The sequence below is a fragment of the Streptomyces sp. SID13666 genome, from assembly GCF_010548325.1.
In the GTDB taxonomy this organism is placed as follows: Bacteria; Actinomycetota; Actinomycetes; order Streptomycetales; family Streptomycetaceae; genus Actinacidiphila; species Actinacidiphila fildesensis.
In genome coordinates this window covers 1-49,796 of record NZ_JAAGLX010000050.1, presented here as the reverse complement: position 1 = coordinate 49,796, position 49,796 = coordinate 1, and the positions used below count along the sequence as shown (strand labels likewise).

At 71.1% G+C, this 49,796-nt stretch carries 42 protein-coding genes, 3 pseudogenes and 1 riboswitch; of the genes and pseudogenes, 36 read left to right on the top strand and 9 right to left on the bottom strand.

Annotation, left to right across the window (positions count from 1 at the left end; genetic code table 11):
* Together G3I60_RS37575 and G3I60_RS37570 are read left to right on the top strand one after the other, a co-directional pair.
* Positions 1–2,184: AAA family ATPase (locus G3I60_RS37575; protein WP_164608323.1), on the top strand; the 2,184-nt coding region annotated here is incomplete at its 5' end.
* A 214-nt stretch (positions 2,185–2,398) separates the two neighbouring features.
* Positions 2,399–3,817, top strand: coding sequence for a sugar porter family MFS transporter (locus G3I60_RS37570; protein ID WP_138356461.1), 1,419 nt, complete (start codon positions 2,399–2,401; stop codon positions 3,815–3,817).
* Here the strand turns inward: G3I60_RS37570 and G3I60_RS37565 are convergent.
* Positions 3,814–4,800, bottom strand: coding sequence for an LLM class flavin-dependent oxidoreductase (locus G3I60_RS37565; protein WP_164297843.1), 987 nt, complete (start codon positions 4,798–4,800; stop codon positions 3,814–3,816). The genes G3I60_RS37570 and G3I60_RS37565 overlap by 4 nt on opposite strands.
* Before the next feature lie 380 nt (positions 4,801–5,180).
* Here G3I60_RS37565 and ftsY point away from each other — a divergent pair, with 380 nt between their 5' ends.
* Positions 5,181–6,386: a signal recognition particle-docking protein FtsY gene (gene ftsY / locus G3I60_RS37560; protein WP_138356459.1), complete on the top strand. Its 1,206-nt coding sequence runs from the start codon at positions 5,181–5,183 to the stop codon at positions 6,384–6,386.
* A 121-nt stretch (positions 6,387–6,507) separates the two neighbouring features.
* Here ftsY and G3I60_RS37555 read toward each other — a convergent pair whose 3' ends face one another.
* Positions 6,508–7,191 carry a bifunctional DNA primase/polymerase gene (locus G3I60_RS37555; RefSeq protein WP_138356458.1) on the bottom strand — a complete coding sequence of 228 codons (684 nt, stop codon included), beginning with the start codon at positions 7,189–7,191 and terminating at the stop codon, positions 6,508–6,510.
* Between the two features lie 279 nt (positions 7,192–7,470).
* On the opposite strand from G3I60_RS37555, the gene G3I60_RS37550 reads away from it, so the two are divergent.
* The 6 genes from G3I60_RS37550 to G3I60_RS37525 all read left to right on the top strand — a co-directional run bounded on the left by G3I60_RS37550 (position 7,471) and on the right by G3I60_RS37525 (position 15,690).
* A complete protein-coding gene (locus tag G3I60_RS37550; RefSeq protein ID WP_164608322.1) occupies positions 7,471–8,931 on the top strand; it encodes a hypothetical protein in 1,461 nt (486 codons plus the stop codon).
* A 280-nt stretch (positions 8,932–9,211) separates the two neighbouring features.
* Entirely contained in the window at positions 9,212–10,564 is a 1,353-nt protein-coding gene (locus G3I60_RS37545; RefSeq protein WP_138356456.1) for an ammonium transporter, read from the top strand.
* Positions 10,561–10,899: a P-II family nitrogen regulator gene (locus tag G3I60_RS37540; RefSeq protein ID WP_138356455.1), complete on the top strand. Its 339-nt coding sequence runs from the start codon at positions 10,561–10,563 to the stop codon at positions 10,897–10,899. The genes G3I60_RS37545 and G3I60_RS37540 overlap by 4 nt, the downstream gene beginning before the upstream one ends.
* 59 nt (positions 10,900–10,958) lie before the next feature.
* Positions 10,959–13,439 (top strand): [protein-PII] uridylyltransferase, encoded by a 2,481-nt coding sequence (locus G3I60_RS37535; RefSeq protein ID WP_164608321.1) that lies wholly within the window; start codon positions 10,959–10,961, stop codon positions 13,437–13,439.
* Positions 13,440–13,560: 121 nt separating this feature from the next.
* Positions 13,561–15,102 (top strand): signal recognition particle protein, encoded by a 1,542-nt coding sequence (ffh, locus tag G3I60_RS37530; RefSeq protein ID WP_138356453.1) that lies wholly within the window; start codon positions 13,561–13,563, stop codon positions 15,100–15,102.
* A 72-nt stretch (positions 15,103–15,174) separates the two neighbouring features.
* The gene (locus tag G3I60_RS37525) at positions 15,175–15,690 is read left to right on the top strand and encodes a GNAT family N-acetyltransferase (RefSeq protein ID WP_138356452.1); all 516 of its coding nucleotides are present in this window, start codon (positions 15,175–15,177) and stop codon (positions 15,688–15,690) included.
* Between the two features lie 44 nt (positions 15,691–15,734).
* Here G3I60_RS37525 and G3I60_RS37520 read toward each other — a convergent pair whose 3' ends face one another.
* The 4 genes from G3I60_RS37520 to G3I60_RS37505 all read right to left on the bottom strand — a co-directional run bounded on the left by G3I60_RS37520 (position 15,735) and on the right by G3I60_RS37505 (position 22,308).
* Entirely contained in the window at positions 15,735–16,586 is an 852-nt protein-coding gene (locus G3I60_RS37520; protein ID WP_164298534.1) for an NAD(P)H-binding protein, read from the bottom strand.
* 111 nt (positions 16,587–16,697) lie between these two features.
* Entirely contained in the window at positions 16,698–18,641 is a 1,944-nt protein-coding gene (locus G3I60_RS37515) for a family 20 glycosylhydrolase (RefSeq protein WP_164298536.1), read from the bottom strand.
* A gap of 120 nt (positions 18,642–18,761) precedes the next feature.
* Positions 18,762–21,239 (bottom strand): excinuclease ABC subunit UvrA, encoded by a 2,478-nt coding sequence (locus G3I60_RS37510; RefSeq protein ID WP_164298537.1) that lies wholly within the window; start codon positions 21,237–21,239, stop codon positions 18,762–18,764.
* Between the two features lie 244 nt (positions 21,240–21,483).
* Positions 21,484–22,308: an SAM-dependent methyltransferase gene (locus G3I60_RS37505; protein WP_138356448.1), complete on the bottom strand. Its 825-nt coding sequence runs from the start codon at positions 22,306–22,308 to the stop codon at positions 21,484–21,486.
* 152 nt (positions 22,309–22,460) lie between these two features.
* Between G3I60_RS37505 and proS the strand changes: the two genes are divergently transcribed.
* The 18 genes and pseudogenes from proS to G3I60_RS46000 form a co-directional block, all read left to right on the top strand.
* Positions 22,461–23,873: a proline--tRNA ligase gene (proS, locus tag G3I60_RS37500; protein ID WP_164298539.1), complete on the top strand. Its 1,413-nt coding sequence runs from the start codon at positions 22,461–22,463 to the stop codon at positions 23,871–23,873.
* A 306-nt stretch (positions 23,874–24,179) separates the two neighbouring features.
* Complete coding sequence (locus G3I60_RS37495; protein ID WP_138356446.1) at positions 24,180–24,776, top strand: hypothetical protein; 597 nt, start codon at positions 24,180–24,182, stop codon at positions 24,774–24,776.
* 195 nt (positions 24,777–24,971) lie between these two features.
* Positions 24,972–25,430: a 30S ribosomal protein S16 gene (gene rpsP, locus G3I60_RS37490; RefSeq protein ID WP_138356445.1), complete on the top strand. Its 459-nt coding sequence runs from the start codon at positions 24,972–24,974 to the stop codon at positions 25,428–25,430.
* 2 nt (positions 25,431–25,432) lie between these two features.
* On the top strand, positions 25,433–25,672 hold the full coding sequence (locus G3I60_RS37485; protein WP_138356444.1) for an RNA-binding protein: 240 nt from the start codon (positions 25,433–25,435) through the stop codon (positions 25,670–25,672).
* Between the two features lie 148 nt (positions 25,673–25,820).
* Positions 25,821–26,405, top strand: coding sequence for a ribosome maturation factor RimM (gene rimM, locus G3I60_RS37480; protein ID WP_138356443.1), 585 nt, complete (start codon positions 25,821–25,823; stop codon positions 26,403–26,405).
* Positions 26,405–27,217, top strand: coding sequence for a tRNA (guanosine(37)-N1)-methyltransferase TrmD (gene trmD / locus G3I60_RS37475; protein WP_164298541.1), 813 nt, complete (start codon positions 26,405–26,407; stop codon positions 27,215–27,217). Before rimM ends, trmD begins: the two co-directional genes overlap by 1 nt.
* Positions 27,218–27,351: 134 nt before the next feature.
* The gene (rplS, locus tag G3I60_RS37470) at positions 27,352–27,699 is read left to right on the top strand and encodes a 50S ribosomal protein L19 (protein WP_138356441.1); all 348 of its coding nucleotides are present in this window, start codon (positions 27,352–27,354) and stop codon (positions 27,697–27,699) included.
* Positions 27,700–27,732: 33 nt separating this feature from the next.
* Positions 27,733–28,443 carry a signal peptidase I gene (lepB, locus tag G3I60_RS37465; RefSeq protein ID WP_164298543.1) on the top strand — a complete coding sequence of 237 codons (711 nt, stop codon included), beginning with the start codon at positions 27,733–27,735 and terminating at the stop codon, positions 28,441–28,443.
* Between the two features lie 61 nt (positions 28,444–28,504).
* Positions 28,505–29,716: a signal peptidase I gene (gene lepB, locus G3I60_RS37460; protein ID WP_164298544.1), complete on the top strand. Its 1,212-nt coding sequence runs from the start codon at positions 28,505–28,507 to the stop codon at positions 29,714–29,716.
* 34 nt (positions 29,717–29,750) lie between these two features.
* Positions 29,751–30,512, top strand: a complete 762-nt coding sequence (lepB, locus tag G3I60_RS37455) for a signal peptidase I (RefSeq protein WP_164298560.1) — start codon at positions 29,751–29,753, stop codon at positions 30,510–30,512.
* Positions 30,513–30,577: 65 nt separating this feature from the next.
* Entirely contained in the window at positions 30,578–31,309 is a 732-nt protein-coding gene (gene lepB / locus G3I60_RS37450; RefSeq protein WP_164298546.1) for a signal peptidase I, read from the top strand.
* The gene (locus tag G3I60_RS37445; protein ID WP_164298562.1) at positions 31,309–31,788 is read left to right on the top strand and encodes an NUDIX domain-containing protein; all 480 of its coding nucleotides are present in this window, start codon (positions 31,309–31,311) and stop codon (positions 31,786–31,788) included. Before lepB (G3I60_RS37450) ends, G3I60_RS37445 begins: the two co-directional genes overlap by 1 nt.
* Positions 31,789–31,827: 39 nt before the next feature.
* A complete protein-coding gene (locus tag G3I60_RS37440) occupies positions 31,828–32,154 on the top strand; it encodes a DUF2469 domain-containing protein (RefSeq protein ID WP_138356437.1) in 327 nt (108 codons plus the stop codon).
* A gap of 117 nt (positions 32,155–32,271) precedes the next feature.
* Complete coding sequence (locus G3I60_RS37435; protein ID WP_138356436.1) at positions 32,272–32,631, top strand: YraN family protein; 360 nt, start codon at positions 32,272–32,274, stop codon at positions 32,629–32,631.
* Complete coding sequence (locus tag G3I60_RS37430) at positions 32,631–34,241, top strand: YifB family Mg chelatase-like AAA ATPase (RefSeq protein ID WP_164608320.1); 1,611 nt, start codon at positions 32,631–32,633, stop codon at positions 34,239–34,241. Before G3I60_RS37435 ends, G3I60_RS37430 begins: the two co-directional genes overlap by 1 nt.
* Positions 34,241–35,386: a DNA-processing protein DprA gene (dprA, locus tag G3I60_RS37425; RefSeq protein ID WP_164298550.1), complete on the top strand. Its 1,146-nt coding sequence runs from the start codon at positions 34,241–34,243 to the stop codon at positions 35,384–35,386. Before G3I60_RS37430 ends, dprA begins: the two co-directional genes overlap by 1 nt.
* Positions 35,387–35,653: 267 nt before the next feature.
* Positions 35,654–36,490, top strand: a complete 837-nt coding sequence (gene whiG / locus G3I60_RS37420) for an RNA polymerase sigma factor WhiG (RefSeq protein WP_164298552.1) — start codon at positions 35,654–35,656, stop codon at positions 36,488–36,490.
* Between the two features lie 50 nt (positions 36,491–36,540).
* A pseudogene (locus G3I60_RS46000) lies at positions 36,541–37,092 on the top strand (TetR/AcrR family transcriptional regulator); the annotation flags it as partial.
* A 136-nt stretch (positions 37,093–37,228) separates the two neighbouring features.
* On the opposite strand, the pseudogene G3I60_RS37410 reads toward G3I60_RS46000, so the two are convergent.
* Positions 37,229–37,882: pseudogene (locus tag G3I60_RS37410) on the bottom strand (M23 family metallopeptidase); the annotation flags it as partial.
* A 273-nt stretch (positions 37,883–38,155) separates the two neighbouring features.
* Between G3I60_RS37410 and rpsB the strand changes: the two are divergent.
* From rpsB to G3I60_RS37365, 9 genes are all read left to right on the top strand, one after another.
* Positions 38,156–39,100, top strand: a complete 945-nt coding sequence (gene rpsB, locus G3I60_RS37405; protein WP_138356738.1) for a 30S ribosomal protein S2 — start codon at positions 38,156–38,158, stop codon at positions 39,098–39,100.
* A gap of 98 nt (positions 39,101–39,198) precedes the next feature.
* Entirely contained in the window at positions 39,199–40,035 is an 837-nt protein-coding gene (tsf, locus tag G3I60_RS37400; protein ID WP_138356737.1) for a translation elongation factor Ts, read from the top strand.
* A 154-nt stretch (positions 40,036–40,189) separates the two neighbouring features.
* Entirely contained in the window at positions 40,190–40,987 is a 798-nt protein-coding gene (gene pyrH, locus G3I60_RS37395; protein ID WP_138356736.1) for a UMP kinase, read from the top strand.
* A gap of 102 nt (positions 40,988–41,089) precedes the next feature.
* On the top strand, positions 41,090–41,647 hold the full coding sequence (gene frr / locus G3I60_RS37390; RefSeq protein ID WP_138356740.1) for a ribosome recycling factor: 558 nt from the start codon (positions 41,090–41,092) through the stop codon (positions 41,645–41,647).
* A 118-nt stretch (positions 41,648–41,765) separates the two neighbouring features.
* A complete protein-coding gene (locus tag G3I60_RS37385; RefSeq protein ID WP_343241843.1) occupies positions 41,766–42,752 on the top strand; it encodes a phosphatidate cytidylyltransferase in 987 nt (328 codons plus the stop codon).
* A gap of 30 nt (positions 42,753–42,782) precedes the next feature.
* Entirely contained in the window at positions 42,783–43,889 is a 1,107-nt protein-coding gene (gene rlmN / locus G3I60_RS37380; RefSeq protein WP_138356734.1) for a 23S rRNA (adenine(2503)-C(2))-methyltransferase RlmN, read from the top strand.
* A 63-nt stretch (positions 43,890–43,952) separates the two neighbouring features.
* A riboswitch (TPP riboswitch) is annotated at positions 43,953–44,072 on the top strand.
* Complete coding sequence (locus G3I60_RS37375) at positions 44,067–45,194, top strand: thiamine ABC transporter substrate binding subunit (protein WP_138356733.1); 1,128 nt, start codon at positions 44,067–44,069, stop codon at positions 45,192–45,194. Its footprint overlaps the riboswitch before it by 6 nt.
* A 95-nt stretch (positions 45,195–45,289) precedes the next feature.
* Entirely contained in the window at positions 45,290–46,903 is a 1,614-nt protein-coding gene (locus G3I60_RS37370) for an iron ABC transporter permease (RefSeq protein ID WP_164298556.1), read from the top strand.
* On the top strand, positions 46,904–47,968 hold the full coding sequence (locus G3I60_RS37365) for an ABC transporter ATP-binding protein (protein ID WP_164608319.1): 1,065 nt from the start codon (positions 46,904–46,906) through the stop codon (positions 47,966–47,968).
* Here the strand turns inward: G3I60_RS37365 and G3I60_RS37360 are convergent.
* Positions 47,951–49,084, bottom strand: a complete 1,134-nt coding sequence (locus G3I60_RS37360; protein WP_138356730.1) for an LOG family protein — start codon at positions 49,082–49,084, stop codon at positions 47,951–47,953. The genes G3I60_RS37365 and G3I60_RS37360 overlap by 18 nt on opposite strands.
* Before the next feature lie 40 nt (positions 49,085–49,124).
* A pseudogene (locus tag G3I60_RS37355) lies at positions 49,125–49,796 on the bottom strand (hypothetical protein); the annotation flags it as partial.

Sequence of the window (49,796 nt, the reverse complement as noted above, 5' to 3'; positions counted from 1 at the left end):
CTGCTCGCCGCGGGCGACCGGCTCACCGGCCTGCTCGGTCCCGCCGCCGAACTGCTCACCGTGGCGCCCGGCTTCGAGATCCCCGTCGCCGCCGCCCTCGGTGCGGCGGCCGACGCCATCGCCGTATCGGGCCCCGCGGCCGCCGCCGACGCGCTGCGGCTGCTGCGCAAGGACGACGCCGGCCGTGCGGCCCTGCTGCTGGCGGACGGCACGTCGTCCGAGGTGTGGCCCGGTGTTCCCGGCGCCGGCACTCCTGCCCACCGCCCGGCCACCGGATCCCAGTCGGCGACGCTGCCGCAGGCCGCCGTGGCCGCCGCCTCCGTACCGCACGCGCGTGCGGAAACCGCCCCGCTGCCCGCGGGGGCGCGGCAGGCGGCCGGGCTGGTCGGCGGGCCTGACGATCTGCTCCCCGCCGTCCGCCGTCTCCTGCGTGACACGGTCGTCGTGGAGAGCCTCGACGAGGCGGAGGCTCTCGTGGCCGTGCAGCCGGAACTCACCGCCGTCACCGCCGAAGGCGATGTGCTCGCCGCGCACTTCGCGCACGGTGGGTCGGCGGGCGTGCCCAGCCTGCTGGAGGTGCGGGCCGCCGTCGACGAGGCGGCCCGTGAGCTGGAGCGGCTGGCGGCGCTGTGCGAGTCGCTCGCGGAGGAGCAGCGGGAGACGAAGGAGCGGCGCACGGCGTGCGCGCGGACCGTGGACTCGCTGGCGCAGGCGCGGCGGGCGGCGGAGAAGGAGAAGTCGTCGGTCGCCCAGCAGCTGGGGCGGCTCGCCGGCCAGGCACGCGCCGCGGGGGGAGAGGCCGAGCGCAGCGCCGCCGCCGTGGGGCGGGCCGAGGAGTCGCTGGCCGCGGCGATGGAGGAGTTCGAGGAACTGTCGGTGCGGCTGGGGGAGGCCGTGGAGGCACCCGGCGAGGAGGAGCCGGACACCTCCGTACGGGACCGGCTGTCCGCCGACGGGGCCAACGCGCGGCAGACCGAGATGGAGGCGCGGCTCCAGCTGCGCACCCACGAGGAGCGGGTGAAGGGGCTGGCCGGGCGGGCGGACGGGCTGGACCGCGCGGCCCGTATCGAGCGTGAGACCCGGGCCCGCGCCGAGCAGCGCCGGGCCCGGCTGGAGTACGAGGCCCGGGTGGCCGCCGCGGTGCTGGCCGGTGCGCGTGCCCTGCTGGAGTACGTGACGGTGTCGCTGGGCCGCGCCGACGAGGAGCGCGGGGCGGCCGAGCGGGCCCGCTCGGAGCGTGAGGCGCAGCTGGGGGAGGAGCGCCGGCAGGGCCGGGAGCTCAAGGCGGAACTGGACAAGCTGACCGACTTCGTCCACAAGGGCGAGGTGCTGGGCGCCGAGAAGCGGCTGCGCATCGAGCAGTTGGAGACCCGGTCGCTGGAGGAGCACGGCATCGAGCCGTCCGGGCTGGTCGACGAGTACGGCCCGCACCATCCGGTGCCGCCGTCGCTGCCCGCCGAGGGCGAGGAGCTGCCCGAGGATCCGGAGCACCCGCGCAACCGGCCGAAGCCGTTCGTGCGCGCGGAGCAGGAGAGGCGGCTGAAGTCCGCGGAGAAGGCGTACCAGCAGCTGGGGAAGGTCAACCCGCTGGCACTGGAGGAGTTCTCCGCGCTGGAGGAGCGCCACAAGTTCCTGACGGAGCAGCTGGAGGACCTGAAGAAGACCCGGCTGGATCTCCTGCAGGTCGTCAAGGAGGTCGACGAGCGCGTCGAGCAGGTCTTCTCCGCGGCCTACCACGACACGGCGCGGGAGTTCGAGGGGGTGTTCTCCCGGCTCTTCCCCGGTGGCGAGGGCCGGCTGATGCTGACAGATCCGGACAATATGCTCACCACAGGTGTGGAGGTTGAAGCGCGGCCGCCCGGGAAGAAGGTCAAGCGGTTGTCGCTGCTGTCGGGTGGTGAGCGCTCGCTGACCGCGGTGGCGCTGCTGGTGTCGATCTTCAAGGCCCGGCCGAGTCCGTTCTATGTGATGGACGAGGTCGAGGCGGCGTTGGACGACACCAATCTGCAGCGGCTGATCGGGCTGATGGAGGAGCTTCAGGAGAGTTCACAGCTTGTCGTCATCACGCACCAGAAGCGGACGATGGAGGTCGCCGATGCCCTGTACGGCGTATCGATGCAGGGCGATGGGGTCTCCAAAGTGATCAGCCAGCGGCTGCGTGAGGGCAAGCGCAAGCTGGCCTAGGCCCATATGCATTCAATTGCTGAACTCAAGCGGCTGAGCCATGTGCTCATCTACGCCAGATGGGTAGATAGGCCCCCTGTTGACTTCGAAACTTGAAGGCATAGTCTCTGCAGCGTCACTTTTATCTTCGAGTGGTGGCCGTCCGGGGGGCGGCTGACACTGGAGGATCCAGCCCCTCATGTGAGGGCTCACCGCCGAGCCCCAGGAGTCCACGTTGACCAGTACCGAACCTGTGGCCGGTCGGGAAGGCCGTCTGGCCCATCCGGATCACCTCGGCCATGTCATCTTCATCACCGCGGCGGCCGCCATGGGCGGCTTCCTGTTCGGCTACGACAGTGCCGTGATCAACGGCGCTGTCGAGGGCATCCGCGGCAAGTACGACATCGGCTCCGGCACCCTCGCCCAGGTCATCGCGATCGCCCTGATCGGCTGCGCCATCGGCGCCGCCACGGCCGGCCGGATCGCCGACCGCATCGGCCGTATCCGCGTCATGCAGATCGCCGCCTCGCTCTTCACGGTCAGCGCCGTGGGCTCCGCGCTGCCGTTCGCCCTCTGGGACCTCGCCATGTGGCGGGTGCTCGGCGGTATCGCCATCGGTATGGCCTCGGTGATCGGCCCGGCGTACATCGCCGAGGTCTCCCCGCCCGCCTACCGCGGCCGGCTCGGTTCCTTCCAGCAGGCAGCCATCGTCATCGGCATCGCCGTCTCGCAGCTCGTCAACTGGGGCCTGCTGAACGCGGCCGGCGGCGACCAGCGCGGGCAGCTGATGGGCCTGGAGGTCTGGCAGGTCATGCTCGGCGTGATGGTCGTCCCGGCCGTTCTCTACGGGCTGCTCTCCTTCGCGATCCCCGAGTCGCCGCGCTTCCTGATCTCCGCCGGCAGGACCGCCCACGCCAAGAAGGTGCTCGAAGACGTCGAAGGCAAGCACATCGACCTCGACGCACGGGTGGCCGAGATCGAACACGCCATGCGCAGCGAGCACAAGTCGACCTTCCGTGACCTGCTCGGCAGCCGGATGGGCTTCCTGCCGATCGTCTGGATCGGTATCGGACTCTCGGTCTTCCAGCAGCTCGTCGGCATCAACGTGGCCTTCTACTACTCGTCCACGCTGTGGCAGTCGGTGGGCATCGACCCGAGCAGCTCCTTCCTGTACTCGTTCACCACCTCGATCGTGAACATCATCGGCACCGTGATCGCCATCCTCCTCGTCGACCGGATCGGCCGCAGGCCGCTGGCGCTGATCGGTTCTGCGGGTATGACCGTCTCCCTGGCACTGGAGGCATGGGCCTTCGCCGCCAAGACCGCCGACGGGACGCTCCCGAACACCCAGGGCACCGTGGCGCTCATCGCGGCCCACGTCTTCGTGCTCTTCTTCGCCCTCTCCTGGGGTGTCGTCGTCTGGGTCTTCCTCGGCGAGATGTTCCCGAACCGGATCCGCGCCGCGGCGCTCGGCGTGGCGGCCTCCGCCCAGTGGATCGCCAACTGGGCGATCACCGCGAGCTTCCCGAGCCTGGCGGACTGGAACCTGTCGGGGACGTACGTCATCTACGCCTGCTTCGCCCTGCTCTCGATCCCCTTTGTGCTCAAGTTCGTGAAGGAGACCAAGGGCAAGACCCTGGAGGAGATGGGTTAGTCCTTGAGACGCGGCAGCACCTGCTCCGCCAGCAGATGCAGACTGCGCCAGCCCTCGTCGACCGGCATGCCCCCGCACAGGGGGTGCAGGACCAGGCTCGCCTGGTCCCCGCCGGCCTCGGCGAGGGCGACGCATTCGTCGGGCGTGACGATCCGGTAGACCCCCTCGCGGCGCAGTTCCTCGACGCCGGTGGCGGCCGAGCGCACGGCGGAGCGGATGTCGGCCGACTGCCAGGAGGCGTACATCCGCGCCTCGTGCAGCAGATGCTCGCCGTACTGCGCCCAGGCGCGGTCGGGGTCCTCGGCGATGTGCAGCAGCGGGACCTTCGCCGGCGGCATCATGCACCAGCCCTCGGTGCCGTACTCGGCGAGCCGCTCCTGGTAGTACGCCTCCAGCTCCGGCAGGTACGCGCTGGGGAAGAGCGGCAGACCGAGCCGGGCGGCACGGCGGGCGGCCGCCTTCGAGCTGCCGCCGACCAGCAGCAGCGGATGCGGCTGGGTGAACGGTCGCGGCGTGACCTGCACCGTCCTGCCGCGGTATTCGAAGGGCTCCCCGGTCCACGCGGTGAGCAGTGTCTCCAGGACCTCGTCCTGGAGCTTGCCGCGGTGCGTCCAGTCCCGGCCGTGCTGGTCGTACTCCGCCTGCCGGTAGCCGATCCCCGCCACCGTGACGAGCCGGCCGCCGCTGAGCAGGTCCAGTACGGCGATGTCCTCGGCCAGCCGCAGCGGATCGTAGAGCGGGCCGATCAGGGCGGAGACGGTGACCGCGATCCGCCGGGTGGCACCGAAGACCGCGCCCGCGAACGTGAGGGGCGAGGGCAGCCACCCATTGGCGGCGCCGTGGTGCTCCTCGGTCTGGACGGTGCCGACGCCGCGGTCGTCCGCGTAGGCCGCCATCTCGAGGGCCGCCTTGTAGCGGGCACTGAGTGACGCGGGCTCGGCAGCGGGATCGACGAGGTTGAAACGGATGACCGTGACGGGCATGGCGGACGCTTCCCTTCGCCGGGATGGACCAGACGGACGCTAACTGACGCAGCGTCAGATTGATAGAGGAGTGGACCCGCGGGACCACGCACGGCTCGCCCGCCCCGGCCCGGCCCGGATCGGACGCAAGGGGCCGGAATCGCAGTTGGGGGCACCCTCGGCCGAAGGTCGGGGGAGGGTCCGAAATGCCGAGCTATTCGTGGGCCGCTGGGGGCACCCCCGGCCGAAGGTCGGGGGACCGTAAATAGTCGATTTCGGACCCCCACGCCGGAGAGCCCGGCCCCGACCCGGCAACGGCCCGCACCGGCCGGCACCCGGGACCGGCCCGGAGGGCCACGTTGTCGCGGCCACCCGCGCACGTGACCGATACTGGGAAAGATATGGAAACCGTCATCCTTGCTGTAGTCATCGCCCTGGTCGCGGTCGTCGCCGCCGGCGGACTGGTGGTCGGCAGCCGCCGCAAGAAGCAGCTGCCGCCCGCGCCGCCGAGCACGCCGACCATCACCGCGCCGCCCGCCGAGCCACGCGTCGGGGACGAAGCGGAGGTCCCACGGGACGAGCCGCGCCGGACGATCGAAGAGGTCGTCCTCCCCGAGACGCCTGGCGCGCCGGTCGCCGTGGAGGAGCTGCCGGTACCCGCGGCTCCCGAACTCGAACAGCCGGAACCCAGCGCCGGCCGCCTGGTGCGGCTGCGCTCCCGGCTGTCCCGCTCGCAGAACACGCTCGGTAAGGGGCTGCTCGCGCTGCTCTCCCGCGAGCACCTCGACGAGGACACCTGGGAGGAGATCGAGGACATCCTCATCACCGCCGATGTGGGTGTCACTCCGACCCAGGAGCTGGTGGACCGGCTGCGTACCCGGGTGAAGGTGCTCGGCACCCGCACCCCCGCCGATCTGCGCGCCCTGCTCCGCGAGGAGCTGCTGACCCTGGTCGACCCCTCGCTGGACCGCGAGCTGAAGACCGAGAGCCACGAGACGACCCCGGCCGTCGTGCTGGTCGTCGGTGTCAACGGCACCGGCAAGACCACGACCACCGGCAAGCTCGCCCGCGTCCTGGTGGCCGACGGCCGCAGTGTGGTGCTCGGCGCGGCGGACACCTTCCGTGCCGCCGCCGCCGACCAGCTGCAGACCTGGGGCGAGCGGGTGGGCGCCCGGACCGTGCGCGGTCCCGAGGGCGGCGACCCGGCGTCGATCGCCTTCGACGCCGTGAAGGAAGGTATCGCCGAGGGCGCGGACACCGTCCTGATCGACACCGCGGGCCGGCTGCACACCAAGACCGGTCTGATGGACGAGCTGGGCAAGGTCAAGCGGGTCATCGAGAAGCACGGCCCGGTCGACGAGGTGCTGCTGGTGCTCGACGCGACCACCGGGCAGAACGGGCTGGTCCAGGCCCGGGTCTTCGCCGAGGTCGTCGACATCACCGGCATCGTGCTGACCAAGCTGGACGGGACCGCCAAGGGCGGCATCGTGATCGCGGTCCAGCGTGAGCTGGGCGTTCCGGTGAAGCTGATCGGGCTGGGCGAGGGCCCGGACGATCTGGCGCCCTTCGAGCCGGAGGCGTTCGTCGACGCCCTGATCGGCGACTGACCCGCACCGACGCGAGCGGTGTACGAGCGGTTGTATACGTAAGGGGCGCCCTTCCCTGGAGGGCGCCCCTTACGCACCTCTCCGGGTGATGGCTTCTTTCCGTGCCGGGTGCGGTGCGGGCTCAGGTCCGTACGAGCCAGGGGCCGGGCGTGCGGTCGCGGTGGCAGACGTACGCCAGGGTGCCGAGCAGTAACCGCGCCTCGGGCGGCTGGTGCACCGAGTCGAGCAGCGGTGACCGAAGCCAGCGCACCGGGCCGAGCCCGCCGAGGTCGGACGGCGGGGCCGTGACGTGGTCGCCGAGCCCCAGGCAGCGCAGGTCGAGGTCGGCGTCGTCCCAGCCCATCCGGTAGAGCAGGTGCGGGAGTTCGGCCGCGGCGCCCGGCGCCACGAAGAACTGCGCGCGGCCCGTGGGGGTGACCAGCACCGGACCGAGCCGTAGACCCATCCGCTCCAGCCGCACCAGGGCGCGCCGTCCGGACTGCTCCGCCACGTCGATGACGTCGAACGTCCGGCCCACCGGCAGCAGTACGGCCGCTCCCGGCACCTGGTCCCACGCCTCGGTGGCCTGCTCCAGGGTCGCGCCGGCCGGGATCTCGTCGGCGAACACCAGGGGATGCGCCCCCGGTTCCTTGCAGCCGGGGTCACCGCACGAGCAGGCCCCGCCGCCCCGGACGGCGCGCGCTCCCGGCGTGACCGCCCAACCGCACAACCCCGTGTACTCCGCCACCGTGGTGCACGCCGTGGCGCGTTCCCGGCGGCGCGAGCCGGCCCGGATATCCCGAATGCCGCCGATCGTGAAACCCATGACACCCCCAACGGATCGCAGTCGCCGATGGTTACGCCCCTGCCTGACCGGGGTGTGTCAAGTGAATCGTGTACAGCCGCAGACGAGTTCATTCGAAGGGGTGGCGAATGGTGGCGTTTCCGCTGTGGCACTCGCCGGATGGGTGATCGTAGGATTACTTTCGGTTCGTGAGCGCCAGACATGTGTCCCCTCCGGGTATGCCGGAGGCAAGGCAGCAGGGCCTGGACTCAGCGGGCCTTGGCCGTAAGGGCGTTGGGCGACTCGGATGGGGGCCTACCGGTGGGCGGCACACAGGACAAGCAGCCCAACGCGCAGTTGAACTCGTGGTTCGTGCGCAGTGGCTGGTCGAAGGGCGAGTTGGCCCGTCAGGTCAACCGCAGGGCGCGGCAGATGGGCGCCCACCACATCAGCACCGACACCTCCCGGGTGCGGCGCTGGCTCGACGGTGAGCAGCCGCGCGAGCCGATCCCGCGCATCATGTCCGAGCTGTTCTCCGAACGGTTCGGCTGCGTGGTCCCGGTCGAGGACCTGGGACTGCGGTCAGCGCACCAGTCACCGTCGGAATCGGGCGTGGACCTGCCCTGGGCGGGCCCCCAGACGGTCCAGCTGATCAACGAGTTCTCCCGTAGCGACCTGATGCTCGGCCGCCGCGGCTTCCTCGGGGCCTCGTTGGCCCTCTCGGCGGGACCTGCCCTCGTCGAGCCGATGCAGCGGTGGCTGGTGCCCCCCTCGCTCGGCGGCTTCCCGGCGCCGGCCGCCAGTGTGCCCCGGGACACCGGCAACCGGCCGAACCGGCTGTCCGAGCCGGAGCTGCAGCTGCTGGAGACCACCACCGTGATGTTCCGCACCTGGGACAGCCAGTGCGGTGGCGGACTGCGCCGCAAGGCGGTCGTCGGCCAGCTGCACGAGGTGACCGACCTGCTCCAGGAGTCGCACCCGGACGCGGTCGCCAAGCGGCTCTACCGGGTCACCGGCGACCTCGCGGCGCTGGCCGGCTGGATGAGCTACGACGTCGGTCTGCAGCCCACCGCGCAGAAGTACTTCGTGCTCGCGCTGCACGCCGCCAAGGAGGCCGCCGACCGGCCGCTGGGCGCGTTCATCCTCTCCAGCATGAGCCGCCAGATGATCCATCTGAACCGGCCGGACGACGCGCTGGAACTCATCCACCTCGCCCAGTACGGCAGCCGGGACTCGGCCACCGCCACCACGCAGGCGATGCTGCACGCCGTCGAGGCGCGCGCCTACGCCAACATGGGCCAGGTCAGCAAGTGCCACCGGGCCGTCCGGATGGCCGAGGACTCCTTCACCGACGCCCGCAAGGGCGAGGACCCGGACTGGATCAGCTTCTTCAACGAGGCCGAGCTGAACGCGGAGAACGCCCACTCCTACCGTGACCTCGCCTACGTCGCCGGCCGCAGTTCCACCTACGCCTCGCTCGCCCACCCCGTGATGGAGCGGGCGGTCGAGCTCTTCGGCCAGGACTCCGTCCACCAGCGGGCGTACGCCCTCAACCTCATCGGTATGGCCACTGTCCACCTCCTGGAGCGGAACCCGGAACAGGCCGCCGACATGACGCACAAGGCCATCTCCGTGGCCAGAAAAGTGCGCTCCGAGCGGGTGAACACCCGGATCCGCAAGACCGCCGACACCGCGATGCGCGACTTCGGAGACATCGCGGAGGTCATCGATCTCTCCGAGCGGCTGGCGGTCGAGCTCCCGGAAGTGGCCGAAACCGCCTGACCGGCGGATCCCTCCAGAACCCCGGCCGCGGCAGGCCACCCGATCAGCCCGACTCGGCTCCCCCACGCCTGGTCAACCGGGTGCCTTCCGCGGCCGGTCCCGTATACGGCGCCCGCTCCTGCCGGGAGCGGTTCATCTTCACGTAACACATAGGACTTCTTCGTCACCGCGTCGAAACACCCTGCGGCATCGGGCGAAACCCGGCTGGGACAACCTCTGGGCGATAACCGGCCCACCCAGCACCGTCCCGCAGGGCCGCTCGGATGACGAGGAGACGCCGATGGCACCAGCCATCCTGACGCTTGCCGCTGATGCGCCCAAGCTCGATACCGGAAATACGGCGTTCATGCTGCTCAGCGCCGCCCTGGTCATGGTGATGACACCGGGCCTGGCCTTCTTCTACGGGGGCATGGTCCGCGTCAAGAGTGCGCTGAACATGTTGATGATGAGCTTCATCAGCCTCGGCATCATCACCATTCTGTGGACGCTCTACGGATTCAGTTTCGCCTTCGACTCCGGCAACGGATTCATGGGCGGCACCGACTGGCTCGGGATGCGCAACATCGGCATCGCCGAGCTGTGGCCCGGATACGGGATCCCGGTCTACGTCTTCGCCGTCTTCCAGCTGATGTTCGCGATCATCACCCCGGCGCTGATAAGCGGTGCGCTCGCGGACCGCGTGAAGTTCACCGCCTGGGCGCTCTTCATCACCCTGTGGGCGACGGTCGTGTACTTCCCGGTCGCGCACTGGGTCTGGGGCTCGGACGGCTGGCTCTTCAAGTACGGCGTGATCGACTTCGCCGGTGGTACCGCGGTCCACATCAACGCGGGCGCCGCCGCCCTCGGTGTGATCCTGGTCATCGGCAAGCGGGTCGGCTTCAAGCGGGACCCGATGCGGCCGCACAGCCTGCCGCTGGTCATGCTCGGCGCGGGCCTGCTGTGGTTCGGCTGGTTCGGCTTCAACGCCGGCTCCTGGCTCGGTGCCGACGGCGTCGCCGCCGTCGCGTTCACCAACACGCAGGTCGCCACCGCCGCCGCGATGCTCGGCTGGCTCGCCTACGAGAAGATCCGGCACGGCTCCTTCACCACCCTGGGCGCCGCCTCCGGCGCGGTCTCCGGGCTGGTCGCCATCACCCCCGCCTGCGGTTCCGTCTCCCCGCTCGGCGCGATCGCCGTCGGCCTGATCGCCGGTGTGCTGTGCGCCGCCGCGGTCGGCCTGAAGTACAAGTTCGGCTACGACGACTCGCTGGACGTCGTCGGTGTCCACATGGTCGGCGGCATCGTCGGCTCCCTGCTCATCGGCCTCTTCGCCACCGGCGGCGTCGGCCAGACCGCCAAGGGCCTGTTCTACGGCGGCGGCCTCGACCAGCTCGGCAAGCAGGCGGTCGGCGTCGGCGCGGTCCTGGGGTACTCCCTGGTCGCCTCCGCGATCCTCGCCAAGCTCATCGACCTGGTCATGGGCTTCCGGGTCACCGAGGACGACGAGATCACCGGCATCGACCAGATCGAACACGCCGAGACGGCGTACGACTTCGCGGGAGCGGGCGGCGGCACGGTCCGTACCACCGCGGTACCCGTCCCCGGCAGCACGAGCAGCGAGGCCGGCGCCTCGGACAAGAAGGTGGACGCGTGAAGCTCATCACGGCAGTTGTGAAGCCGCACCGGCTGGACGAGATCAAGGAAGCCCTGTCGGCCTTCGGGGTGCACGGCCTGACGGTCACCGAGGCCAGCGGCTACGGCCGGCAGCGCGGCCACACCGAGGTCTACCGTGGCGCCGAGTACACCGTCGACCTGGTGCCGAAGATCCGTATAGAGGTCCTGGTCGAGGACAGTGACGCCGATCAGCTGATCGAAGTCATCGTCAAGGCCGCCCGCACCGGCAAGATCGGTGATGGCAAGGTGTGGAGTATCCCGGTCGAGACAGCGGTCCGCGTACGCACCGGCGAACGCGGCCCGGACGCCCTCTAGAACTGGTCCGTGCTCATTCGGACCGGATCTGGCAACAAGCGCCCAGCGCTGGAGCACAAGTGACGGAAAGCGTCGAAGCGAAAGCGGACGACGAATCCGCCGCCGGAACCCCTGAGGGTCCCAGCGGCTACGCGGCGGCCCGGCTGCGTCTCCTCAACGAGGAGGCGCGGTCCGGGCCGCCGCGCCGTTCCGCCCTGTCGGGACTCACCGACAGATGGCTGGCGGGGCTGGCCGCGGGCGCGGCCGGGGAGACCGGCGTCGCCGGATACGCCCTGGTCGCCGTCGGCGGCTACGGGCGCGGCGAGCTCTCCCCGCGCAGCGACCTCGACCTCCTGCTGCTCTACGACTCCTCCGTCGCCAAGGACCGGATCTCCGCGCTCGCCGACCGGATCTGGTACCCGGTCTGGGACCTGGGCCTGGACCTGGACCACTCGGTCCGCACCGCCGCCGAGGCCCGCGGGACCGCCGCCGAGGACCTCAAGGTCCAGCTCGGGCTGCTCGACGCCCGGCACATCGCGGGGGATCCGTCCCTCACCGCGTCCCTGCGGACCGCGACGCTGGCCGACTGGCGCAACCAGGCCCCCAAGCGGCTGCCCGCCCTGCACGAGCTGTGCCAGGAACGGGCCGAACGCCAGGGCGAGCTCTCCTACCTGCTCGAACCCGACCTCAAGGAGGCCAGGGGCGGGCTGCGCGACGCCACCGCGCTGCGCGCCGTCGCCGCGTCCTGGCTCGCCGACGCCCCCCGCGAAGGGTTGGAGGAGGCCCGCACCCGGCTGCTCGACGCCCGTGACGCCCTGCACCTGGTCACCGGCCGGGCCACCGACCGGCTCGCCCTCCAGGAACAGGACCAGGTCGCCGAAGCCCTCGGCCTGCTCGACGCCGACGCGCTGCTGCGCCAGGTCTACGAGGCCGCCCGCACCATCGGCTACGCCGCCGACGTCACCTGGCGCGAGGTCGGCCGGGTGCTGCGGTCCCGCGAGGCGCGCCCGCGCCGCCGCGGTCTGCTCGGCATCGGCCGCTCCGGCCCGGCCGCCGCCCCCGCCGAGCGCACCCCGCTCGCCGAAGGCGTCGTCGAGCACGAGGGCGAAGCCGTTCTCGCGCTGGCCGCGAAGCCGGAACGTGACCCCGTACTGCCGCTGCGGGCCGCCGCCGCGGCCGCCCAGGCCGGGCTGCCGCTCAGCCTGCACGCGGTGCGCCGGCTGGCGGCGGCCGCCCGCCCGCTGCCGGTGCCCTGGCCGGCCGAGGCCCGTGAGCAGTTGCTCACGCTGCTCGGCGCGGGCGAGGCCACCGTCCAGGTCTGGGAGGCGCTGGAGGCCGAAGGGCTCATCACCCGGCTGCTGCCGGACTGGGAACGGGTCCGCTGCCGCCCGCAGCGCAACGCCGTCCACCGCTGGACCGTCGACCGGCACCTCGTCGAGACGGCGGTCCGCGCCTCCGGTCTCACCCGCCGCGTCGGGCGCCCCGACCTGCTGCTGATGGCGGCCCTGCTGCACGACATCGGCAAGGGCTGGCCCGGCGACCACAGCGAGGCCGGCGAGGTCATCGCCCGCGATGTCGCCACCCGCATCGGGTTCAACCCCGCCGACGTGGAGACGCTGGCGCTGCTCGTCCGCCACCATCTGCTGCTCATCGAGACCGCGACCCGCCGCGACCTCGACGACCCGGTGACCGTGAAGGGCGTCGCCGACGTGGTGCGCGACAACGGCACGCTGGAGCTGCTGCACGCGCTGACCGAGGCCGACGCGCTGGCCACCGGCCCCGCCGCGTGGAGCAATTGGCGTGCCTCGCTCCTGGCCGACCTGGTCAAACGGGTCGCGGAGCTGCTCGCGGGCGGCGAGGTGCCGGAGCCCGCCACCGCCGAGCCGACGGCCGAGGAGGAACGCCTCGCCGTCGAGGCCGCCCGCACCGGCGGCCCGGTGCTCGCGCTGCACGCCCATGCCGAACCCGACCCCGAGGGCGGCGACGAGAACACCCCCGAGGGGCTGGGCGTCGAGCTGCTGCTCGCCGTCCCGGACCGGCCGGGACTGCTCGCGCAGGCCGCCGGGGTGCTCGCCCTGCACCGGCTCACCGTGCGCGCCGCCGACCTGCGGTCCGTCGACCCGATCGGGGAGGGCCCGGTGACGCTGCTCAGCTGGCGGGTCGCCGCCGAGTACGGTGCGCTGCCGGAGGCCGCCCGGCTCCGCGCCGACCTGGGGCGGGCCTTCGACGGTTCGCTCGACATCGAGGCACGTCTCGCCGAACGCGAGGCGGCCTATCCGCGCCGTCGCACGCTCGCCGCGCCGCCGCCCCGGGTGACGGTCGCCGCCGGCAGCTCCCAGGTCGCCACGGTGATCGAGATCCGCGCCCAGGACGCACCGGGACTGCTGCACCGGATCGGCTACGCCCTGGCCGCGACCGGGGTGAACGTGCGCTCCGCCCGCATCAGCACGCTCGGCGCGAACGCGGTCGACGCGTTCTACGTCGTCGGCGCGGACGGCGCTCCGCTGGGCGAGGTGCGGGCGGCGGAGGTCGCCCGCGAGGTCGAGCGGGCGCTGCGCTGAGCCCCGCGGTCGTCCGTCGCCGGGCAGGCTCAATCCCGCCTGCCCGGCGATGGAGGGCACACCAGCGGATACCCTGGGGGACGACCACCGCCAACCCCTGACGCGAGGACCCGCAACCACCGTGTTCGATACCCTCTCCGATCGCCTTGCAGCGACGTTCAAGAACCTCCGGGGCAAGGGCCGCCTCTCCGAGGCGGACATCGACGCCACCGCGCGCGAGATCCGTATCGCCCTGCTGGAAGCGGATGTCGCGCTCCCGGTGGTCCGTGCGTTCATCAAGCAGGTCAAGGAGCGGGCCTCCGGGCTCGAGGTCTCGCAGGCGCTGAACCCGGCGCAGCAGGTCATCAAGATCGTCAACGAGGAGCTCGTCGGCATCCTCGGCGGCGAGACCCGCCGGCTGCGGTTCTCCAAGCAGCCGCCGACCGTGATCATGCTCGCGGGTCTGCAGGGTGCCGGTAAGACCACCCTGGCCGGAAAGCTCGGCCACTGGTTGAAGAGCCAGGGCCACGCCCCGCTGCTCGTCGCCTGTGACCTCCAGCGCCCGAACGCCGTGACCCAGCTCTCCGTCGTCGCGGAGCGCGCGGGTGTCGCGGTCTTCGCGCCCGAGGCGGGCAACGGCGTCGGTGACCCGGTCAAGGTCGCCAAGGACTCCATCGAGTTCGCGAAGTCCAAGCAGTACGACGTGGTCGTCGTCGACACCGCCGGCCGGCTGGGTGTCGACGAGGAGCTGATGCGGCAGGCCGCCGACATCCGTGACGCCGTCAGCCCGGACGAGATCCTCTTCGTCGTCGACGCGATGATCGGCCAGGACGCGGTCAACACCGCCGAGGCGTTCCGCGACGGCGTCGGCTTCGACGGTGTGGTGCTCTCCAAGCTCGACGGTGACGCCCGCGGTGGTGCCGCGCTCTCCATCGCGCATGTGACCGGCAAGCAGATCATGTTCGCCTCCAACGGCGAGAAGCTCGACGAGTTCGACACCTTCCACCCGGACCGGATGGCGTCCCGCATCCTCGGCATGGGCGACATGCTCAGCCTGATCGAGAAGGCCGAACAGACCTTCTCGCAGGCCGAGGCCCAGAAGATGGCCGAGAAGCTGGCCAAGGGTCCGAAGGAGTTCACGCTCGACGACTTCCTGTCCCAGATGGAGCAGGTCCGCAAGATGGGCTCCATCTCCAAGCTGCTCGGCATGCTGCCCGGCATGGGGCAGATCAAGGACCAGATCGCCAACCTGGACGAGCGCGACGTCGACCGCACCGCCGCGATCATCAAGTCGATGACCCCGGCCGAGCGCCAGGACCCGACGATCCTCAACGGATCGCGCCGGGTCCGCGTCGCCAAGGGCTCCGGCACCGAGGTCAGCGCGGTCAAGAGCCTCGTCGAGCGGTTCTTCGAGGCCCGCAAGATGATGTCGCGGATGGCCCAGGGCGGCGGCATGCCCGGGATGCCGGGGATGCCCGGCATGGGCGGCGGCAACAAGAAGAAGAAGCAGGTCAAGCAGGCCAAGGGCAAGCAGCGCAGCGGCAACCCCATGAAGCGCAAGGCGGACGAGGCGGCGGAGGCCGCCCGCCGTGCCGAGCAGGCCGACAACCCCTTCGGCGCGGCAGCCGCTCCGGAGGCGCAGAACTTCGAACTCCCCGACGAGTTCAAGAAGTTCATGGGCTGACGCCCTCCCGCACCGCAGCGGAAGAGCGCCCCCAGCAGGGGGCGCTCTTCGCGTCCGGGGCATGATGGCGCCATGCGCGTATCCATCCGAGAACCACGACCGGGCGACGCCGACGCGTACGCCACGGCCGTCCTGCGGTCCGCCGATCATCTGAGCCCGTGGAACCCGGTGGATCCGGACGGTTTCCACGAGCTGCTGCGCCGCCAGGGTCCGTCGTTGCGCACGTTTCTGATCATCAACGACGAGGACGGCGGCATCGTCGGCAAGGTCAATGTCGCGAACATCGTCCGGGCCCGGTTCCGCAATGGCGTTCTCGGTTACGACAGCTACCTCCCGTACGCGGGCACCGGCCGGATGACCGAGGGTCTGCGGCAGGTCGTCGACCGCTGCTTCACCAGCTATCCCGACGGTCTCGGGCTGCACCGGCTGGAGATCAACGTGCAGCCGGACAACGGCCGCTCCCTCGCCATGGCCAAGCGGCTCGGCTTCCGCCATGAGGGCTTCTCACCGCGCATGCTCTATCTGAACGACGACTGGCGTGACCACGAGCGCTTCGCGCTCACCGCCGAGGAGTGGCCCGGCGCCTGACCCGTCCCGCCGCCCGTCCGGGCACGGCGCGGCCGCGGACGGCGTCAGCGGAAGTCGGCGGCGTGGTCGGCGGCCCATTCGCGGAACGTGCGCGGGGCGGTGCCGGTGAGCTCCTCGACGGTGGAGGTGACCGGCTCGGGGGACCCTGCCATACCGGCCCAGGCCGTCAGGACCGCGTCCACCCCCGACGGCGGCAGCCAGGTCAGCATCTGCTGCCGCTTCTCCGCGACCGTCATCTCCTCGAACCGCACCGGGCGGCCGATCGCCTCGCCGATGGCGTGCGCCTGCTCGGCCTGGGTCACCAGAGCGGGGCCGGTGAGCACGTACGCGGCGCCCGCGTGCCCGGCGTCCGGGCCGTCCGTCAGTACGCGGACGGCGGCCGCCGCGATGTCCCGCTCGTGGATCAGCGGCCGGGCCAGCGCCCCGTTCAGATCACGGACGACGCTGTCGGCACGGACCTGCTCCGCCCAGCCGAGGGTGTTGGACGCGAAGCCGACCGGGTGCAGGAAGGTCCATTCGAGGCCGGACCGTTCGATCAGCCGTTCCATCCCGCCGTGGAACGCGGTGATCGGATCCGTCGGCCCGTCCGTCCGCTCCTGCGCTCCCGGCATCGAGAGGTAGACGATGCGGCGCGCGTGCTTCCCGACCCGCTCCAGGACGCCGGGCGCCGCCTCGGTGGTGAGGAACGGCCAGACCAGGAAGACGGCGTCGACGCCGTCGAGCGCCGCGTTCAGGCTCCCCGGATCCGACAGGTCCCCGGCCACGGCCTCGACGCCGGCGGGCAGCCGGGCCGCGCCGGGGTCGCGGGTCAGGGCGCGGAAGGCCGCGCCCCGGCCCAGCAGTTGGGACACGACCTGCCCGCCGACTTTGCCGGTTGCTCCGGTGACCAGGATCATGACGCTCTCCTTGATGATCTCTCGCGTGCTGCTCGGTATGTGGTGTTCAGCCTGCGAGTTGAACCAAGGTTGAAGTCAAGCGCCGGGCAGCCGGGACTTTGACGACACGGCCTAGGCGTCGTGGTACGCCTCGACCTCCCACAGTGAGTAGCCGTAGACGGTGCCGCGCCTGGTCAGATAGATCCGCAGGTACCGCCCGGAACCGCTGAGGCCGGTCAGGTTCTGGGTGCCGCCGGAGGCGCTGGTGGTGGAGTAGACCGTGCTCCAGGACGTGCCGTCGTCGGACAGCTGGATCTGGAACGCCGTGGCGTGGGCCGTCTCCCAGGTGAGCTTGACGCGGTTGACGGCCCGGCTGCTGCCCAGGTCGATCCGCAGCCACTGCGGATCGGAATAGGCGCTGGACCAGCGACTGGCGTAGCTGCCGTCCACCGCGCCCTCCGCGGGGAAGGCGGGCGTCTCGGTGCTGGAGACGGTCACCGGGCGGCCCAGGGCCAGGTCGCCGGCGGCGGTGTCGGTGGGCCAGCCGGGCGGGCGGCCGACAGTGGTGACGATCGGCTGGAACTCCGCCAGCGTCGGGACGAGTCCTGGGGAGCCCCAGGTCTGCTGCGCCAGGGCACGCATCGGGGTCATGATGCCGGCCGCCGTCTGCTGCTCGGTCTCGGCGTTGGGGTTGTCGCACCAGACGTGCAGCACCGAACCCCGGTTGCGGGACGGGTCGGTGAGGGTGGTGCCGCCCTGGAAGATCTCGGGGTTCCAGGTCTCGTACATGTACGGGGTGTTGGGCTTGTCGCCGCCGTACACGTAGTAGGTCGGCGTCCAGCTGGAGTTCATGACGGTGTGGCCCGCCGCGACGAGCTGCTGCGGGGTGAGCCCGTAGTTGAACCAGTAGTCGACGGTGATGTCGGCGTTCGGGGTGATCGTGCCGTCGCCCTGCTTGATGCCGTCGTTCCACATCCGCATCGTCTTGCCGCCGGCCCGGACGATGCCGTCGGCCCAGTTGACGAAGCCGTAGTAGACGTCCTTGGCGGTGGCGGCGGGCCCGTAGTGGGCGCGGGCGTAGCTGAGCAGCTGCGGGTAACTGGCGTAGTTGGTGACGTACTCGTCCGCGCCCAGGTGCCAGTACTTGGCGGGGAACAGCGGCAGGTACTCGGTGATCAGATCCTGGATGAGGGTGTAGGCCGCCGGGTTGGACAGATCGATGTACTGGTTGCTCGGTGTGCCCGCGCTGTTGACGAGCCGCAGTTCGGGATGGGCGGTCAGCGTCGTGTTCATATGGCCCGGCACGTCGATCTCGGGCACGACGGTGACGTGGTACCGGGCGCCGAGCGCGATGAGATCGGTGATCTCCCGCTTCGTGTAGTGCGCGGCGGAGGTGATCTCGGGGTGGCTGGTGCTCTCCAGCCGGAAGCCGTAGGTGTCGGACAGGTGCAGGTGGAAGTAGTTCATCTTCAGATAGGCGAGGTCCCTGATCTGGCCCTGCAGCCAGGGCACGGTGAAGTACTTGCGCCCGACGTCGACCATCAGCCCGCGCTCGGGCTTGGCGGGCCAGTCGCGTGCCGTCCCGGCCGCGATGGTGGGGGACTGCTTGAGGAGCTGGAGCACCGAGCGGGTGCCGTAGAAGGCCCCGGCGTCGGCCCGGGCCCGGACGGTGACGGACGAGCCGACGGTGAGGGCGTAGCCCTCGGTGCCGAGCGTGGTGTCCGTGGAGCCGAGGGTGAGGAACAGGTCCCCGGGCCGCACGGCGGAGGCCGGGCCGCTGACCAGGGTGACGGTCCGCCCGGTGAGCTGTGTCAGATCGTCGGCGAAGACCCGCCCGGTGGTGCCGAGCGCGGACGAGTAGGCGCTGTCGGCCACGACCCGGCTGGCGGAGCCGAAGGTGTAGGAACCGCTGCCGGCCGTCCACTGCTGGAGGGCGGGAATGGTGCGCGGCACGGCGCCGGCGGCGTGCGCCGGCCCCTGCGCGAGCGGTACGGCGAGGGCGAGCAGCAGGCCGAACAGCACGCCGAGAACGGCGGCCGGCCCGCGGGAGAAGCGGGCGTGGGGGGAGAACCGCATGGTCGAGGACTCCTGCCTGAGAGGGATGACGCGGGAGTGGTCTGGACAACTCGGTGCCTCACCAAGTGCAGCGATACCTCCTGTACATGTCAAGAGTCCCGGATATGCGGGCGTCGGTGGTCAGACCGGCGGACTGCCGGGGATCTTCGGCGCCAGATAGCGGGCGGTGATGCTCCGCGGCGACCGGGCGACGAGCGCGGGAACCCCTTCCGCGACGATCCGCCCGCCCCGGTCGCCGCCCCCCGGACCCATGTCGATGATCCAGTCGGCACCGGCCGCCACATCCATGTCGTGCTCGACCACGACGACGGAGTTCCCCGCGTCGACGAGCCCGTGCAGCCGGCGCATGAGCAGTTCGGTGTCGGCCGGGTGCAGCCCGGTGGTCGGCTCGTCCAGCAGATAGAGGGTGTGCGAGCGCGCCCCGCGGCCCGCGCGCTGCAGTTCGGCCGCCAGCTTGATCCGCTGGGCCTCCCCGCCGGACAGCTCGGTGGCCGGCTGTCCGAGCCGCAGATAGCCGAGCCCGACCTGTTGCAGGGTTCTCAGCGGCCGGGCCGCGGCGGGAACGTCGGCCAGGAAGTCGTACGCCGCGTCGACCGTCATCGCCAGGACGTCGGCGACACTCGCGCCGCGGTAGGTGATCTCCAGGGTCTCCGGCCGGTAGCGGGCACCGTGGCAGGTCGGGCAGGGGGCGTAACTGCCGGGCAGGAAGAGGAGTTCGACGGCGATGAACCCCTCGCCCTGGCAGGTCTCGCAGCGGCCGGTGGCGACGTTGAACGAGAAGCGCCCGGCGTTGTAGCCGCGCTTGCGTGCCTCGTCGGTGGCCGCGAAGAGCTTGCGTACGGCGTCGAACAGACCCGTGTACGTCGCCAGGTTGGACCGTGGTGTGCGGCCGATGGGCCGCTGGTCGACCCGCACCAGCCGGCCGACGGCCTCGAGGCCCGTTACCGAGGTGGCGTACGAGGCGGCGCTTCCCCCGCCGGCCGGGACCTCGTCCGCTCCGGCCTCCTCCGGATCCTCCTCGGCGGACGTTCCCAGGTGTTCCGTCAGGACATCGGCCAGCACCTGGCTGACCAGCGTCGACTTCCCGGACCCCGAAACACCGGTCACCACCGTGAAGACCCCGAGCGGCACCACCGCGTCGAGGCCGCGCAGATTGTGCCGGGTGACACCGTGCAGCCGCAGCAGGCCGGACGGTTCGCGCGGTACGCGCGCGGCGGCCGGCGGCCCCTCGGGGAACAGGAACCGGCGGGTCTCCGATTCGGCGACCGACGCCAGCCCGGCCACCGGACCGCTGTGCAGCACCCGGCCGCCGTGCTCGCCCGCCAGCGGCCCGATATCGACGACCCAGTCGGCGCGCGCCACCACCGCCATGTCGTGCTCGACCACGAAGAGCGAGTTCCCGGCCGCCCTGAGCCGGTCGAGCACCGTCAGCAGCGCCTCGGTGTCGGCCGGGTGCAGCCCGGCCGACGGCTCGTCGAGGACGTAGACGACGCCGAACAGCCCCGAGCGCAGCTGGGTGGCGAGCCGCAGCCGCTGCAGTTCGCCCGCCGAGAGCGTCGGCGTCGGCCGGTCCATGCTCAGATAGCCCAGCCCCAGCTCGCCGAGCGCCTCGATCCGGGACACGAGGTCCCCGGCGATCGTGCCGGCCACGGAGCCGGTCCCATGCGGGGTCTCCCGCAGCAGCCGGGCCAGTTCGGTGAGGGGCAGGGCGGCCAGGGCGGCGATGTCCCGGCCGGCGAAGGTGACCGCCAGCGACTCCGGGCGCAGCCGCCGCCCGCCGCACACCGGGCAGGGCGCGCTCGTCATGAACCGCCGGACCCGTTTGCGCAGCGCCTCGCTCCGGGAGTCGGCGAAGGTGTGCAGCACATAGCGCTCGGCGCTCATGTACGTGCCCTGGTAAGGGCGTTGGATGCGGTCGGCGTCCCGCACCGGGTGGACGGTGACGACCGGCTGCTCCGGTGTGAACAGGATCCAGTCGCGCGCCTCCTGCGGCAGCTTGTGCCAGGGCGCGTCGATGTCATGGCCGAGCGCGTCGAGGATGTCGCGCAGGTTCTTGCCCTGCCAGGCCCCCGGCCAGGCGGCCACCGCACCCTCACGGATGCTCAGCGACGGATCGGGGACGAGCGAGTCCTCGCTGACCCGGTGCACCGTCCCCAGCCCGTGGCACTCCGGACAGGCGCCCGCCGGGGTGTTGGGGGAGAACGCGTCGGAGTCCAGCCGCTCGGTGACGCCCGGCGGATAGCTGCCGGCGCGTGAGTACAGCATGCGCAGCGAGTTCGACAACGTGGTGACCGTGCCCACCGAGGAGCGCGAACCCGGCGCGGACCGCCGTTGCTCCAGGGCGATGGCGGGCGGCAGACCGGTGATCTCGTCGACCTTGGGTGCGCCGATCTGGTGAATCAGCCGCCGCGCGTACGGGGCCACGGACTCGAAGTAGCGGCGCTGCGCCTCGGCGTAGATCGTGCCGAAGGCGAGCGAGGACTTGCCGGAGCCGGAGACCCCGGTGAAGGCGACCAGTGCGTCCCGCGGCAGGTCCACATCGACCCCGCGCAGATTGTGCTCCCGCGCGCCGCGCACCCGGAGGTACGGATCGGTCATCGGGCTCCTCTCCGTCCCATCGGGGGGTGCGGCGGCAGGAAGCTACCGGTTGTGACCTGATCGTACGATTTACTCCGGAATGGGCGCGAGCGGCGCTGGCATCGGAGTGCCATGGGTGCTGCCACGGAGGCGCCGAACCGGGTGCCGCCCCGTCAGAAGCCCCGGTGTCCGGGGCGGTCGGCATGGTCCGCGGATGTGCCGTACGCCCGCGGGGTCGCCTCCCCGCGGGCGTACGGCACGGAGTTCAGACGCGGGCGACCACGTACCGGAAGACGTTCTCCATCCGGACCGTCCCGTCGGCCCGCCGGTACGGGTGCAGCGCCTCCGCCAGCTCCTTCTCCACCTGCGGCTGGTCGGTGGCCTCCGCGGCCGGGTCGAACAGACCGGTGGAGAGCAGTCCGCGGACCGCGCTGTCCATGTCCGGATAGCCGAAGGGGCAGGCCACCCGGCCGGAGCCGTCCGGCCGCAGCCCGGCGTCCCGGGCCAGCTCCTCCAGGTCGTCGCGACCGCTGAGCCGGCTCCTGACCGTGTGGCCGCGCGGCTCCGCCAGCCGCGCCGCGACACACAGCACCCGGAAGGTGGCACACCTCTCGGAGGGACCCCAGCCGGCCAGCACCACGGGACTGCCGCGCTCCGTGAGCCGGGCCGCCGCCGTCAGGTCGGGCCGCAGTTCGTCGCAGGGCGACGCCGGATCCAGCGCCGTCACCATCGTGAACGGCGCGGCCGCCCGGTCCGCCGGGCGGACGGGACCGCCGAAACGTAACTCCGCGCGGGCCCTGCGCCGGGCCGGAGCGCCCCACCGCGGTTCGGGGAGCAGCCGCTCACGGGCGAGCGCGAGCCGGCGTTCGTCGGGATCGCAGCCGGTGACGGCCGCGCCGCGGGCCGAGGCCATCAGCAGCGCGAGGCCGGATCCGCAGCCGAGCCCGAGCAGCCGGGTGCTGGGGCCGACGTCGAGCCGGTCGTACACGGCCTCGTAGAGCGGTACCAGCATCCGCTCCTGGATCTCGGCCCAGTCCCGCGCCCTGGTATCGGCGCGTGTTCTGGATCCGCGAACGAGCGTGGGTGTCATCGGAGCCGCCCCAATCAGCCGAGTCGCCGTCCTCGTGTGCCCCCCGGTGCTTTGTGCATGTCCCCGAAAGCCAGACAACTCCGGTTTTGGGCTCCCGTCCAGAGGGCGGCCCGATTCACGTCCGGCGGTCATCGCCCCGTAACATCTGCGGCATGGCAAAGCCCCCCGTTCTCACGCCTCAGGCGGTCGACTTCCCCCGCTGGTACCAGGACCTGGTCAACAAGGCCGAACTGGCCGACAACGGCCCGGTGCGCGGCACGATGGTGATCCGGCCCTACGGATACGCCCTCTGGGAGCGGATGCAGCAGGAGATGGACGCGCGCATCAAGGACGCGGGCGCCCAGAACGCCTACTTCCCGCTCTTCATCCCGCAGTCGTACCTGACGCGCGAAGCCGAGCACGTGGAGGGCTTCGCCCCCGAGCTGGCGGTCGTCACGCACGGCGGTGGCAAGGAGCTGGACGAGCCGATCGTCGTCCGCCCCACCTCCGAGACGATCATCAACGAGTACTTCTCCAAGTGGGTGCAGAGCTACCGCGACCTGCCCCTGCTGATCAACCAGTGGGCGAACGTCGTCCGCTGGGAGATGCGTCCGCGGATCTTCCTGCGCACCACCGAGTTCCTCTGGCAGGAGGGCCACACCGCCCACGCCACCTACGAGGACGCGCGTGCCTACGCCGCGCGGATCCACCAGGACGTGTACGCCGATTTCATGGTGAACGTCCTCGGCATCGATGTGGTGCTCGGCCGGAAGACCGCCAAGGAGCGCTTCGCCGGCGCGATCAACACCCTCACCCTCGAGGGCATGATGGGCGACGGTAAGGCCCTGCAGATGGGCACCAGCCATGAGCTGGGCCAGAACTTCGCGAAGGCGTTCAACACCTCGTACCTGTCGGGCGAGGGCAAGCAGGAGCACGTCTGGCAGACCTCGTGGGGCGTCTCGACCCGGATGGTCGGCGGCTTGATCATGTCGCACGGCGACGACAACGGCCTGCGCGTCCCGCCGCGGCTCGCCGCGGTCCAGGTGGTCGTGCTGGCCATCAAGGGCGACGACACGGTCATCGCCAAGGTGCACGAGATCGGCGCCCGCCTCAAGGCGGCCGGGATCCGCGTCCAGGTGGACGCCCGTACCGACACGCCGTTCGGCCGCCGGGCCGTGGACTGGGAGCTCAAGGGCGTTCCGGTGCGGGTCGAGGTCGGTCCGCGCGACCTGGAGAACGGCACCGCGATGCTGGCCCGCCGGATCCCCGGCGGCAAGGAGCCGGTGGCGCTCGACGCGCTGGAGGCCCTGATCCCCGGGATCCTCGAGGAGGACCAGGCACAGCTGCTGCGGGAGAGCCTGGAGCGCCGCGAGTCGCGCACCGTGGACGTGGCGACCATCGGGGAGGCGGCCGAGGCCGCCGCCACCGGCTGGGCCCGCATCCCGTGGGCCGATCTCGGTCCGGAGGGCGAGGCCAAGCTGGCCGAGCAGAGCGTCTCCGTGCGGTGCCTGATCGCCGAGGACGGCACCGTGCCGGACTCCGACGACGCCCCGGGCACGCTCGCGGTCGTAGCCCGCGCGTACTGAGTCCTGCGCACCGATCCCACGTACTGAGCTCTGTACGGATCGGTACGGAGTTCCGTGCGGAGCTCGCGGGCTGGGCCATTACCGCTGGTCGCTGACGGTCCTCAGTCGATAGCCGAAGGTAGCTGGCCGGAAACGGTCGTAATTTTTCGGTGATACGTCCCGACTTCGGGGCGGGTGTTCGGATTCTCCACTATCCTCCGCTCCCGCCCCGCGCCGGACGCATCCTCCGGAACTGACCGATGAGTGCAAATTATTTGGGGTGGCCCGGAATCGGAACACTGGGCCACCCCGGCTCGTTGTCACGGCGTGAGCACGACACCACCAGTTCTCGCCGCCGAGCTGGCAGTCGCGTGGGCCGACATTCAACGGCACCACCCCGAACTGCCGGATCTGGCCGCGCCAGAGTCCCTTATCGGAGAGTCCTCGTCCGCCTGCGGGACCGAGCTCTCCTTCGAAAGGCTGCTCCACGAGGCCGTGCACGGAGTCGCCGCAGCACGCGGCGTCCGTGACACGTCGCGAGCCGGCCGCTACCACAACCGCCGTTTTCTGGCGATCGCCGATGAATTGGGCCTCGACCATGCCGAGGAGCCGCATCCCAGCAGCGGCTTCTCCCTGGTCGGTCTGCGCCCCGACACCAAGAAGCGCTATCGAGCCACCATGGACCGGCTGCACCGGGCCCTGAAGGCACACACCGTCGCGACCACCGCGGACACGGGACGCAGTTTCCGCGGTCCGGCGGCGCGGCACGGTTCGTCCGGTGGGGGAGTGCGGGTCAAGGCCGTCTGCGACTGCGGGCGCAACGTCCGCGTCGTACCGTCCGTCCTCGCCCAGGCGCCGATCATGTGCGGGGCCTGCGGACAGGCGTTCCGGATCCCGGAGGTCGTCGGCGCCGGCGTCGGGTGAGGTGAGCCGAAGCCGCTGGGCCGCTCGGATTAGCCGGGCGTGTCACCGTGTGGCAGAATAGCCAGCTGAGAACTCGACAGCCGTGCAGGAACCCTCTCTCCTTCGGCTGACGCGTCCGCTGGGCGCACGAATCCCACAACCCCACGTGGGTGTCCGCTGTGCCCAACCTCGTCAATTCCAGGAGAACCCACTCCCGTGGCAGTCAAGATCAAGCTGAAGCGTCTGGGCAAGATCCGTTCGCCTCACTACCGCATCGTCATCGCCGACTCCCGTACCCGCCGTGACGGCCGGGCCATCGAGGAGATCGGCCTGTACCACCCGGTGCAGAACCCGTCGCGCATCGAGGTCGACACCGAGCGTGTCCAGTACTGGCTGGGTGTCGGCGCACAGCCGACCGAGCCCGTGATGGCCATCCTCAAGGTCACCGGCGACTGGCAGAAGTTCAAGGGCCTGCCGGCCCCGGCTCCGATGCTCGTCGCCGAGCCGAAGGCCGACAAGCGGATCCTCTTCGAGGCCGCTGCCAAGGACGCCGGCAACGAGCCCAAGGGTGAGGCAATCACCCCGAAGGCCAAGAAGGCGGAGAAGGCCGAGAAGAAGGCCGATGACGCTGTCGAGGCCGCTGTTGAGGCCCCGGCCGAGACCACCGAGGCCTGAGCATGCTCGAGGAGGCTCTCGAGCACCTCGTGAGAGGCATCGTCGACAATCCCGATGATGTGCAGGTGTCTGCGAAGACCCTGCGCCGCGGGAGCGTCCTCGAGGTCCGGGTCCACCCGGACGACCTCGGCAAGGTGATCGGCCGCAACGGCCGCACCGCACGCGCTTTGCGTACTGTCGTGGGCGCCCTCGGCGGCCGTGGCATCCGCGTCGACCTCGTCGACGTGGATCAGGTCCGCTGAGACCAATGCAGTACCGGCACGGGCCGGGGGCGGCGATTGCCGGCCCCGGCCCGTTGTCGTGTTCCGGGACGGATCGTCGTGAACGGATCCGTCCTGCGGGAACAGGTTCTTCCGTGCGTGAACAGATTCTTAGTGAAGGGCAAGCAGAGTGCAGCTGGTAGTCGGCCGGATCGGGCGCGCCCACGGCATCAAGGGTGAGGTCACCGTCGAGGTGCGCACCGACGAGCCGGAGGTACGGCTCGGACCGGGCGCGGTACTGGCCACGGACCCGGCCACCGCCGGCCCGCTGACCATCGAGTCCGGCAAGGTGCACAGCGGCCGTCTGCTGCTGCGCTTCGAGGGCGTACGGGACCGCAACGGCGCCGAGGCGCTGCGTAACGTCCTGCTGATCGCCGAGGTGGACCCGGCGGAGCTGCCCGAGGACCCCGAGGAGTTCTACGACCACCAGCTCGTCGACCTCGACGTGGTGACCGTGGACGGTACGGAGGTCGGCCGCATCCTGGAGATCTCGCACCTGCCGGGACAGGACCTGCTGATCGTCGAGCGCCCGGACGGTACCGAGGTGATGATCCCGTTCGTCAGCGAGATCGTCCCGGAGATCGACCTGGAGAACCAGCGGGCCGTGATCGACCCGCCGCCCGGCCTGCTCAACGAGGCCGAGGCCGAGATCGCCAGCACCCGCGACACCGAGGGCGGCACCCGCGACTCCGACGGCGCTGACGGCACTGCCTGATGCGTATCGACGTCATCACGATCTTCCCTGAGTACCTGGAACCGCTGAACGTGTCGCTGGTCGGCAAGGCGCGGGCCCGCGGGCAGCTCGATGTGCGGATCCACAACCTGCGCGACTGGACCCACGACCGGCACAACACCGTGGACGACAGCCCGTTCGGCGGCGGCCCCGGCATGGTGATGAAGCCGGAACCGTGGGGCGAGGCGCTGGACGCGGTGACCTCGGAAGCGGGGGAGGAGCGGCCGGTGCTGGTCGTCCCGACGCCCAGTGGTCTGCCGTTCACCCAGGAACTCGCGGTCGAACTGTCCGAGCTGCCCTGGCTGGTCTTCACGCCGGCCCGCTACGAGGGCATCGACCGCCGGGTCATCGAGGAGTACGGCGACCGTTTCGACGTGCGCGAGGTCTCCATCGGCGACTACGTCCTGGCCGGTGGCGAGGCCCCGGTCCTGGTGATCGTCGAGGCGGTGGCCCGGTTGCTGCCCGGCGTGCTCGGCAACGCCGAGTCGCACCGCGACGACTCCTTCGCGCCCGGCGCGATGGCCGACCTCCTGGAGGGGCCGGTCTACACGAAGCCGCCCGTCTGGCGGGAGCGCGAGGTGCCCGAGGTGCTGCTGAGCGGCCACCACGGCAAGGTCGCCCGCTTCCGCCGTGACGAGGCGTTCCGCCGCACCACCGCCAACCGGCCGGACCTGATCGAGCGCTGCGACCCGGCCGCGCTCGACAAGCTGGACCGCAAACTCCTGGCGGAGCTGGGCTGGGAAGAGCTGCCGGACGGCCGATTTGGGCGCTCGGCCTCCGCCGTGGAAGAATAGGCGCCTGCTGTACGTCCGGCGGCGCCCCTGCCACAGGGGGACCGACGTTCGCCCGATGGAGCGGCATTCCGAATCATCATCACGACAGTTCCGCCGATGACCTGTGGCATGGGCGAAGGAAGCAGAAGATCTTCATGCATATTCTCGACTCCGTCGACAACGCCTCGAAGCGTGACGACGTCCCGGCGTTCCGCCCCGGTGACACCATCAACGTCCACGTGCGTGTCATCGAAGGCACCCGCTCGCGTGTGCAGCAGTTCAAGGGCGTAGTCGTCCGCCGCCAGGGCGCCGGCGTCCGCGAGACCTTCACGGTCCGCAAGGTCAGCTTCAGCGTCGGCGTCGAGCGTACCTTCCCGGTGCACAGCCCGATCTTCGAGAAGATCGAGATCGTGACCCGCGGTGACGTCCGTCGCGCCAAGCTGTACTACCTCCGTGAGCTGCGCGGCAAGGCCGCGAAGATCAAGGAGAAGCGCGACAACTGAGCCCATCGCGGGGCCGTATAGGCTCTCCGCTCGATGGACACGGACGCAGAACTCCCGGAGCGCGATCGCTCTTCCCCCGCTGAACAGCAGGGGAAGCGGCGGTCGCGCTTCGCTGTGTCCCCGTCGTCCGTGCCCCCGTGGTGGTCCGTGGCCCGCTGGTGGCGTACGGCGCTGCCCGCCGTCGCCTGTGTGGCCGCCCTCTTCCTGGCGAACGCCTTCCTGGTGCAGCCGTTCCTCGTTCCGAGCGGATCGATGGAGGGGACGCTGCAGATCGGGGACCGGGTGCTGGTGAACAAGCTGGCGTACCGTTTCGGCCGGGAGCCGGAGCGGGGCGACGTCGTCGTCTTCGACGGTGACGGATCGTTCCTCCGGACCGGCGGGACCGACTATGTGAAGCGGGTGATCGGTATCGGCGGGGACCGGGTCACCTGTTGCGATGCGCTCGGCCGGCTCATGGTGAACGGCCATCCGCTGGACGAGGGCTATCTGTATCCGGGCGATACACCCTCCCAGGTACCGTTCGACATCCAAGTGCCGGCAGGGAGGCTGTGGGTGATGGGTGACCACCGTGGCGACTCCCGGGATTCCCGGGATCATCTCGGCGAGCCCGGCGGCGGCACCGTCCCGCTGGACGAGGTGATCGGGCGGGCCGACTGGATCGGCTGGCCGATCGGGCGTATGCGGTCCCTGGACCGTCCGGCGGTCTTCGCCGCCATACCCGAACCAGGTCGGGGCCGTGGGTAACCGCGGCAGGCCGCGGTACGGGCACCACCGGCCGGGCGCGGTCCGGCCGGTCCGTGCCGGCATGCATGCCGGCACGGACGCCCGGACGGGCCCGGGGCGCGATTCCGGCAACGGATCCGGCACCGGCGATGGCGCCGGCGATGGCGGCGGATCCGGCGACGGCTTCGGCTACGGATCCGTGCCGCGCGGCGGGCCCACCCGGGCGGAACGGCGCAAGCTGGCCCGCAAGGTCAAGCGCAAGCGGCGCCGGTCGGCGGCACGTGAGGTACCGCTGCTGCTCGTCGTGGCGCTGCTGATCGCCCTGGTGCTCAAGACGTTCCTGCTGCAGGCCTTCGTCATCCCGTCCGGTTCGATGGAGCAGACCATCAGGATCAGCGACCGGGTGCTGGTCGACAAGTTGACTCCGTGGTTCGGCAGCACGCCGCAGCGCGGCGATGTCGTGGTCTTCAAGGACCCGGGCGGCTGGTTGGCGAACGAGCCCAAGCCCAAGCCGGATCCGGTGGTGGTCAAGCAGGTGAAGGAGTTCTTCACCTTCATCGGACTGCTGCCGGCCTCGGGCGAACAGGACCTGATCAAGCGGGTGGTCGCGGTCGGCGGTGACACCGTGAAGTGCTGCGACAAGGACGGCCGGATCACCGTCAACGGCACCCCGTTGATCGAGCCGTACATCAATCCGGGTGATATCCCCTCACAGTCGCAGTTCAGTGTGAAGGTGCCCATGGGGCGGGTGTGGGTGATGGGGGACCACCGCTCCAACTCCGCCGACTCCCGTTTCCACATGGACCAGGCAGGTCAGGGGACGGTGCCACTGGATCTGGTGGTGGGCCGGGCGTTCGTCATCGCGTGGCCGCTGGGTCATTGGCGCAAACTGGAGGAGCCGGGGACGTACGCCTCGGTGCCCGACGCGCGGTCGACCGGCACAAGTGCACTGGAACCGCCGACTAAGGTGGGCACGGCCAACAATGAGCAAGGAACGACCCCCCTCCCGACTCCTGCGGAACTCCCGCTCGTTATGGGAGTGGTGGGCCTGCGTCAGTCATGGCGCAGGCGGCAGCGTGGAATGAGGAGTGAACGTGGGGGACCTGGCGGTCGGCGCACGATCCGGATCCGGCGAGCCCGAAGACGGGGACATCCCGGCGGGCTCTGTCCAGAAGACGGCGGACGGCGGCTCGGCCCCCGATGCGGGGCACGAGAACGAGTCCGGGCACGAACCCGCGCCGGAACCCGGTGCGGCCGGTGGCGAGGACAGCGGCGCGGCGGGCCGGCGCCGTAGGCCGGAGCGCAAGCAGCGGTCGTTCTGGAAGGAACTGCCCCTGCTCATCGGCATCGCGCTGGTACTGGCGCTGCTGATCAAGACGTTCCTGGTGCAGGCGTTCTCCATCCCGTCGGACTCGATGCAGAACACCCTGCAGGAGGGCGACCGGGTTCTGGTGGACAAGCTGACCCCGTGGTTCGGCTCCGAGCCCGACCGCGGCGAGGTCGTCGTCTTCCACGACCCGGGCGGCTGGCTGCCCGAGAACCCGCCGCCCAGCGGCAACGCGGTGTCGCGGGGGCTGCAGTCGGCGCTCAGCTTCATCGGTCTGATGCCCTCCGCGCAGGAGAAGGACCTGATCAAGCGGGTGATCGGCGTGGGCGGCGACACCGTCGAATGCAACGGCACCGGTCCGCTGAAGGTGAACGGCAAGGCGCTCGTCGAGCCGTACGTCTACCCGGACAACACTCCGTGCACGATGGACAAGCCGTTCAAGGTGACGGTGCCCAAGGACCACATCTGGGTGATGGGCGACCACCGCCAGAACTCGCTGGACTCCAGGTACCACATGGACCAGCCGGGCAACGGGTACGTCCCGCTCGACGATGTGGTCGGCCGTGCCTTCGTGAAGGCCTGGCCCATCAACCGCTGGGGCATGCTGCCCATCCCCGACACCTTCGAGCAGCCGGGGATCAACGCGGCGGGCGCCGCGCTGCCGGCCACCGCCGGCCTGGTGGGCGCGCTTCCGCTGGTGCTGATGCGCCGGCGCCGGCTGACCCGCAAGGGCGCGGAGGCCGCTGAGGGCTCCGCCGGCTGACCAGCCGGAAATGCCTGCCGGGGACTGCTGACCTCGGCGGGTACCGCCGGGTAGGGTGCGGATCCATGAGCAGCAGTTCCACGAGCAGCAGTGCGATACGTAGGGATGACGGCCGGCTCGGACACATACTGTCCGGGCTGGCCGTAGCCATGGGGTGTGTGCTGTTCCTGGGCGGCTTCGCCTGGGGAGCGGTGACCTACCGGCCCTACACCGTGCCGAGCCAGTCCATGCAGCCGACCGTGGAACCGGGGGACCGGATCCTTGCGCAGCGTGTCGACGGGTCGGACGTCCGCCGCGGCGACATCGTGGTCTTCCAGGACCAACTGTGGGGCAGCGCGACGCTGGTCAAGCGCGTCGTCGGCGTGGACGGCGACGTCATCACCTGCTGCGACAAGCAGGGCCGGATGCTCGTCAACGGCAAACCGGTCGAGGAGAGCTATCTGCTGCACGGCGGACCGGCGTCGATCACGCCCTTCAAGACCACGGTTCCCAAGGGGCAGCTCTTCCTCCTCGGCGACAACCGGGCCGAGTCGCTGGACTCCCGTGTGCACATGACCGGCGGCGAGGCCGGTACGGTGCCGCGCGGCGCGGTCCGGGCCCGGTTGGACGCCGTGGCGTGGCCGCTGGGGCGGCTCGGTATGGTGGACCGGGCCAAGAACTTCACCGCGCTGCCCGGCGGGGTCTCCCAGCAGGGACCGCTGCGCTGGATCACCGTCGCGGTGTTCGCCGGAGCGGTGCTGATCCTCGGCGGCGCGGCGTACGGTCCGATCGCCCGCAGACTGCGCCGCCGCCGGTGATCAGGCGCCGCGCGGCCCGGGTCGTCCTGCTGGATCCCGCCGACCGCATCCTGCTGCTGCACGGCTGCGAACCGGCCGACCCTTCGACGACCTGGTGGTTCACTCCGGGCGGCGGGGTCGAGGAGGGCGAGAGCCTGGCCGCGGCGGCCCGCCGGGAACTGGCCGAGGAGACCGGGATGACCTCGGTGGAACTGGGGCCCGTGCTGTGGGAGCGGACGTGTTCGTTCGCGTTCGACGGGCGCCAGTGGGAGCAGGACGAGTGGTACTACCTGGCCCGCACCCGGACCACCGAGTTCGACACCGGTGGGCACACCGAACTGGAGCGGCGCAGCGTCACCGGGCTTCGGTGGTGGACCTGCGAGGAACTTCTGTCCTCTCGTGAGACGGTGTACCCGATCAGGCTCGCCGGGCTGCTGCGTACGCTGCTCGACGAAGGACCCCCACAATTCCCGATCCCGCTGGGGACGGAGCGTGACTGACGCACAATGGGGGGACGTACGGCTGAAGGGGAACATGCGATGAGCGCCGAGGACCTCGAGAAGTACGAGACCGAGATGGAGCTGAAGCTCTACCGGGAGTACCGCGATGTCGTCGGGTTGTTCAAATATGTGATCGAGACCGAGCGGCGTTTCTACCTGACCAACGATTACGAGATGCAGGTGCACTCGGTTCAGGGTGAGGTTTTCTTCGAGGTGTCCATGGCTGACGCCTGGGTGTGGGACATGTACCGGCCGGCCCGCTTCGTGAAGCAGGTCAGGGTCCTCACATTCAAGGACGTGAACATTGAAGAGCTGAACAAGGCCGATCTCGATCTGTCGTCCGACGAAGCGGGCTTCAACAGCTGACCCCGGGTGGGGATGACGGCCCGCTGACCGGCCTCTCCGAACGGGTTATCCACAGGTAAGTTCAAGATCATCTGTAGTGCACCACCTCCGTCACAGTGAGTGGCGGAGGTGGTGTGCGTGAACGCACGAGCAGCCCGTGGCAGGTACGGCGAGGAACTGGCGGCCCGCTGGCTGGCCACGGCCGGCCTGAGAGTGCTGGAACGGAACTGGCGGTGCCGCCGCGGCGAGGTGGACATCGTCGCGTCCGAGGGCGACGCGCTGGTGATGTGCGAGGTGAAGACCCGCACCGGCGGTGACTACGAGCACCCCATGGCGGCCGTCACCCCGCGCAAGGCGGAGCGGCTGCGGCTGCTCGCCGAGTACTGGCTCAGCGAGCACGGCGGCCCGCCCTCCGGCGGGGTGCGGATCGACCTGGTCGGGGTGGTCCTGCCCGGCCGCGGCGCGGCCCGGGTCGAGCATGTGCGGGGGGTGGCCTGATGGGCTTCGCCCGCACCTGCTCGGTGGCCCTGGTCGGCGTGGAGGGCGTGGTCGTCGAGGTCCAGGCCGACCTCGAACCGGGGCTGGCCGCGTTCACCCTCGTCGGACTGCCCGACAAGAGCCTGAGCGAGAGCCGCGACCGCGTCCGGGCGGCGATCGTGAACAGCGGAGAGACCTGGCCGCAGAAGAAACTCACCGTGGGCCTCAGCCCCGCCTCGGTCCCCAAGAGCGGCAGCGGCTTCGATCTCGGGGTCGCGTGCGCGGTCCTCGCCGCCAACGAACGGATCGCGCCCCGGGCCATCGCCGATCTGATGATGATCGGCGAGCTGGGCCTCGACGGCCGGGTGCGGCCGGTCCGCGGCGGGCTGCCCGCCGTCCTCGCCGCGGCCGACGCCGGGTACCGGCACGTCGTGGTTCCGGAACGCACCGCAGCCGAGGCCTCGCTCGTTCCCGGAGTCTCGGTGCTCGGCATCCGCACCCTGCGCCAGCTCGTCGCGATCCTCAACGACGAGACGGTCCCGGAAGAGGAGGAGGACCGGGACGAGGGGCGTCCCGACCCGCTGTTCGCCGGGCTCGCGGTGCCCGGGGCCGGTATGGGCACCGGCGTCTCCGGCCGGGAGGTGGTCCCCGACCTCGCGGACGTCGCGGGCCAGCACACCGCCCGGCGTGCCTTGGAGATCTCCGCGGCCGGCGGCCATCACCTGTACCTGAAGGGCCCGCCGGGCGCCGGAAAGACGATGCTGGCCGAGCGGCTGGCCGGGCTCCTGCCACGGCTCACCGCACAGGAGTCGCTGGAGGTCACCGCGGTGCACTCGGTCGCCGGGATCCTCCCGCCCGGCAAACCGCTGATCGACACCCCGCCGTACTGCGCCCCGCACCACTCGGCGACCATGCCCTCCATCATCGGCGGCGGCAGCGGTCTGCCCAGGCCGGGCGCGGTCTCCCTGGCCCATCGCGGGGTGCTCTTCCTGGACGAGGCGCCGGAGTTCAGCGGCCGGGTGCTCGACGCGATGCGCCAGCCGCTGGAGTCAGGGCACGTCGTGGTGGCCCGCTCCGCGGGAGTGATGCGGCTGCCCGCGCGCTTCCTGCTCGCCCTCGCCGCGAACCCCTGTCCGTGCGGACGGTATTCGCTGCTGGGGCTGGGGTGCGACTGCTCGCCGGCTGCGGTCCGCCGGTACCAGGCGAGACTGTCCGGGCCGCTCCTGGACCGGGTGGACCTCCGCGTCCAGGTCGAGGCGGTGACCCGTACGGAGCTGATCGAGGGCGCCTCGGGCGCCGAGCCGAGCGCGCGGGTCGCGGACCGGGTGCGGCTGGCGAGGGAACGGGCGGCGGTCCGGTACGCGGAGACCCCGTGGCGGACCAACAGCGAGGTGCCCGGCCATGAGCTGCGCACCCGCTGGCAGGTGGGCCCGGCCGGACTGCGGGAGGCCGAAAGGGACATGGAGCGCGGACTGCTCACCGCCCGGGGCCTGGACCGCGTCCTGCGCGTGGCCTGGACGATCGCCGATCTCGCCGGGGTCGAACGGCCCGGTCCGCGGGAGATGGCGGAGGCCCTGCAACTGCGCACCGGTGTCGCCCGCGGGGTGCCGGCCGTCGTGGGCGGTAGCTGATGGCCGTCGGTGAGGAGGAGCGGCTCGCCCGCGCCGCGCTGACCCGGATCGCCGATCCGGGTGACGAGACGGTCGGCGGATGGCTGCGGGAGCGTGATCCACGGGAAGTGGTGCGGGAGATCCTGGCCGGTGTGCCGCTGCCGGGGGCGAGCGAGCGGCGGATGGCCGGGTACCGGATACGCGCCGGAGCGCTGGACCCCGCCGCGGATCTGGCCGCGATGGAAGCGCTCGGCGGGCGCTTCGTCTGCCCGGGCGACACCGACTGGCCGGCGCAGCTGGACGATCTCGGCGCCGCGCGGCCCTACGGCCTGTGGGTGCGGGGGCGGCCGAAGCTGCGGATGTGGGCCCTGCGGTCGGTCGCCGTGGTGGGCGCCCGGGCCTGTACCGACTACGGCGCCCATATGGCGGCCCGGCTGGGCGCGGGGCTGGCCGAAGCCGGCTGGGTGGTGGTCTCGGGCGCGGCGTACGGCGTGGACGGCGCGGCCCACCGGGGCGCGCTGTCGGCGGCCGGGGCGACCATCGCGGTGCTGGCCTGCGGAGCGGATGTGCCCTATCCGCCGGGGCATGCCGACTTGATCTCCCGGATCGCGGAACAGGGCCTGGTCGTCGGGGAGTTGCCACCGGGCTCCCATCCGACCCGCAGCAGATTCGTGCTCCGCAACCGCGTCATCGCCGCCCTCACCCGCGGCACGGTGGTGGTCGAGGCACAGCACCGCAGCGGCTCGCTGATCACCGCGCGGTGCGCCCGGGAGCTGGGGCGGCTGACGATGGGCGTGCCGGGTCCGTGCACCTCGGGCCTCTCGGCCGGTGTGCATGAACTGCTGCGCAATGAGGCGGCGCTGGTCACCGACGCGGCGGAGGTCGTCGAGATGGTCGGCCGGATCGGCGGCGACCTGGCGCCCGAGCGACGTGGTCCAGTGCTGGCCAGGGATCTGCTGGAGGCCGCCGCCACGCGGGTGCTGGAGGCGCTGCCCGCCCAAGGCGGCGCCGGCGTCGAGCAGATCGCCCGCGCCTCGGCCACCGGAAAGGACGACACGCTCGGACGCCTCTACGAATTGCAGGCACTCGGCTTCGTGGAACGGGACGGAGAACGATGGAAGTTGACGCGATTCACCCAGGACCGGACGGTTCCCCGAGCAGAGTGACCCGGTCAACACGGAGCACCTCGGGGGAAGGTGGTTGACCTGGGGCAATCGGGTGAAGAGGTTTGGAGTCGGCGTGGGGAATGCATGATTGCTCAACATTCCCTCGCGGGAGACTCGCGGCGGACTCGCAGCCCCGAACCCCCCAGCGGAACGTATCTGCGCATGCCCCATACGGAAGTCGTAGCAATAAGCGACACTATGGTCACGCTACGCTCCCATTGACCCCATTTTCCGCCCACGTCTCGGCAGAACGGCACAAGACGACGCATGCCCCAGCACACCCCCGGGCCGGACCGGGCCAGGGCGGCCACCGCCGCGCGCAGTGCCCCCCGTCCCGCCGCCCCCACCTCGCTCGACGCGCTGTGGCGGACCTACAAGTCCACGGCGGACGCGAAGCTCCGGGAGCAGCTCATCCTGCACTACTCGCCGCTGGTGAAGTACGTCGCGGGACGGGTCAGCGTCGGTCTGCCGGCCAACGTCGAGCAGGCGGACTTCGTGTCCTCGGGGGTCTTCGGGCTCATCGACGCCATCGAGAAGTTCGACCCGGAACGGGCGATCAAGTTCGAGACGTACGCGATCACCCGGATCCGCGGTGCCATGATCGACGAGCTGCGGGCGCTGGACTGGATCCCGCGCTCCGTACGGCAGAAGGCGCGTGCGGTGGAGCGCGCCTACGCCACCCTGGAGGCCTCGCTGCGGCGCACCCCCAGCGAGTCCGAGGTCGCTGCCGAGATGGGCGTCGGACTGGAGGAACTGCACGGAGTGTTCAGCGCCCTGTCGCTGGCCAACGTGGTGGCGCTGGAGGAGCTGCTGCACGTCGGCGGTGACAGCGGCGACCGGCTCAGCCTGGTCGACACCCTGGAGGACACCGGTGCCGACAACCCGGTGGAGGTCGCGGAGGACCGCGAGCTGCGCCGGTTGCTGGCCCGCGCGGTGAACACCCTCCCGGAGCGCGAGAAGACCGTCGTGACGCTCTACTACTACGAGGGGCTCACGCTCGCCGAGATCGGCCAGGTGCTCGGTGTCACCGAGAGCCGGGTCAGCCAGATCCACACCAAATCGGTGCTGCAGTTGCGCGCGAAGCTGGCGGACGTCGGCCGCTGACGCCGGTCACCGCCTACAGTGGACGGGTGCCCAGGATTCGAGCGGCCTCGGTGGCCGAGCACCGGACGATGCAGCGCGACGCCCTGCTGGACGCCGCCCGATCCCTCCTGACCGAGGGCGGCACGGAGGCGCTGACCTTCCCCGCCCTGGCCGAACGCACCGGCCTCGCACGGTCGTCCGTCTATGAGTACTTCCGCTCCCGGGCGGCTGTCGTCGAGGAACTGTGCTCCGTCGACTTCCCGGTCTGGGCCGCCGAGGTCGAGGCGGCGATGGAGGCCGCCGACGGCGCCGCGGCCAAGATCGAGGCGTATGTCCGCAGCCAGCTCACCCTGGTCGGCGACCGGCGGCACCGGGCCGTGGTGGCCATCTCGGCGGGCGAGCTGGACGCCGGGGCCCGCGAGAAGATCCGCGCGGCGCACGGCGGTCTGGTCGCCATGGTGGTCGAGGCGCTGGGCGACCTCGGACACGAGGAGCCACGGCTGACGGCGATGCTGCTGCAGGGCGTCGTGGACGCCGCGGTGCGCCGGATCGAGCTGGGCGCCGCCGAGGTCCCTGAGCGGATCGTCGACGCCGCGGTGGCTATGGCCCTGCGCGGAGTGCAGAGCCCGGCCACCACCTCAGCCCCGGACCCGGAATCGACCCCGGAACCGGCCCCGGCCCCGACCCCGGAACCGGCCCCGGTATCGGATTCGGCCACGAGCCCCCTCGTGGAACAGCTGTAGTTCCCGTTCCGGCCGCCGGCTCGGGAACGCCGAACACCGGCAGCAGCCGGGACCGGCCGCCGCGCTTCATCCAGTCGGGCAGCAGGGTCAGCGGGTCGAGGTAGACGTCCCCGCGCAGCAGCCCCCAGTGCAGACAGCCCGCGGGGCAGTGCCACGGCCCGCGCTCCAGCACTCCCACCACCTGGCCCGCGGTCACCTCGTCACCCACCGCGACCTGGGCCCGTACCGGTTCATAGGTGGTGCGCAGACCGCCCGGCAGCAGGACCGAGACCACATCGACGCCGGCCACCCGGCCGGCGAACGACACCCTCCCCGGCGCGGCCGACCGCACCGGAGTGCCCGGTCCCGCCCGGAGATCCACTCCTCGGTGCCCACGGCCCCACGGAGACGCGGGTGGCTCGAAACCGCGCTCCACCACCGGCCGCCCGCCCGCAACCCCACCCGCCGTCCCACTCCCCGCCCCACCCGAGCCGCCGTCGACCGGCCAGCTCCGGGCGCCGGGCGAAGGCTCCCCGAGCGCCCCGGGCGAAGGCACCCCGGCCGCCCCGTTCGACGCCACCCCGGCGGGCCCGCCGGGACTCGCGACCGGCAGCGGTACGGCGAAGGCCAGCGAGGCGAGGAGCGAGAGCCACAGGGGCAGAACGAAAGGAAGAACCGGGGAAGCGACCATGCTCCGACGGTCCCGTATTCCGGCCGCGAAAGACGATCATGAATGCGGCCTGTGGATAAACCGGTGGCCGAAGAAGCTGTCGTTCCGCACTCCGCCGGTCACGTACACTTTCTCTGGCGATCCGGGTCACCGGGTCGACTTCGCACGCCCCGCCACCGACTTCCTCGTGAAGGGTGGCCGCGCCCCTCGGTCCCTCGTGGCACGGCGCGTCGGGGCGTCAGGCGCGACGGCCGTCCGGCCGCCGCGATAACCGAGTCCTCAAGGAGCGCGGCCATGGCCGTCGTCACGATGCGGGAGCTGCTGGAAAGCGGCGTCCACTTCGGTCACCAGACCCGTCGTTGGAACCCGAAGATGAAGCGTTTCATCTTCACGGAGCGCAACGGCATCTACATCATCGACCTGCTCCAGTCGCTGTCGTACATCGACCGCGCCTACGAGTTCGTCCGCGAGACCGTCGCCCACGGCGGCTCCATCATGTTCATCGGCACCAAGAAGCAGGCGCAGGAAGCCATCGCCGAGCAGGCCTCGCGCGTCGGCATGCCCTACGTCAACCAGCGGTGGCTGGGCGGCATGCTCACGAACTTCTCGACCGTCTACAAGCGCCTGCAGCGCCTGAAGGAGCTCGAGGAGATCGACTTCACGGATGTGGCCGCCTCCGGCCTCACCAAGAAGGAGCTCCTGGTCCTCTCCCGCGAGAAGGACAAGCTCGAGAAGACCCTCGGTGGTATCCGTGAGATGCAGAAGGTGCCCAGCGCCGTCTGGATCGTGGACACCAAGAAGGAGCACATCGCCGTCGGTGAGGCGCGCAAGCTGCGCATCCCGGTCGTCGCGATCCTCGACACCAACTGCGACCCCGACGAGGTCGACTACAAGATCCCGGGCAACGACGACGCGATCCGCTCCGTCACCCTGCTCACCCGTGTGATCGCCGACGCCGTCGCCGAGGGCCTCATCGCCCGCTCCGGTGCCGCCACCGGTGACAAGAAGGCCGAAGGCGCCGCCGAGCCGCTCGCCGAGTGGGAGCGCGAGCTCCTCGAGGGCGAGAAGGCCAAGGACGAGACCGAGGCTCCGGTCGAGACCGGTGCTGAGACCGAGGCCGTCGCCGACGCCGCGGCCGAGACCGTCGTCGAGGCTGTCGCCGAGGCCGAGGCCCCGGTGGCCGACGCCGCCGAGACCGTTGAGGCCCCGGCCGCCGACGCTGAGGCTGACAAGGCCTGAGGCTCCGCCTTCCAGTACGTGTGACGACGGCGGGGGCTCCGGCCCCCGCCGTTCACCCGTAGATCAACCGACTCTCATCGGGAAGAGACTCAACGACCATGGCGAACTACACCGCCGCTGACGTCAAGAAGCTCCGCGAGCTGACCGCCGCCGGCATGATGGACTGCAAGAACGCTCTCGTAGAGGCCGAAGGCGACCTGGACAAGGCCGTCGAGATCCTCCGTGTCAAGGGCCAGAAGGGCGTCACCAAGCGCGAAGGCCGTTCGGCCTCCAACGGTGCCGTCGTCTCCCTGATCGCCGAGGGTGCTTCCGAGGGCGTGCTCCTCGAGCTCAACTGCGAGACCGACTTCGTCGCGAAGGGTGACAAGTTCGTCACCGTCGCCGACGCGCTGGCCGCGCACGTCGCCGCCACCAAGCCCGCCGACCTCGAGACGCTGCTCGCGTCCGAGATCAAGGACGGCCAGACCGTCCAGGCGTTCGTCGACGAGGCCAACGCCACCCTCGGCGAGAAGATCGTGCTGAGCCGCTTCGCGCAGTTCACCGACGGCTACGTCGCCTCCTACCTGCACCGCACCAGCCCGGACCTGCCCCCGCAGGTCGGCGTGCTGGTCGAGCTGGACAAGGAGAACGCCGAGGTCGCGAAGGACGTCGCGCAGCACATCGCCGCGTTCTCGCCGCTCTTCCTGTCCCGCGAGGACATCCCCGCCGACGTGCTCGAGAACGAGCGCCGCGTGGCCGAGGCCACCGCGCGCGAGGAGGGCAAGCCGGAGGCCGCGCTCGCCCGCATCGTCGAGGGCCGTGTGACGGGCTACGTCAAGGAGAACTCCGTTCTCGAGCAGTCCTTCGCGAAGGACAGCAAGAAGACCGTCCAGAAGGTTCTGGACGAGGCCGGTGTCACGCTGAAGCGTTTCGCGCGCTTCCGCGTCGGTGTCTGAGCCAGCCAGCGAATGACCGACGACCCCGCTAGGGTCGGACGCGGTCGGCCGCCCGCCGGCCGACCGCAGTAGTGACGAGGAGGCCATTGCCGTAGAGGGAACCCATGTGGACCCACGGCAATGGCCTTCTTCGTACGCGCATGAGGAGATCTCCATGGATGAGGGCGCCGACAAGGCCGCCGACAAGGCCAGCGACTCCGGGACCGGCACCGCGTCCGGCACCGGGGTTCCGCGGAGCCGGTACCTGCTGAAGCTGTCCGGCGAGGCCTTCGCCGGAGGCGGCGGACTGGGCGTCGACCCGGACGTCGTCCACGCGATCGCCCGCGAGATCGCGGCCGTCGTCCAAGAGGGCTACGAGATCGCCATCGTCATCGGCGGCGGCAACTTCTTCCGTGGCGCGGAGCTCCAGCAGCGCGGCATGGACCGGGCCCGCTCGGACTACATGGGCATGCTCGGCACCGTCATGAACTGCCTCGCCCTCCAGGACTTCCTGGAGAAGGAAGGCATCGAGACCCGCGTGCAGACCGCCATCACGATGGGCCAGGTCGCCGAGCCGTACATCCCGCTGCGCGCCGTGCGGCACCTGGAGAAGGGCCGCGTCGTCATCTTCGGCGCCGGTATGGGCATGCCGTACTTCTCCACCGACACCACCGCCGCCCAGCGCGCCCTGGAGATCGACGCCCAGGCGCTGCTCATGGGCAAGAACGGGGTCGACGGGGTCTACGACTCCGACCCCAAGCACAACCCGGACGCGGTCAAGTACGACGCCTTGGAGTACAGCGAGGTCATCTCGCGGGACCTCAAGGTCGCCGACGCCACCGCGATCACCCTGTGCCGTGACAACAAGCTGCCGATCCTCGTCTTCGAGCTGCTCGCCGAGGGAAACATCTCGCGAGCCGTAAAGGGTGAGAAGATCGGCACGCTCGTCAACGACCAGGGCACGCGGGGCTAACCGCCCGCACCCGGGGATGGACAACAGGCTGCCGGTCGGACACCGTGCAGGAAAGACGCGCGCAGGGGCCAGGCTCTGCCTTCTGAAAACCAGGAGCACATGGTGATTGAAGAGACCCTCCTCGAGGCCGAGGAGAAGATGGAGAAGGCCGTCATCGTCGCGAAGGACGACTTCGCCGCGATCCGCACCGGCCGTGCGCACCCCGCGATGTTCAACAAGATCGTGGCCGAGTACTACGGCGCGATCACGCCCATCAACCAGCTGGCGTCCTTCTCGGTGCCGGAGCCCCGGATGGCCGTGGTCTCCCCGTTCGACGTCAGCGCGCTGCGCAACATCGAAGAGGCGATCCGCAACTCGGACCTCGGCGTCAACCCGAGCAACGACGGCCGCATCATCCGGGTGGTGTTCCCGCAGCTGACCGAGGAGCGCCGCAGGGACTACATCAAGGTCGCGCGGAGCAAGTCGGAGGACGCGAAGATCTCGATCCGCGCGATCCGCCGCAAGGCCAAGGAGACCCTCGACAAGCTCGTCAAGGACGGCGAGTCAGGTGAGGACGACGTGCGTCGCGCCGAGAAGGAGCTCGACGACACGACGAGCAAGTACACGGCCCAGATCGACGAGCTGCTCAAGCACAAGGAAGCCGAGCTGCTCGAGGTCTGACGGACCGCTGCGACACCGCGGTACGACCGTTCGTTCTCCCGGGGGGTGACCCCCGCACCCCCCGCCAGAACACCAGGCCGGACGCCTGGTCCGGAACAACAACGCGAGGCGAAACTCAGTGAACGACTCCTCCTGGAGTGCCACGCCGCGCTCCGGCCACTGGGAAACGCCGGCGGGGGGACCGGGCGACGGCTCGGCGGGTTTCGCGCAGGATGCGCTCGACGCAGCGCAGACTCGTCGTATGCCGCCTGAGCCGTCACCGGAACCGGAACCCGTCCCGCCCGTGAAGAAGTCCGCAGGTCGCAACCTGCGGGCCGCGATAGGGGTGGGCGTCGGCATGGGCGCGGTCATCGTCGCGTCGCTGTTCATCGTCAAGGCCGCCTTCGTCGGTGTGGTGGCGCTCGCCGTCGTCGTCGGCCTGTGGGAGCTCACCTCCCGGCTCGCGGAGAAGAAGTCCATCCGCATCCCGCTCGTACCGCTCGCGGTCGGCGGGGTCGCCATGGTCGTCGCGGGCTACGCGCGCGGCGCCGAGGGCGCGTGGGTCGCCATGGCGCTCACCTCGCTCGCCATCCTCGTCTGGCGGATGACCGAGCCGCCGGAGAACTACCTGCGGGATGTCACCGCCGGCATCTTCGCCGCCTTCTACGTGCCGTTCCTCGCGACCTTCGTGTCGATGATGCTCGCCGCGGACGACGGCCCCTGGCGGGTCCTCGTCTTCCTGCTGCTCACCGTGATCAGCGACACAGGCGCCTACGCCGTCGGCTGGCGCTTCGGCCGCCGCCTCCTCGCCCCGCGCATCAGCCCCGGCAAGACCCGCGCCGGCCTCTTCGGCGCCATCGCCTTCGCCATGACGGCCGGCGCCCTGTCGATGCAGTACCTGATCGACGACGGCAAATGGTGGCAGGGCCTGATCCTGGGCCTGGTCGCAGCGGTCAGCGCCACCCTCGGCGACCTCGGCGAATCCATGATCAAGCGCGACCTCGGCATCAAGGACATGGGCACCCTCCTCCCCGGCCACGGCGGCATCATGGACCGCCTCGACTCCCTCCTCCCCACGGCCCCGGTGGTCTGGCTGCTCCTGGTCGTCTTCGTGGGGACCGGCTGACCTCCGCGCGTCTGCGACACTGGTAGGACCATGCCTGTACCCGGAGAACTCACCTTTGCCGTGCCGCGTGGGGCCAAGAAGCCCCCGCGGCACCTCGCCGACCTGACCCCTGCCGAGCGACGGGAGGCGGTTGTCGAGCTGGGCGAGAAGCCGTTCCGTGCCAAGCAGCTGTCGCAGCACTACTTCGCGCGGTACGACGACGACCGGGCCGCCTGGACGGATATTCCGGCGGCCTCGCGCGACAAGCTCGCGGACGGGCTGCTGCCCGAGATGATGTCGGTCGTGCGGCACATCAGCTGTGACGACGACACCACGCGCAAGACGCTGTGGCGGCTGTTCGACGGGACGCTCGTCGAGTCGGTGCTGATGCGGTACCCGGACCGGGTGACCATGTGCATCAGTTCGCAGGCGGGCTGCGGGATGAACTGCCCGTTCTGTGCGACCGGGCAGGCGGGGCTGGACCGGAACCTGTCGACGGCCGAGATCGTGCACCAGATCGTGGCCGGGATGAAGTCGCTGCGCGACGGCGAGATCCCCGGTGGTCCGGCCCGGCTGAGCAACATCGTCTTCATGGGCATGGGCGAGCCGCTGGCCAACTACAACCGCGTCATCGGCTCGATCCGCCGGCTGACGGACCCGGAGCCGGACGGGCTGGGGCTGTCGCAGCGCGGGATCACCGTGTCGACGGTCGGGCTGGTGCCGGCGATGCTGCGGTTCGCCGACGAGGGCTTCAAGTGCCGCCTCGCGGTGTCGCTGCACGCCCCGGACGACGAGCTGCGCGACACCCTGGTGCCGGTCAACACCCGCTGGAAGGTGCGCGAGGTGCTGGACGCCGCGTGGCACTACGCGGAGGTGTCCGGCCGCCGGATCTCCATCGAGTACGCGCTGATCAAGGACATCAACGACCAGGCGTGGCGGGCGGACCTGCTCGGGCGGCTGCTCAAGGGCAAGCGCGTGCATGTGAACCTCATCCCGCTCAACCCCACCCCGGGGTCCAAGTGGACGGCTTCGCGGCCGGAGGACGAGCGGGCGTTCGTGCGGATGCTGGAGTCGCACGGGGTGCCGGTGACCGTCCGTGACACGCGCGGCAGCGAGATCGACGGAGCGTGCGGGCAGCTGGCGGCCTCCGAAGGCTGAGACGCCTGCCGGGCGTCGGCGGGCGCGCTGCTATCGTGGCGCTCGTAGATTCGTACAAATGAACATTTCCGACAGGGGAGCGCACCAGCGCTGAGAGTGCGGCCACCGGCGAAGCCGGTGCGGCCGCAGACCCTCGGACCTGATCCGGGTAATGCCGGCGTAGGGAGTCAACCGCTCATGAACACCAACCTTCGGCGCGCCGCGACAGCGGTCGTGGCCACCGCCCTCGGCGCGACAGCGCTGGCCGCCTGTGGCGGCTCCGGCGACAAGGCCGACGGCTCGAAGACGGCGACGCCGTCGAAGACCGTCACCCTCGTCAGCCATGACTCCTTCGCCGCCTCGCCCGCGGTGCTGAAGGAGTTCACCAAGGAGACCGGCTACACCGTCAAGGTGCTGGCCGGCGGTGACGCGGGCGCGGCGGTGAACCAGGCGATCCTGTCGAAGGGGCACCCGCAGGGCGATGTCTTCTTCGGCGTCGACAACACGCTGCTGTCGAGGGCCCTCGACAACGACCTGTTCACGCCGTACGAGGCCAAGGGCCTGGACCAGGTCCCGGCGGCGCTGCAGCTCGACAAGGACAAGCACCGGGTCACCCCGGTCGACTCCGGCGACGTCTGCGTCAACTACGACCGCAAGTACTTCGCCGCGCACCAGCTGGCCGTGCCGGCGACCTTCGACGACCTGATCAAGCCGGAGTACAAGAACCTGCTGGTCACGGAGAACTCCGCGACGTCCTCGCCGGGTCTGGCCTTCCAGCTCGGCACGATCGCGAAGTACGGCGACGGGGGCACCTCCCAGGGCGGAGCCTCTGGGGGAGGGTGGCAGGACTACTGGAAGAAGCTCAAGGCCAACGGCGTCGAGGTCGTCGACGGCTGGGAGCAGGCGTACAACGACCGCTTCTCCGGCTCGGCCGGCGGCAAGGGCAAGGGCGACAAGCCGCTCGTCGTCTCGTACGCCTCCAGCCCGCCCGCCGAGGTGCTGGGCGTCACGCCGCAGCCGGCCCAGGGGCCGACCGGTGTAGCGACCGGTACGTGCTTCCGGCAGATCGAGTTCGCCGGGCTGCTCAAGGGCGGCAAGAACGACGCGGGTGGCAAGGCGCTGCTGGACTTCCTGCTGAGCAAGACGTTCCAGCAGGACATGCCGCTGCAGATGTTCGTGAACCCGGCCCGCCAGGACGCGGCGCTGCCCGCCGAGTTCACCAAGTACGGCGTGAAGATCGACGCCCCGCCCACCGTGGCGCCCGACGAGATCGCCAAGAACCGTGACCAGTGGGTCAAGACATGGTCCTCGCTCGTCCTGAAGTAGGGACTCCCGAAGCGGCTCCCGGGGAGCCGCGCCGCGGGACTCCGGCGAGGAGCCCGCGGCGCGCCCCGCGGGCCGCCGCGGTGCGGCTCGGTCTGATGGCGGTGCCCACCGCGTTCTTCGCGGTCTTCTTCGCCTACCCGGTGGCCGCCATCGTCACCCGGGGGCTGCGCGAGGGCGGCCGGTGGCGGTTCGGCCGGATCGGCGAGGTGCTGACCGACCCGGTGATCCTGCGGGTGCTGTGGTTCACCGCCTGGCAGGCGGTCGTCTCGACCGGGCTGACGCTGCTGGTCGCACTCCCGGCGGCGTATGTCTTCGCCCGCTTCGAGTTCCCGGGCAAGCGGCTGCTGCGGGCGGTGGTGGCGGTGCCGTTCGTGCTGCCCACGGTCGTGGTCGGCTCGGCGTTCCTGGCGCTGCTGGGGCGCGGCGGCATGCTCGACGACCTGTGGGGCGTCCGGCTGGACACCACCGTGTGGGCGATCCTGCTCGCTCACGTCTTCTTCAACTTCGGCGTCGTCGTCCGGTCCGTCGGCGGTCTGTGGTCGCAGCTCGACCCGCGCCAGGAGGAGGCCGCCCGGGTCCTGGGCGCCGGCCGTTTCGAGGCCTGGCGCCGGGTGACGCTGCCGGCGCTGGGACCGGCCGTGGCCGCCGCCGCGCTGATGGTCTTCCTCTTCACCTTCACGTCCTTCGGCGTGATCCAGATCCTCGGCGGGCCGAAGTACTCCACGCTGGAAGTGGAGATCTACCAGCAGACCGCGCAGTTCCTCGACCTGCCGACGGCCGCCGTCCTCACCCTCGTGCAGTTCGCGGCGGTCGCCACCATCCTCGCGCTGCACGCGTGGACGGTGCGCCGCCGGGAGAGCACCCTGAAGCTCGTCGACGCCGCGCACACCTCGCGGCGCCCGCGCGGCGCGGCCCAGTGGGCGCTGCTGTGGGCGGTGCTGGCCGTCATCGTGCTGCTGATCCTGGTGCCGCTCGGCGTCCTGGTGGCGCGTTCGCTGGACGGGCCCGACGGCTACGGCCTCACCTTCTACCGGGCGCTGCTCTCGGTCCCGGAGACCGGCGGCACCTTCGTCGTCGCGCCCATCGAGGCGGTCTGGAACTCCCTGCAGTACGCGGCGGTGGCCACGCTCATCGCGCTGCTGGTGGGCGGCCTCGCCGCCGCCGCGCTGACCCGGCGCGCGGGCAGGCTGGTGCGGGGCTTCGACGCGCTGCTGATGCTGCCGCTGGGCACCTCGGCGGTGACCGTCGGCTTCGGCTTCCTCATCACCCTCGACGAGCCCCCGCTGGATCTGCGGTCGACGTGGCTGCTGGTGCCGCTGGCGCAGGCGCTGGTCGGCGTGCCGTTCGTGGTCCGCACGATGCTGCCCGTGCTGCGCGCGGTCGACGAACGGCTGCGGGAGGCGGCCGCGGTGCTGGGCGCCTCGCCGTGGCGCGCCTGGCGCGAGGTGGACCTGCCGCTGGTGCGGCGCGCGCTGCTGATCGCGGCGGGCTTCGCGTTCGCCGTCTCGCTCGGCGAGTTCGGCGCGACCGTCTTCATCGCGCGGCCCGACAACCCGACCCTGCCGGTGGCGGTGGCCCGGCTCCTCGGGCGTGCCGGGGAGCTCAACTACGGGCAGGCGATGGCCCTGAGCACCGTTCTGATGCTGGTGTGCGCGGGCGCGCTGCTGGCACTGGAGCGGCTGCGCACCGACCGTTCAGGAGAGTTCTAGATGACGCAGTCCTCCACCCCGCTGCTGCGGCTCGACGGTGTGACGGTCCGCTTCGGGGAGCGCGCGGCGCTCGACGCCGTGGACCTGGAGGTCGTCGCGCACGAGACGGTGTGCGTCCTGGGCCCCAGCGGCAGCGGCAAGTCCACCCTGCTGCGGGCGGTGGCCGGGCTGCAGGCGGTGGACGCCGGGCGGGTGCTGCTGGACGGCCGTGACCAGGCGGGCGTTCCCACCCACCGGCGCGGTCTCGGCCTGATGTTCCAGGACCACCAGCTGTTCCCGCAGCGGGACGTCGGCGGCAACGTCGCCTTCGGACTGCGGATGCGGGGGACCCGGCGCGACGAGGTGGACCGCACGGTCGCCGGACTGCTCGACATGGTGGGCCTGCCGGGTGCGCAGCGGCGGGCCATCGCCGCGCTGTCCGGCGGGGAGCAGCAGCGCGTCGCGCTGGCGCGCGCGCTGGCCCCCGAGCCGAAGCTGCTGATGCTGGACGAGCCGCTCGGCCAGCTCGACCGCGGGCTGCGCGAGCGGCTCGTCGTCGAACTGCGCCAGCTGTTCGGCCGGCTCGGCACGACGGTGCTGGCCGTCACCCACGACCAGGGCGAGGCGTTCGCGCTCGCCGACCGGGTCGTGGTCATGCGCGACGGTCTGATCGCGCAGACCGGCACCCCGCTGGAGGTGTGGCAGCGGCCCGCCTCCGAGTTCGTCGCCCGCTTCCTCGGCTTCGACAACGTCGTCGAGGCGACCGTGCACGGCGAGGCGGCCGACACCCCCTGGGGCAAGGTGCCGGTGCAGCCCGGCGCGCCCCAGGGGCCGTGCCGGCTGCTGGTCCGCCCCGCCGGGGTGCGGCTGACCGGCGTCCGCGACGGGCTGCCCTGCACGGTGACGGCCAGGACGTTCCGCGGCGACCTGGTCACCCTGCTGCTGCGCCCGGCGGACGGGCCGCCGCTGGAGACGGCCTGCTCGCTGCGGGACGCCCCGGAGGCCGGTACCGAGGTGGGTGTCACCTTCACCGCTCAGGACGTCGTGGTCCTCAGCGTCCAGCCGGGCTCATCGACCGGTAACTGACGCGGTGAGCCGGGCCAGCGCCTCCGGCGCCTCGTCGACGGAGTCGACCAGGGCGATACGGGCAGCCATCGGGCGGTCCTTCGCCAGTGCTTCGAGCAGTGGCCAGGTGGGCAGGTCACGGGTCCAGTGCTCGCGGTTCACCAGCACCATCGGGGTCGGGACGCCCCGGGACTCGTAGTAGTTCGGCGTAGCGTTGTCGAAGATCTCCTGGACGGTGCCGGCCGCGCCCGGCAGGAAGATCACGCCGGCGGTGCAACGCGCCAGCAGACCGTCCTCGCGGACCGCGTTGGCGAAGTACTTGGCGATGTGCGAGGCGAACGCGTTCGGCGGCTCGTGCCCGTAGAACCAGGTGGGGATGCCGACGGACGCGCCGCCGTCCGGCCAGCGCTCCCGGACGGCGAACGCGGCCGACGCCCAGTCGCCGATCGACGGGGTGAACAACGGCGCCTTCGCCACGATCCGCAGCGCCTCGCCGAGCACCTCGTCCCCGAACGGGGCCGTGTAGGCACCCAGGTTCGCCGCCTCCATGGCGCCCGGGCCGCCCCCGGTGGCGACGGTCAGTCCCGAGCGGGCGAGCGTCCGGCCGAGGAGGGCGGCGCCCGCGTACGCGTCCTTGCCGCGCGCCATCGCGTGGCCGCCCATGACACCGACCACCCGCTCACCGGTGAGCAGTTCGTCGAGCGCGTCCGAGACGGCGTCGTCGTGGATGCTGCGCAGCATCGACGCGAGTATGTCGCCGCCGGCCCTGGTCCGCTGGAACCACTCGTAGGCGCGGGCGTCCGGAGTCGTTTCGTACCCGGCGGGCAGCCCTTCGTAGAGCGCTTCGGGGGTGTACAGCGTGCCCCGGTACGGATCGAACGGAAGGTACGGGACCGGCGGGAACACCATCGCCCCGCACGCCCGGACATGTGCGAGCGCAGCGGGCTCCATGGGGCAGCCCAGGAACACCGCCCCCACCGGGTCCAGGGCCAGCAGCGCGGCCGTACGGTCCGTCAGATCGACGGCCTGCAGCCGGTATCCGGCGAGCGAACCGGTGGCGGCCACCCGGTCGAACTCCGCGGGCGATTCGATCTCGTGGTCAGGGGCGCCGCTCTGCGGCGTGGAGTCGGTCAGCACCGCTGCACCCTAGCGGCAGGCACCGAACGCGCGACACGGTCTAGACCGCCAGCGGGGACGCCGCGAGTTGCGCGATGAGGACGGTCAGCGGGATGACGACCACCAGCACCACCGCACAGCGCAGTCCGGCGGCGGCGCGCAGCAGGCTCGCGGGGACGCCGAGCTGGACGAGGGCGGCGGTGGAGTGCTCGCGGGTGCGGCGGGCTTCGAGCGCGGCGGTGAGCACGGTCCCGAGCGCGCAGATCGTGATCAGGGCGGCGGCGAGGCCGGTGAGCGGGCCGAGTTCGCGGTCGCCGGTGCCGTAGAGCTCCAGGGCGGCCAGCGCCCCGGCCGTGACGGCGCACAGTACGCCGACCGGGCGGCCGATCCGGGGCGACTCCTCCTGGAGGGTGCGGCCCGCGAGCAGCCGCAGGGCGCCAGGACGGTGGAGGGCCAGCAGACGTCCGCAGGCGTGGACGAGGCCGGGACCGGCCAGGACCATGCCGGCCGCGGTCAGCGCCCAGCCGGCCAGCACGGTCGGGGCGGCGCTGCCGAGGCCGCCGGGCAGCGGCAGCAGGTCCGTCGCGGTCGAGCGGCTCAGGTTGTCGGCGGTCACCTCGATGGCGAGACCGATGGCGGTGAGCGCGGCGCCCCACGGCAGGCCGGCGGGGGCGGTCACCGCGGAGAGGGTGCCCGGGTCCTCCGCGTCGGCCGACGCCGGAGCCGCGGGGGC

What these genes read in the sequence shown, in the direction of transcription:
- G3I60_RS37520 (WP_164298534.1), bottom strand. Translation starts at nt 16,586, where the DNA reads ATGATCCTGGTCACCGGAGCAACCGGCAAAGTCGGCGGGCAGGTCGTG.
- G3I60_RS37440 (WP_138356437.1), top strand. Translation starts at nt 31,828, where the DNA reads ATGAGCGCCGAGGACCTCGAGAAGTACGAGACCGAGATGGAGCTGAAG.
- G3I60_RS37370 (WP_164298556.1), top strand. Translation starts at nt 45,290, where the DNA reads ATGGCGGTGCCCACCGCGTTCTTCGCGGTCTTCTTCGCCTACCCGGTG.
- G3I60_RS37365 (WP_164608319.1), top strand. Translation starts at nt 46,904, where the DNA reads ATGACGCAGTCCTCCACCCCGCTGCTGCGGCTCGACGGTGTGACGGTC.
- G3I60_RS37565 (WP_164297843.1), bottom strand. Translation starts at nt 4,800, where the DNA reads ATGCCCGTCACGGTCATCCGTTTCAACCTCGTCGATCCCGCTGCCGAG.
- G3I60_RS37375 (WP_138356733.1), top strand. Translation starts at nt 44,067, where the DNA reads ATGAACACCAACCTTCGGCGCGCCGCGACAGCGGTCGTGGCCACCGCC.
- G3I60_RS37485 (WP_138356444.1), top strand. Translation starts at nt 25,433, where the DNA reads ATGCTCGAGGAGGCTCTCGAGCACCTCGTGAGAGGCATCGTCGACAAT.
- trmD (WP_164298541.1), top strand. Translation starts at nt 26,405, where the DNA reads ATGCGTATCGACGTCATCACGATCTTCCCTGAGTACCTGGAACCGCTG.
- whiG (WP_164298552.1), top strand. Translation starts at nt 35,654, where the DNA reads ATGCCCCAGCACACCCCCGGGCCGGACCGGGCCAGGGCGGCCACCGCC.
- rpsB (WP_138356738.1), top strand. Translation starts at nt 38,156, where the DNA reads ATGGCCGTCGTCACGATGCGGGAGCTGCTGGAAAGCGGCGTCCACTTC.
- G3I60_RS37430 (WP_164608320.1), top strand. Translation starts at nt 32,631, where the DNA reads ATGGGCTTCGCCCGCACCTGCTCGGTGGCCCTGGTCGGCGTGGAGGGC.
- G3I60_RS37525 (WP_138356452.1), top strand. Translation starts at nt 15,175, where the DNA reads ATGCGCGTATCCATCCGAGAACCACGACCGGGCGACGCCGACGCGTAC.
- G3I60_RS37510 (WP_164298537.1), bottom strand. Translation starts at nt 21,239, where the DNA reads ATGACCGATCCGTACCTCCGGGTGCGCGGCGCGCGGGAGCACAATCTG.
- G3I60_RS37505 (WP_138356448.1), bottom strand. Translation starts at nt 22,308, where the DNA reads ATGACACCCACGCTCGTTCGCGGATCCAGAACACGCGCCGATACCAGG.
- G3I60_RS37545 (WP_138356456.1), top strand. Translation starts at nt 9,212, where the DNA reads ATGGCACCAGCCATCCTGACGCTTGCCGCTGATGCGCCCAAGCTCGAT.
- pyrH (WP_138356736.1), top strand. Translation starts at nt 40,190, where the DNA reads ATGGATGAGGGCGCCGACAAGGCCGCCGACAAGGCCAGCGACTCCGGG.
- tsf (WP_138356737.1), top strand. Translation starts at nt 39,199, where the DNA reads ATGGCGAACTACACCGCCGCTGACGTCAAGAAGCTCCGCGAGCTGACC.
- lepB (WP_164298544.1), top strand. Translation starts at nt 28,505, where the DNA reads ATGCATGCCGGCACGGACGCCCGGACGGGCCCGGGGCGCGATTCCGGC.
- ftsY (WP_138356459.1), top strand. Translation starts at nt 5,181, where the DNA reads ATGGAAACCGTCATCCTTGCTGTAGTCATCGCCCTGGTCGCGGTCGTC.
- rlmN (WP_138356734.1), top strand. Translation starts at nt 42,783, where the DNA reads ATGCCTGTACCCGGAGAACTCACCTTTGCCGTGCCGCGTGGGGCCAAG.
- dprA (WP_164298550.1), top strand. Translation starts at nt 34,241, where the DNA reads ATGGCCGTCGGTGAGGAGGAGCGGCTCGCCCGCGCCGCGCTGACCCGG.
- lepB (WP_164298543.1), top strand. Translation starts at nt 27,733, where the DNA reads ATGGACACGGACGCAGAACTCCCGGAGCGCGATCGCTCTTCCCCCGCT.
- rplS (WP_138356441.1), top strand. Translation starts at nt 27,352, where the DNA reads ATGCATATTCTCGACTCCGTCGACAACGCCTCGAAGCGTGACGACGTC.
- G3I60_RS37515 (WP_164298536.1), bottom strand. Translation starts at nt 18,641, where the DNA reads ATGCGGTTCTCCCCCCACGCCCGCTTCTCCCGCGGGCCGGCCGCCGTT.
- G3I60_RS37555 (WP_138356458.1), bottom strand. Translation starts at nt 7,191, where the DNA reads ATGGGTTTCACGATCGGCGGCATTCGGGATATCCGGGCCGGCTCGCGC.
- proS (WP_164298539.1), top strand. Translation starts at nt 22,461, where the DNA reads ATGGCAAAGCCCCCCGTTCTCACGCCTCAGGCGGTCGACTTCCCCCGC.
- lepB (WP_164298546.1), top strand. Translation starts at nt 30,578, where the DNA reads ATGAGCAGCAGTTCCACGAGCAGCAGTGCGATACGTAGGGATGACGGC.